Here is a 54,808-nt window from a genome sequence, read left to right on the forward strand (position 1 = left end):
CATCGGGGGTGGGCCGCCGCGCCCCGCTCAAGCACCGGTCCGGGACGCCGATCTCGCCCTCGTGCCCGGGACGACGCAGGACGAGTCAGCGCCGCGGTTCGAACCGCCGGCGTCCCCCTTCGACGCCCACGCCGCGCTGGTGCACCTGCTCGGCCGGCTCCGTGCGTCGTCCGGGGCCACCCGCGTGTCGGTGTGGGTGCACGAGGCCACCACCGAGCTCGTCGTCCCGTTCCGCCGGTCCACCGCCGCGACCCGCGACCCGCTGCCGCTGCACCCGGCCCTGCGGACCCCCGCCAACCTGCGCGACTCCCCCTTCCTCGCCGCCGTCGTCACCGGCCGCCGGGCCGTCGTCGCCCACGCCGGCGGCCGCCGCGCCGAGGACCGCGAGCTCGCCGACGTCGGCATCCGCTCGGGGCACGGTGAACCGCTGCTGCTCGACGGGCAGGTCGTCGGGGTGCTGACCGTCGAGCCCGCCGCCGCCGCGGCCCCCCACCTGCTGCGCCAGGCCGCCCCCCGGATCGCCGTGGCGCTGGCCGAGGCGTGGGCCCGGCGCGCCGAGCAGCGCCGGCTGCACCAGGCCGGCGTCCTGCTCACGCTGATCGAGTCCGCCGCGCAGGCCCAGTCGATGGACCACCTGCTCGGCTCGGCCTGCCGCCAGCTCGCCGAGCTCGGGGAGGTGGAGCGCGCCTGCGTCTTCCTGCTCGAGGACGGCCGCCTGGTGCCCCGCATGGCCGCCTACGCCGACGGCCGGCGCGACCTGGCCACCTGGCGGCAGTTCCGCACCGCACCCGTGCCCCTGGAGCTCGCCGAGACGGTGCTGCGCACCGGGGCCCCGCTCACCGCCGACCGCGACTCCGAGCTGGTGTCGGGCTGGTGGGTCGACTCCTTCCAGATCGCCTCGGCGCTCGCCGTACCGCTGGGCCGCAGCCCCGAGCTGGCCGGGGTCCTCACCCTGGACAGCACGCAGGTGCGGCCGTTCTCCGAGGACGTCCGCCGGCTGGCCGCCGCCGCCGGCGCGCACCTCGGGGGCGTCATCGAGCAGGCGCGCACCAGCCAGGCGCGGGCGGCCTCGCTCACCACCGCCCGGGTCGTCCGGCAGCTGCTCGTCGACGGCTCGGCGGTCACCGGCGCCGCGGCCGCCGCCGAGGTGCTGGCCCGGGCCGTCCAGCGGCTGGCCGGCACCGACCGCAGCGCCGCCTACCTGGTCGACGACGTCGGCCGCATCGGCGAGGTGCGGCACGTCGGCTGGGCGGAGGAGCACGCGCAGGTGGTGCGCGCCCGGCTGGTCGGGCGACCGGCGTCCGCCGTCCCCCTGTGGCGGCTCGCCACGGAGGAGCCCGTCCCCGTCTTCGTCGAGGACGCGGCGGCCACCGACCTGCTCGACGCGGACCTGGTGCGCGCCCTGGACCTGCGCTCCTACGTCAGCGTCCCGCTCATGTCCCGCGACCGGCTCCTGGGGCTGGTCGTCACCGGTTCGGTCGGCACCGCCCGCAGCTGGAGCCCCGCGGAGCGCGACGCCGTCCGCCAGGTCACGCTCGAGGGCGCCCTGGTCGTGGAGAACGCCGAGCTGCGCGCCGCCGAGCAGGAGCGCCTGGCCCAGCTGGCCACCGAGGCGCACCACGACCCGCTCACCGGCCTGCCCAACCGCCGGAAGTTCCTGGAGACGGTGGACCGGACCGTCCGCGGTGACCCCGACCGGCGGTCCGCCCTGCTGATGGTCGACCTCGACCGCTTCAAGGAGATCAACGACAGCTTCGGGCACGGCGTCGGCGACGACCTGCTCTGCCTGGTCGGCCCCCGCCTGCAGCGGGCGCTGCGGCCCGGGGAGCTGCTGGCCCGCATGGGCGGGGACGAGTTCGCCGTCCTGCTGCCCGACGCCGACGCCGAGCGGGCGCGCGAGGTCGCCGGCGGGCTGGGTACCGCGCTGCGCGACGCCTTCGTGCTGGCCGGCATGTCGCTGCACGTGGACGCGAGCATCGGCATCGCCCTCTGCCCGGACCACGGCCGCGACCGGTCGCTGCTGCTGGCCCGGGCGGACTCCGCGATGTACGCGGCGAAGCGCGGGCGCCTGGGCTACGAGGTGTGGGCGCCCGACGGCACCCCCGCCAGCCGCGACCGGCTGCAGACGCTGGAGCAGCTCCGCTCGGCCCTCGACGGCGACGAGCTCGTCAACCACTACCAGCCGCAGCTGGACCTGCGCACCGGCACCGTCGCCGGCCTCGAGGCCCTGGTCCGCTGGAACCACCCCGACCGCGGCCTGCTCTACCCCGACGTCTTCCTGCCCCTGGCCGAGCAGGCCGGTCTCATGCGCCGGCTCGCGCTGCGGGTGCTGGAGCAGGCGCTGCGCGACCTGCGCACCTGGCGCACCCAGGGCCACGATCTGTCGATCGCGGTGAACCTGTCCGTGTCCAACCTGCAGGACGTCGCCCTGCCCGAGCAGGTGCAGCTGCTGCTGGACACCTGCTCGCTGCCGGCCGGCTCGCTGGTCCTGGAGATCACCGAGGACGTCCTGATGGCCGACGCCGCCCGCAGCCAGCAGGTCATGGCCGGGCTGCGCCGGCTGGGCGTGCGGTTGTCGGTGGACGACTACGGCACGGGGTACTCGTCGCTGTCCTACCTGCGTGCGCTGCCGGTGGACGAGCTCAAGCTCGACCGCAGCTTCGTCACCCACCTGACGTCCGACCCGCGGGCGGCGGCGATCGTGCGCAGCACGCTGCAGCTGAGCCGCGACCTCGGGATGAGCATGGTGGTCGAGGGCGTCGAGGACGCCGACGCCCTCGCCGCGCTGCGCGAGTGGGGCTGCCACGTCGCGCAGGGCTACCACATCTCCCGGCCCATGCCGGCCGAGCGGGTGCTGGGCTGGCTGAACGCCCGCCCCCTGCCCGCGGCCGCCCCGCGGCAGGGCTGAGCAGGGGCGCCTCCGCGCCCGGCGGCGCCGACCGCCATGATCGTCGCCGTGACCACCGCAGCCCCCACCCGGGTCGCCGGGCTGGAACGCCTGGCCGCCCGCACCTGGCGGGGGCTGGAGGAGGAGCCCTACGGCGACTGGCTGCTGCGCGCCGCGGCGGGTTCACCGGGCGGGCCAACTCGGGGCTGGTGACCGGGGACCCACCGGGAGGCCTGCGCCCGGCGGTCGACACCGTCACCGGCTGGTACGCCGACCGGGGGCTGCGCCCGTGCGCCGCCGTCCCGGTGCCCGGGGGCGAGGCCGCCGACGCCGCGTTCGCCGCCGCGGGGTGGACCCGCGACGAGGACGTCCTGGTGCTCGTCGCGCCGGCGGGCCCCTGGCCCGCCGTCGACGTCCCGGTGCGGCTCGACGACGCACCCGACGCGGCCTGGCTGGCCGGCTACCGGCACCGGGGCGCGGCGCTCCCGGCCACCGCGGCGGCCGTCCTGCGCAACGCCGAGCAGCCGCTGTTCGCCTCCGTCCGGCCCGACCCCGTGGCGGCCCGGCCGGCCGCGGTGGCCCGCGGTGTGGTCGTCGACGAGTGGCTGGTGGTCAGCGCGGTGACCGTCGACGAGCCCTACCGTCGGCGCGGCCTGGCGACGGCGGTGATGGCGGCGCTGGCCACGGAGGCCCGCGCCCGCGGGGCGACGTCCTGCCTTGCAGGTGACCGCGTCCAACGCCCCGGCGCTGGCCCTCTACGCCCGGATGGGGTTCACCGAGCACCACCGCTACCACTACCGGTGGGCCCCGCCCGGCTGACCCGGCGGGCGGGGGTGCCCAGCGCCAGGCCCAGGGCGAGCGCCGCGGCCAGCACCCCCAGCAGCAGGAACGCCGTGCTCACGAGGCCGAGCGAGCCCCCGGAGACCAGCAGCAGGTCACCCTCGGGGCGCCGCACCATGGCCGCGACCACGACGGCCAGCCAGGTGACGGCGGGGAGAGCGGCGACAGCCTTGGAGCCGCTCAGCCGCAGCGCGGCACCGACCAGCAGCAGGTTGCCGGCCACCGCGGCCGCCACCGAGACCGGCACCAGCACGCCCCCCACCCGCAGCGGCAGCCAGAGGACCTCCACGACGGCCAGCCACCCGGCGACCACGACGGCGGCGATCCCGATGCCCACCGTGACCGGCCCGCGGCCCGTCACCCCTGGAGACCGGCGAAGAGGTCGTCCTCCCGGCCGTCGGGCCCGGCGGCCGGGCCGCGCTCGCCCGCGACCTGGCGGTAGTACTCGACGCCGAGCACCTCCTGGCCCAGGTTGTTCGACAGCGCGAAGAACGGGCCGTCGACGGTGATCTGGGTCGGGTGGGCGCGCATGGCGGCGTCCTTGCGCCCGGCGTAGGCCCGGGCGTCCACCGCGCAGGTGACGACCTCGTCGGGCACCACGAAGGGGATCTCGTCGAGGTCGCCCAGCCCCTCGAACGGCGAGGCCTCGCCGAGGGCGGCCATGGCCTCGACGCCCTCGCGCACCACCGAGCGAGGCATGGCGTTCCAGTAGACCTTCGCCACCTCCCAGGCGGCACCGAGGTCGGGCCGGTGGCCCGGGTCCGCCGCGGCCTCCACCGCCCGCATGGCCACCCGGTGCGCCTGGATGTGGTCGGGGTGCCCGTAGCCACCGAACTCGTCGTAGGTGACGACCACCTGCGGGCGCACCTCGCGGACCACGGCGACGGCGTGCGCCACCGCCTCGTCGAGGTCGGCGTTCCAGAAGGCCCGCGGGTGCTCGTTCGCCGGCGTGCCCATCATCCCCGAGTCGCGGTAGCGCCCGGCCCCGCCGAGGAAGCGGAAGTCCTCGACGCCGAGGGCGGCCATCGCCCCGCGCAGCTCCCAGATGCGGTAGCCCCCGAGCTGGTCGGCCTGGTCGGCGGCGAGCTGGGACAGCTCGGGGACCAGGATCTCGCCCTCCTCCCCCAGCGTGCAGGTGAGCAGGGTGACCCCGACGCCCTCGGCGACGTAGCGGGCCATCGTGGCCCCGTTGTTGATCGTCTCGTCGTCGGGGTGCGCGTGGACGAGGAGCAGGCGTCGGTCGGCGGTCACGGTCGGCCATTCTCCCCGAGGCGGCGTGCGGTGCGAGCAGGGCCGGGCCGCGCCCACGTCCTCCCCCGCCGCGGCGCGTCCTCCCCCACGGCGCACCGCGAGGGAGGACGCGCCGGGATCAGGGCAGGTGGTCCCGGCGCGAGGTGCTCAGCCCTCCGTGGGGACGACGGCGCGCGCCTCGGCGAAGTGGCAGGCCGAGGGGTGCCCCTGGCCGCGGTCGACCAGGGCCGGCGGCTCGGTGGCGCAGATGTCCTGGGCCTTCCAGCAGCGGGTGCGGAACCGGCAGCCCGACGGCGGGTTGGCCGGGCTCGGCACGTCGCCCTGCAGCAGGATCCGCTCCTTGAGCCCGCGCAGGTGCGGTTCGTGCACCGGGACCGACGAGAGCAGCGCCTGCGTGTAGGGGTGGGCGGGCGAGCCGTAGACCTGCGCGTCGGTGCCCTCCTCCACGATGCTGCCCAGGTACATCACCGCGACGCGGTCGGAGATGTGGCGCACCACCGACAGGTCGTGGGCGATGAACAGGTAGGAGAGCCCGAAGTCGTTCTGCAGGTCCTCGAGCAGGTTGACCACCTGCGCCTGCACCGAGACGTCCAGGGCGCTCACCGGCTCGTCGCAGACGATGACCTCCGGCTGCAGGGCCAGGGCCCGCGCGATGCCGATGCGCTGCCGCTGGCCACCGGAGAACTGGTGCGGGTAGCGGTTGACGAAGTCGGGGTTGAGGCCGACCCGCTCCATGAGCTCCTGGGTGCGCTGCAGGCGCCCCTTCCTCGGTGCGATGTCCGCGTGCACCGACCAGCCCTCGGCCACGATGTCGCCCACGGTCATGCGCGGGTTCAGCGAGGCGTAGGGGTCCTGGAAGATGATCTGCACCTCGCGCCGGTACTGCTTGAGCGCGCGGCCGCTCATCCGCGTGACGTCCTCGCCCTTGTAGAGGATCTGCCCGTCGGTCGGCTTCTCGAGGGCCACCAGCATCTTGGTGACCGTCGACTTGCCGCACCCGGACTCCCCCACCAGGCCGACCGTCTCGCCACGGCGCAGCGAGAGGTTGACGCCGTCGACCGCGCGGACGTGGCCGACCGTGCGCTTGAGGACGATGCCCTGGGTCAGGGGGAAGTGCTTCTTGAGGTCCTTGACCTCGAGCAGCACGTCACCCGGCGTGTGCGTCGGGCGGCTCGCGGCCGCCTCGGCCAGCGCCCGGTCCACCTCCGCGGACGGGTCGGCTGCGCTGCTCCCGGAGCTGGCGTCAGACACCGAGGACCTCCTCGCTGTAGTGGCAGGCCGCCTGGCGCCCCGGGACGACCAGCCGCAGCGGCGGGACGTCGGCGACGCAGTCGCGGCCGGGTGCGGCCTGCGCACCCGTGCGCCGCTTGGGGCAGCGCGGGTGGAACGGGCAGCCCGACGGGATGGCGGCCAGGTTGGGCGGCTGCCCGCCGATCGGCTGGAGCCGGCCGCCCTTGACCTCCACCTGCGGGATGGAGCGCATCAGGCCGTCGGTGTAGGGGTGGGCGGGGTTGCCGAACACCTCGTCGACGGTGCCGCGCTCGACGATGCGGCCGGCGTACATGACGGCCACGTTGTCGGCCACCTCGTTGACCACGCCGAGGTCGTGGGTGATGAGGATGAGCCCCATCCCGGTGTCCCGCTGGAGGTCCTTGAGCAGGTCCATCACCTGGGCCTGGACGGTGACGTCGAGCGCGGTGGTCGGCTCGTCGGCGATGAGGATGCGCGGGTCGAGCGCGAGCGCCATGGCGATCATGACGCGCTGCCGCATGCCGCCGGAGAACTGGTGCGGGTAGTCGTTCACCCGCTCCTTGGCGGCCGGGATGCGGACCCGCTCCATCAGCTCGACGGCGTGCTGCTTGGCCTCCTTGCGGGAGGTGCCCCGGTGCGCGCGGAACATCTCGCCGATCTGGAAGCCGACGCTGTACACGGGATTCAGCGCGGAGAGCGCGTCCTGGAAGATCATCGAGATCCCGGGCCCGCGGACCTTGCGCTGCTCCTCCTCCGGCAGCGTGAGCAGGTCACGCCCCTCGAACACGATCCGGCCGCTGGTGATCTCCGCCGGCGGGGTGTCGAGGATGCCCATGATCGCCTGGGCGGAGACGGACTTCCCGGAGCCGGACTCGCCCAGGATCGCGAGGGTCTCCCCCTCCGAGACGGTGTAGCTCACGCCGTTGACGGCGTTGACCAGGCCCGACCCGGTGCGGAACTGCACCCGGAGGTCGTCGACCTCGAGGATGGGCGTCCCGGCACCGCGGGCGGGGCTGGTGGGGACGGACGACGATGCGGTGCTCATGAACGCTGCTTCGGGTCGAGGGCGTCGCGCAGGGCGTCACCCATGAGGACGAAGGCCATCACCGTCAGGGTGAGGATGAGGCTCGGGAAGAGGACCGCGTGCGGCGCGGTGCGCAGCAGGCTCTGCCCGGTGTTGATCTGCAGGCCCCAGGAGATCGCCGGCGGCTGCAGCCCGACGCCGAGGAAGGTCAGCGTCGCCTCGGCCGCGATCAGGATGCCGATGGTGATCGTGGCGTAGACCAGCACCGGGGCGACGGCGTTGGGCATGATGTGCCGGACGAGGATCCGGGTGTTGGAGGCGCCCATCGCCCGGGCCGCGGCGACGTAGTCGGAGTTCTTGATCGCGATCACCTGCGAGCGGACCAACCGCATGGCGGTCATCCAGCCGAACAGGGCCAGCGCGATCGCCACCGCGACCACACCGCGGCCGAGGATGCCGCTGCGCAGGACCACCAGCGCACCGAGGATCAGCGGCAGGGCGTAGAAGATGTCCGCGATCCGGGACAGGATGCTGTCGGTCACGCCGCCGTAGAAGCCCGAGATGGCGCCGACGAGGACACCGAGCACCAGGATCACGACGACGGCGAGCAGGCCGATGATCAGCGAGTTCCGAGCGCCGTACACGACGTTGGCCAGGTAGTCGCAGCCCTGCTGGTCGAAGCCGAACCAGTGCTCCGCCGAGGGCTCGGCGTTGCTGTTCGACAGGTTGCACGAGCGCGGGTCGACGCCCCGGGCGAAGACCGACGGCAGCAGCGCCATCGCGACGAAGAGCAGCCCCAGGACCGCGCCGATCCAGAAGAGCACGTTCCGCCGGAGCTGGCGCCAGGCGTCGCTCCACAGGCTGTTCTGGCGCGCCTCGCCCCCCGGCTGGTCGGTCGCGCCGGTCACACCACCGGCCCCGGCCTCGTCGTGGCCCAGGGTCGTCAGGTTCGGGTCACTCATAGCGGATCCTCGGGTCGAGGACGGCGTAGAGCACGTCGACGACCAGGTTGAAGAAGATGAAGACGAAGACCAGGAGCGTCACGATGCCCACGACGACGGCGCCCTCCTGGGCCCGCACGGCGTCGAAGACCGCCCGCCCGATGCCCGGCAGGTTGAACACCGTCTCGGTGACGATCGCACCGCCCATGAGCGTGCCGATGTCGGCGCCGATGAACGTGACCACCGGGATCAGGCTGTTGCGCAGGGTGTGCCGCACGATCACGTCACGGCGGGGCAGACCCTTGGCCCGGGCGGTCCGCACGTAGTCGGCGCGCATGTTCTCGGCGATGCTCGTGCGGGTCAGCCGCGCCACGTAGGCCAGCGAGCCCGCGGCGAGCACCAGCCCGGGCAGCAGGAAGCTGTACCAGCCCTCGTTCACACCGGCGATCGGGAACAGGCCGAGCTGGAGCCCGAAGGTGAACTGCGCGATGAACGCCAGCACCAGGATCGGGATCGAGACGATCAGCGTGGTGCTCACCAGCACGACGTTGTCGAAGAAGCCGTTCTTGCGGATGCCGGCCAGCACGCCGGCGACGATGCCGATGAGGATCTCGAAGGCGATGGCCACCACGGCCAGCTGGACCGTGACCGGCATCCGCTGGCTGATGGTGTCGATGACCTCGCGGCCACGGAAGTCGGTGCCGAAGTCGCCCTGGAGCAGGTCACCGAGGTACTTGACGTACTGCAGCCAGAGCGGGTCGTTCAGGTTGAACTCGTCGGTCAGCTGGGCCACCACGGCCGGCGCCAGCGGGCGGTCGCCCCCCAGCGCCCGGATGGGGTCGCCCGGCAGCGCGTAGACCAGGGCGAAGATCAGGAACGAGGCCCCGAGAAGGACGGGGATGGTGAGTAGAAAGCGGCGCGCGATGTAGCGGCCCATGTCGCTCCTCGGTCGGGACGCCTCTCACCCATGTGGCGAGCGGGGAGGCGTCGTCCATGATGCGGGACGAGCCCGAGCGGCCGACCGCCGGGGAGCCCTGCCCGGTCTGGGCGGGGATCCCCGGCGGCGGCCTGCGGTGCGGTGTGGGTCAGCTGACCGGGACCACGTTGGCGACGTCGATGTCACCGAAGACGTCGATCACCACGTCGCTGACGTTCTCCGAGTGCCCGGCCTGCTCGAGGTCGAAGAACATCGGGATGATCGGCATGTCCTCCAGCAGGATGTCCTCGGCCTGGTTGTAGAAGTCCAGGGCCTCCTCGTTGCTGCTGGCGCTGTTGCCCTGCTGGATCAGCTCGTCGAACTCGGGGTTCGAGTAGAACGTGGCGTTCGAACCCGCCGGCGGCAGCGCGGCCGTGGAGTACAGCGGCTCCAGGTAGTTCTGCGGGCTCGGGTAGTCCATGCTCCAGCCGAGGCGGAACGGACCGGTCACACCCTGCTCGTCGAGCAGCGGCAGGTACTCGGCGAAGTCGAGCTCGCCCCGGAGGACGTAGTCGACGCCCAGGTTCTCGCGCAGCTGGTTGCCGACGGCCTGCACCCAGGCGTCGTGGCCGGCGCCCGCGTTGAACCACAGCTCGATGGGCTGGCTGCGGTCGAAGCCGGCCTCGTCCAGGAGCGCGTTCGCCGCGTCGACGTCCAGCTCGCAGTACTCGCAGACGCCCTCGCGGTAACCGTCGACGACGGGGGCGACGTAGGCGTCGGCCGGCGTGCGGCTGCCGTTGAAGATGGCGTCGGAGATCGCCTGGCGGTCGACGGCCATCGACAGCGCCTGCCGGACCCGCGGGTCGGAGTAGCGCTCGTCGTAGGTCGGGAAGCCCAGGTAGGTGAACCCGGACGACGGCGCCTCGAGGAAGCGGTCGCCGAGCACGTCCTCGGCCGAGGCCAGGGCGTCCGGCGGCAGGTCCGGCAGGACGTCGAGGTTGCCCGCCTGCAGGTCGTTGTAGCCGGTGTTCAGGTCGGCGTAGACCCGGAACTCCACGCTGTCGGCCACCGCCGGGTCCTCGCCGGCGAAGTCCTCGTAGCGGGTGACGGTGATGCCCTGACCGGGGACGAACTCGCCCTCGGCCTGGAACGGGCCGTTGCCGATCGGCTGCGTGCCGAAGCCCTCGGGGTCCTCGAAGAAGGCCTCGGGGAGCGGCCAGAAGGCGTTGTAGCCGACGGTCACCGGGAACTGGGCGAACGGGGAGGCGAGCTCCACCTCGAAGGTGGTGTCGTCGATGACCCGGAGGCCGCTCATCTCCTGGGCGGCCGGGTCGCCGGTGACGTTGCCCTCGGCGTCGGTCGGGGCCTGCAGGTCGTCGTACCCGAGGATGTTCGAGAAGAAGTACGACGCGCCCTGGGCGTTCGGGCTGTAGGCGGTGTAGTTCCACGCGTCGACGAAGGACTGCGCGGTCACCGGGGTGCCGTCGTGGAAGGTCCAGCCGTCCTTGAGCGTGACGGTCCAGGTGGTGTTGTCCTCGGACTCGATCGACTCCGCGACACCGGTGTACTCGACGGCGCCGTCGGCGGCGTACTCGACGAGACCCGTCCACAGGGAGGAGATGACCTGGTGGCCCTCGCTCTCGGTGGTGTTGCCCGGGATCAGCGCGTTCTCCGGCTCACCGACGTAGACGCTGAACGAGCCGCCACCCTCGGCGGAGGTGCCGCCGCTCCCGCCACCGTTGTCATCGCTGCCACCACAGGCGGACAGCATCATCGCGGCGGCGACGCCGGCCGCGACGAGCCCACCTCTGCGCTTGCTCAACTTCACGTGCAATGCCTCCCTCGACCCGCACCAGCGGGGGGAACGGACAGGTCGACCAGGCCCCGAGGGGGCGAGTGGTCGACAGATTGGTCTCGAGCCGGACGCAACCGGACCAGGGAGGCCCGGGACTGCGACGGGTGGACCCTAGGCACGCCTCGGAGGGGGTGTCCACGGACGTCACCGACTTGTGACCTGGGCTCACGATCCGCGCCGCAACCGTAACTTCCACGCCCCGCGGCGCGTCCGGCGGGCCGTCCTCCGGTCGTCCCGGCCGGTGCGCCGAAGCCTTTCCCGGGGACGTGTCACGAGCTGCCGGGCCGGGTACCCGCTGGTCGATCCGACGACGACCGGAGGGCAGCGATGACCGGCACCGAGAAGTTCACGAACAAGGTCGAGGAGATGTCCGGCAAGGGGAAGCAGGCGCTCGGCGACGCGACCGACGACCGCGACCTCCAGGCCGAGGGCAAGAAGGAAGAGTCCAAGGGCAACCTCAAGCAGGCCGGCGAGAAGGTCAAGGACGCCTTCAAGAAGTAGGCGGGGCCCTCCCAGGACGCCCGACGGGCGCCGTCCCCCGAGGGGGCGGCGCCCGTCGGGCGTTTTGTGCACAAAGCGCCCGGGTGGCACCCGTGTGGCGTTGTGTGCACACAACGCCCGGGGGGTCCGGGCTCAGCCGAGCAGCGCGGCCCGGATCCGCGCGACGACCGCGTCCATGTCCCGGAGGTCGTGGGCGGCGAGCCGGACGACCCGCCACCCCGCGGCGGCGAGGCGGCGGTACCGCTCGTCGTCGCGCGCGATCTGCAGATCGTCGAAGTGATAGGCGCCCTCGTACTCGACGACGACCCGCTGCCCTCGACGACCTCGTACTGCGGCACCGGTGCCGGGAGCCCGGCCAGGGCGCACGCCACCCGCACCCACGACTCCGGCGGCGACCCGGCCCGCGCATCGACGAGCGCGAACGCCCTGCGGGCGCGTACCACACCCCACCGCCCGACGCCCGCTCGGACCAGCCCGGCGAGGCCCGCCACCGTGAGCAGGTCGGCGCGCACCATCGCGTCGAGGACGCCGACCGCCGTCGCGGTCGACTCGAGCGCGGCGACGTCCCACGCGGTGCGCAGCGGGGTCGTGCACCGCAGGCCGTCGTCCGTCACCTCGACGTCGGCCGCCGGCAGGGCGACCCGGCGCACCCGGACGCCGGCCGGCCCCCGCCACTGGAGCTGCTCCGGCACCAGCACGGTGACCTGGTCCCCGTAGCCGGGCTGCGACGCGCCGAGGACGGCCGCTGCCGAGCGGGCACCGAGCGCCGCCCCCGGCGGCATGAGGAGGGCGGTCGCACGGCAGCGCAGGAGGTGGTCCCGCGGGAGGGACGGGTCGGCGTAGACGCCGCGGAGCACGCGCACGTACGGGCCGTCCCTCAACTGGCGGCGGCTGAGGACGCCCTCGGAGACGGCGTGGGCACCGACGAACACGCCGTGGAGGCCCTGGGAGCGCAGGAGCACGAGCCGGATCCTGGCGGCCGGCGCCGGATCGCCGATGCCGTCGTCCACACCCCGGCGTTATGTGCACAAAACGCCCGGAGAGGGGTCAGCTCCTGGTGAGGAGAAGTCGGACGGCGGGCAGCAGCGGGCGGTCGGCGGGGATCCAGTCGAGCGCGTCGAGGTCGGCCGCACCCACCCACCGCAGCTCGGCGTGCTCCCGCGCCACCGGCCGGCCGTGCGTGATCCGCGCCTCCCAGACCCGCATCGTCGAGGCGCCGGGTGCCCCTCCGGCGACGACCCCGTCGAGCGGCACCTCCCCGAGGAAGGACCGGGGCGCGACGGTGACCCCGAGCTCCTCGGCGCACTCGCGGACCAGCGCCGCGAGGTCGGTCTCCCCCGGGTCGACCTTTCCGCCGGGAAACTCCCAGCACCCGTCGAACGGCCCGCCCGAGCGCTGGGCGACCAGCACCCGGTCCCCCTCGACCAGCGCCGCGCCCACGACCTGGACCACCTCGCGCGCCCGCAGCGCGGCCCCGGCGGACAGGGCGTCCAGGTGCGCCCGCATCGCCCGCTGCACCCGCGGCCGCAGCGCCCGGTCCGCGACCCACCCCACCGGGCCGGGCAGCCCGGTCGCCCACTCGACCTGCTCCTCGACCCGCGTGCCGGCCGCGGTGGCCGTGAAGCGGCGCACGTGCTCGACCCGGCCGCGGGGACCCAGCGGCGCGGCGAAGGCGTCCCGCTCCGGGCGCACGGACCCCACCTCGCGCAGCGGGAACGGCCACGGGCGGCCCAGCGCACGGGCGACGTCGAACGCCACGGTCAGCGGCGCCTCCACCAACGCGGTGAAACGCAGCCGGGACACCGGGGCACTCTCGCAGATGACGGCAGTATGGGCAGCGTGCGCATCACCGCCCGGGTCGACTACGCCGTCCGCGCCGTCCTGGAACTCGCCGCGGCGGCACCCGAGGCGCTGACCTGCGACCGCATCGCGACCGCGCAGGGCATCCCCAACCGCTTCCTCCAGGCGATCCTCGCCGACCTGCAGCACGCCCGCCTGGTCACCAGCCAGCGCGGCCGGGACGGCGGGTACCGGCTGGCCCTGCCCGCCTCGGAGATCTCCATCGCCCGGGTGATGCGGGTCGAGCTGGGGTTCCTGGCCGAGGTGCACGGTCAGCGGCCCGAGGAGGTCACCTACCCCGGCCACGCCGCCGGGCTGGCCGAGGTCTGGGTCGCCGCCCGCGAGGCCTACCGCCGCGTGCTGGAGGGGGTCACCGTCGCCGACGTCGTCGCCGGGACGCTGCCTCCGCACGCCGCCGAGCTGGTCGCCATCGACACCGCGTGGCGGTCGTTCAGCGAACCCACGCCCCGCTGAGCGGCGCCGGGCCCGCCCCCGCCGGGTGATCCCCGCACCCGACCGCGCGGGATGTGGGAGGATCGCCGGCATGACGGACCGCGGCAGCCTCCTGGTCGCGCGCCTGCACATCGACCTGGCGCTCGTCTCCAGCGCCGCCTGTCGCGCCCTGCGCTGACCCAGGTCCCCCGCGCAGCTGTCCCGCTGCGTCCCGAACCAGCAGCGCCCCACCCCGGCCGACTGCCGGGCCGTCGGCGAGCGCAGGAAGAAGTACGCCACGTGAGCACCCCCACCCGCACCAGCAACCGGCCCCAGCGGGGTCAGGGCCAGTGGGCGCTGGGCTACCGCGAGCCGCTCAACCCCAACGAGCGGATGAAGAAGGACTCCGACGGCCTCGAGGTGCGCCAGCGGATCCTGGACATCTACTCGAAGACCGGCTTCGAGGGCATCGACCCCGGCGACCTCCGCGGCCGGATGCGCTGGATGGGTCTCTACACCCAGCGCGCCCAGGGCATCCCCGGCGGCAAGACCGCCGTGCTGGAGCCCGAGGAGCTCGAGGACTCCTACTTCATGATGCGGGCCCGCATCGACGGCGGGCAGCTGACCAGCGACGCGCTCCGCGTACTCGGCGGCATCAGCACCGAGTTCGGCCGGGACGTCGCCGACGTCACCGACCGGCAGAACGTCCAGTACCACTGGATCCGCATCGAGGACGTGCCCGAGATCTGGCGCCGGCTGGAGTCGGTGGGCCTCTCCACGATGGAGGCCTGCGGCGACGTGCCGCGCGTGATGCTCGGCTGCCCGCTCGCCGGGATCCTCGAGGACGAGGTGGTCGACGCCACCGACGTCATCGCCGAGACCGTCGCCAAGTACGTCGGCAGCCCGGAGTTCAGCAACCTGCCGCGCAAGTGGAAGACGTCGATGTCGGGCTGCGTCGACCACTGCACCGAGCCCGAGATCGACGACGTCTCGTTCGTCGGGGTCGTCAACGAGGCGGGCGAGGCCGGTTACGACCTGTGGGTCGGCGGCGGGCTGTCCACCAACCCGATGTTCGCCCAGCGGATCGGGGTCTTCGTCCGGCCCGACCAGGTGACCGACGTCTGGGCCGCCTGCACCGCCGTCTTCCGCGACTACGGCTACCGCCGGCAGCGCAACCGCGCCCGCATCAAGTTCCTCATGGCCGACTGGGGCCCGGAGAAGTTCCGCCAGGTGCTGGAGGACGAGTACCTGAAGGAGCCGCTGCCCGACGGCCCGGCCCCCGCCCCGGCCAAGCACGACCAGCGCGACCACGTCGGTGTCAGCCGGCAGAAGGACGGCCGCAACGCCGTGGGCTTCGCGCTGCGCACCGGCCGGATCAGCGGCACGCTGCTCACCACGATCGCCGACCTCGCCGACGAGTACGGCCAGGGCCGCATCCGGACGACGACGCAGCAGAAGCTGGTCATCCTCGACGTCCCGGACGAGAAGGTCGAGGCGCTGGTCGACGCGCTGGCCGAGCACGACCTGCAGGTGCGGCCCAGCGCCTTCCGCCGCGGGACGATGGCCTGCACCGGGCTGGAGTTCTGCAAGCTGGCGATCGTCGAGACCAAGCACTTCGCGCAGGAGGTCTACGCCGAGCTCGAGCGCCGGCTGCCCGACTTCGACACCCCGATCGGGATCAACATCAACGGCTGCCCGAACAGCTGCGCCCGCTTCCAGACCGCCGACATCGGCTTCAAGGGCTCGATGGTGCGCGACGACGCCGGCGAGATGGTCGAGGGCTTCCAGGTGCACCTGGGTGGGCACCTGGGCGTGGAGCGCACCTTCGGCCGCAAGTTCCGCGGCCACAAGGTCACCAAGGGCGAGACCGCCGACTACTGCGAGCGCGTGCTCCGCGGCTTCCTCGAGCGCCGGACGCCGGGTGAGTCCTTCGCCCACTACGTCGCCCGCGCCGAGGAGGAGTGGCTGCTGTGAGCGAGGAGTCGACGTCGGGAAGGACCCGCCAGCTGCCGGTGTTCCACTGCCCGTACTGCGGCGACGAGGAGCTCACGCCGTACGAGGACGGGTGGCGCTGCGGCGCGTGCCTGCGGGCCTTCTCGGTCCGCCTGATCGCCACGGGGGTGCAGGGATGACCATCGCGCTGCGTCCGACGCCGCTGCTGGCCCAGGCCGCCGACGCCTGGTTCGACGGCATCGCCGACCCGGTTGAGCAGGCGCTCGCCGTGCTCACCTGGGCCGGCGACACCTTCGGCGACGAGTTCGCGATCACCTCGTCCATGGCCGACGGGCTGCTCGCGCACCTGGCCTCCCGGGCGATCCCCGGCGTGCACGTCGTCTTCCTGGACACCGGCTACCACTTCGCCGAGACGATCGGCACCCGCGAGTGGATCTCCTCGGTGCTGCCCATCACGCTCGTGAACGTCGAGCCCGAGCAGACCGTGGCCCAGCAGGACCTCGAGTTCGGCCCCGCGCTGCACGACCGCGACCCCGACCTGTGCTGCTCGCTGCGCAAGGTGCAGCCGCTGGCCCGGACCCTCTCCGGCTACGTCGCCTGGGGGTCGGGGGTGCGGCGGGACGAGTCGCCGACCCGCGCCGGCACGAAGATCGTCGACTGGGACGCCAAGCGCGAGATGGTCAAGATCAACCCCATCGCCGCCTGGACGCAGGACGACGTCGACCGGTACATCGCCGAGCACGCCATCCCGGTGAACCCGCTGTTCGAGATCGGCTACGGCTCGATCGGCTGCGCCCCCTGCACCCGGCCGGTCGCCCCGGGCGAGGACCCGCGCGCCGGACGCTGGGCGGGCTCCACCAAGACGGAGTGCGGCCTCCACACCTGACGAACCCCCGTCCCCCTCACGCCTCGCAAGCTCGGCGCGAGCCACCGGAGGGGCGTTCCAGCACGTCACCAGCCGTTCGAGTGCGTCACCATGGGGGCATGCCTCGCCCGCCGCGGTTGCCCGATGACGAACTCGCCGCTGCGCTGGCCTCGCTGCCGCGGTGGAGCGGCGACGGCGACGGCCTGCGCCGGACCGTCGAGCTGCCCAGCTTCCGCGACGCCGTCGCCGCCATCGTGGCGATCGCCGACGTGGCCGAGGAGATGGACCACCACCCCGACGTCGACCTGCGCTGGCGGACGCTGCACCTGACCCTGGTCAGCCACTCCGCGGGCGGGGTGAGCGAGCTGGACCTCGAGCTCGCCCGCCGGATCGACGCGCTGCTCCCCTGACCGGCGCCGGCCCCCGCACCGTGCGGTGCGGGGGCCGGTGCGGCCCCCTCCCGAGCGTGCGAGGGGTGGGGTGGAGGGAGCCCGTCCTCAGCTGCCGACGCGCCCGCCGTCGGTGCGGTAGACGACGGCGACGCTGGGCCGCGGGAAGGGCCGGTACGCCTGGAAGTCCGGCCACCGGCTCGAGGGGTTCTCCACCGTGGACCCCGTGGTCTCCCCCGGGTGCTGGACGGCGACGAACACCGACCGGGCGTCCCGGGTGATCAGCGGCCCGCTGCACTCGGCACCCAGCGGCACGGTGAGGAACGCCTTCAGGTGCCCGCGCTCGGGTCCCGCCGTCGGCACCGCGAACAGCCCGTCGTTGGTCCCGCCGAGGGTGCCGACGGCCTGGTTGCGGACCGACAGCACGTTGCCGTCCGTGGAGATCCACAGGTTGCCGGCGGGGTCGAACTCCAGGTTGTCCGGGCAGGAGATGGCGCTGACCTTCGACCGGTCGTACCCGGCGAAGTACGTGCCCGGGTACTGCGGGTCGCCGCAGACCAGGAAGATCCGCCAGGTGAAGGAGGTCCCGCCGGCCGACCCGGTCTCCTCCCACTCGATCACGTGCCCGTTCCGGTTGCCCGGCTGCTGCTCGAAGGTGGCCGGTGTGCCGGCCTCCTCGTCGGCGGGCTCGAACGCGTAGGAGCGGGTGAGCGGGTGGGCCTCGTCGGCGCCCGGCCGGCCGTTCACGCCGGTGCGGGCGGAGTTGTTGGTGAGCGCCGCGTAGACCCGCCCGTTGACGGGGTTGACCTGGATGTCCTCCGGCCGGTCCATCCTGGTCGGCACCAGCGCCGGGTCGACGACGACCGGGTTGGCCGGGTCGGGGAAGTCGCCGTTGCCGTCGAGCTGCTTGCCGAGGCGGTCGGCGGCCAGGCGGGTGAAGGTGAGCACCCAGGCGACGTCCTTGCCGGGGATCATCGACCGGCCGTCCTCCACCAGCGGGATCCACTCGCCGTAGCCGTCGAACTCGCCGTCCGCGGGCAGCGCGCCGCTGCCGTCGATCTCCGCTGCCGGGGAGTCGCCGACGAAGCGGGCGACGTACAGGTCGCCGTCCTCGAGCAGCGTCAGGTTGTGCGCCCGCGACGCGCTGTCGGTGCCGGGCCGGTAGGTCTTCCGCGAGACGAACTTGTAGATGTAGTCGAACCGCTCGTCGTCCCCGGAGTAGGCGACCACGCGGCCGTCCTCGGCGATCTGCACGTTGGCGCCCTCGTGCTTGAACCGGCCGAGCGCGGTGCGCTTCTTCGGCGTCGATGCCGGGTCGTAGGGGTCCACCTCGACGACCCAGCCGAAGCGGTTCACCTCGTTGGGCTCGCGGGCCAGGTCGAAGCGGGCGTCGACCTCGTCCCAGCGCCGGCCGGCCGGGCGCGTGGTCGAGACGCCGTAGCGCGCCAGCCGGGGCTCCTTGGCGCTCTCGGTGATCGGCGTCGTCGTCCCGAAGTACTGGTTGAAGTTCTCCTCGCCGTGCAGCGTGGTGCCCCACGGGGTCATGCCGCCGGCGCAGTTGTTCAGCGTGCCGAGGACGGTGCGTCCCTGCGGGTCCGCGCTGGTGCGCAGGTACGGGGAGCCGGCCGCGGGGCCGGTGAGCTCCATCGGTGTGTCCGCGGTGATCCGGCGGTTGCGCCGGCCGTTGCGGACCGGGCGCCACTCGCCGGTCCTCCCGTGCCGCTGCACCTCCACGACGGAGATGCCGTGGGCCATCATGGCGATCCGCTTCTGCTCCGGCGTGGTCGGCGCGGACTCGCTCGCCACCCCGGCGAACATCAGCTGCTCGTTGGTGTACTCGTGGTTGACCACGAGCAGCGCCTGGCGGTCGCGGTCGTCCAGCGGCAGGAAGCCGATGTAGTCGCAGTTGTAGCCGAACTGCATGGCCTGCGCCTCGGGGGTCTGCCGGTCGATGCGGAACGGCGGCGCGCCCGGCAGCACCGGGTCGCCCCACCGCATGACGACGGAGTAGCGGTACCCGCTCGCCGTGACCAGCTCGTCGAGGAAGTTCTGCTCGACCGGCTGGAACGTCAGGTCGCTCCCCGGGGCAGGGGTCACGCCGCCACCTGTCGGCACCGGCTGCTGCTCCCGGGCGGCCGCGGAGGCGACCGGTCCGGCGGCGACGAGCAGCGCGCCCGCCCCGGCCGCCTTCAGCATGCTGCGGCGGCTGAAGGCGGTCTCGACGACCTCGGCGAACGTCGGGTTGTCGGTCTGGTTCGGAACGGCGGTGTCGCAGGCGTTGCCGCACTTGTAGTAGCAGGTGGCGTGGCTGCGGCTGCCGTGGCGGATGCCGGAGAACAGCGGCAGGAGCGCGCGCTTGCGCGGCTCGAGGATGTCGGTCATCGGTCCCTCTGGTCGCGGGGCTGTGGGGGCCTTCGCACCCAAACGGGCCGTGACGACGCAGCGGTGGCAACCGGGTGAACGGCCGGCGAGCAGTCGGCCACCGATCGCGGTCAGCCGGTGACGGGCAGCACCAGCAGCGCCAGGAGGCGGTCGGCCTCGGCATCGGGATCGGCGGTCAGCCCGGTGTGCACGGGACCCGGCTGGACCACGGTGCTCCGCGGCGCGGTGAGCCAGCGGAACCGGGACCCGAGGGCCTCGCGCCCGGCGGCGCCGGCCACCGGGGCGGCCGAGCAGACGTCCGCGGCCGCCTGCAGCGCGCGGCCGATCGCCGCGGGGTCGGCCGTCGGGTCCAGCGCGCGGAGCCGGTCGGCGTCCAGGTGCAGCCGCGACCCGAGGTAGTCGCGCTGCCGGCAGTAGACGATCACGCCGGCGTTGAGCAGCTCACCGCGATCGACGCGCGGCACCACCCGCAGCACCGCGTACTCGAAGGTGTCCATCACCGCTGGCTGACCCCCTCGGGCGGCGGGGGTCCGAGCCACGCGGGCCGGTTCTCCCCGCGCGGGGCGCGCCGGCGGCCCGCTCCCCCGGCGGCGGCCGCGGCGACCAGCCCGGGCAGCCACGCGGGGCGCGCCGCGAGCCGGGCCAGCAGCTGCCCGGCGTACCGGGCCCGGGCCTCGTCGGGCGACGGACCGGCCGCGGGGTCGTCGAGCCACTCGTCGGGCACCTGGGCGAGCACCCGGCCCAGCAGCTCCCGGGTCACCCGGTGGGCCAGCGCCGCGTCGGCCGCCGTCACGTCGGGGCTGCACTCGACCAGGGCGTGCGCCGAGGCGTCGTAGGGGCGCTCGACGGCCGCCGCGGCCCCGGGCCAGTGGTGGTGGAAGGTGAGCGCCGCACCGTGGTCGATCAGCTGCAGCCGCCCGTGCCAGAACAGCATGTTGGGGTTGCGCCAGGAGCGGTCGACGTTGCCGATCAGCGCGTCGAACCACAGGACCCGGCCGGCGAGCTCCGGGTCGACCCCGTCGGCGCCGGCCTCGAAGTCCAGCGCGCCGGGCAGGTAGTCCAGTCCCAGGTTCCGCCCGGCCGAGCGCTGCAGGAGCTCCTGCACCTCGTGGTCGGGCTCGCCCACGGCCAGCTCGGGCACGACGTCGACGGTGACCAGCGCGGGGACCGGCAGCCCCAGGGCCCGGGCGAGCTCGGCGCAGACCACCTCGGCCACCAGGACCTTCACGCCCTGGCCGGCCGCCCGCCACTTGACGACGTAGGTGCCCAGGTCGTCGGCCTCCATGAGCCCGGGCAGCGACCCACCCTCGCGCAGCGGGGTGACGTAGCGGGTGGCGGTGACCGAGGGCAGCACAGTGACGGCCAACCTACGCCCGCCCTCGCGGCCGGGGCGGCTGCGCCACCCGTCGGGGGGACCCGCCGTCCGAGGAGCCGGGCGCCGAGGTCCCGGGCGCCCTCGCCGAGCTGCACCGGCGGCTGGCCGCTCCCCACGTGGTCTGACCGTGAGGGTGGCCGGAGACTGGCCACGTGGGACTGCTGCGCGCGCTCGACCCGGTCGCGCTCGCCGGTGCGCCGCTGACCTACGCCGAGGTCGGCGCGACGGCGGACGCGGAGTTGCCCGCCGGGTACCGGGTCGCCGAGCACTCGGTGGTGGTGGGCACCGGCCGCGCCGCGTTCGAGCGCGCCGCGGAGGCGGTCCTGGGCTGGCGGGCGCAGCGCGCCGCGGGGCTGCGGGTCCGGGCGACGGGACCGGCCGGCACCCCGGGCACGGTCGTCGTCCTCACCGCGGGGCTGCCCCGGTTCGGCTACGACATCCCCTGCCGGGTGGTCTGGGCCAGCACCGGGGGCGACGAGCGGGGCTTCGCCTACGGCACCCTCCCGGGCCACCCGGAGAGCGGCGAGGAGCGTTTCGCGGTCCGGCTGACGGCGTCGGGCGACGTCGTCTTCACCCTGCGGGTGTTCTTCCGGCTCGCGTCACCGGCCGCGCGGCTGGCCGGCCCGCTCTCGCTGGCCCTCCAGCGGCTGGCCACCGCCCGCTACACGGCGGCGGTGCGCCGGGCCGCCGGCTGCAGCTAGACGTCCCGCCGCACCAGCACCGCGAGGCCCAGGAGCCAGGCCGCCAACGCCCAGCCGCCGGCCACCAGCAGCCCCGTCTGCCAGGAGGTGGCCACCGACAGGAACGCGTCCTCCCCCACCCGGAAGGCCGGCAGCCGGCGCGAGATGCGCAGGCTGAGCTCGGTACCGGCGATCGCCAGCACCGGGGGGAGCACCAGGACGAGCGCGAGGACGGCGCCGAGCGCCCCGGCCGTCGAGCGCAGCAGCGCGGCGGCGCCGACCGCCAGCACCGCGGTCAGCGCCGCGCCCACGACCTGCAGCCACAGCTGGCGCAGCACGTCGGGGTCGGTGGGCGGGATCCCGCCGGGGACCGCGGTGAGCCGGCTCGCGGCCAGCAGGCACCCGGCGGCCACCAGCGCGGTGAGCAGCACGCTCCAGCCGGCGACGACGATGGTCTTGGCCAGGAGCACCCGACCGCGGCGCGGGACCGCGGTGAAGGTGACCAGCGCCAGGCCGGTGCGGAACTCGGCGCTGACGACCAGCACCGCGAGGACCACGAGCGGCACCGACCCGAAGCCGAAGCCGGTGAGCGCCGAGCTGACGGCGAGGTCCGCGCGCGGCGCCGACTGCGTCGTCGCCGCCGCGAGCCAGCCGGCGCCGCCGGCCAGGAGCACGAAGAGGCCCGAGCACCACCACGTGGAGCGGGTCGAGCGGAGCTTGGTCCACTCGCCGGCGAGCACCGCCCGGAACGGGACGCCGCTCACGGGGCGACCGCCCCGTACTCCACGTCGTCCCCGGTCAGGGCCAGGTAGGCATCCTCCAGGGAGCCGGTGACCGGGCTGAGCTCGTGCAGCCGGACGCCGATGCCGTGCGCGAGGTCGCCGACGTCGGCGGCGGCCAGCCCGTCGATGCGCAGCGCCCCGTCGATCTCCAGCTCGACGTGCCCGCCGGCGCGCTGCACCGCCGACGCCAGCACGGGCGCCTGCGGGCTGCGCACCCGGACGGCGGTGTGCGCGCCGAGGAGGTCGGCCATCGGGACGTCGGCGAGCAGCCGGCCCCGGCCGAGGACGACGAGGTGGTCGGCCGTCTCCTGCATCTCGCTCATCAGGTGGCTGGACACCAGCACCGTCCGCCCCTCGTCCGCGAGGTCGCGCAGCAGCTCGCGCACCCAGCGGATGCCCTCGGGGTCCAGCCCGTTGACCGGTTCGTCGAGGAGCAGCACCTCCGGGTCGCCGAGCAGGGCCGCCGCGATCCCCAGCCGCTGCGCCATGCCGAGGGAGAAGCCGCGCACCCGCTCGTGGGCCACCGGGGTCAGCCCCACCAGCTCGATCACGTCGTCCACCCGGTGCACGGGTAGCCCGTTGCCGCGCGCCAGCGCCAGCAGGTGGGCGTGCGCGGTCCGTCCCGGGTGGCGGGCGCGCGGGTCGACCAGCGCGCCGACCTCCCGCAGCGGGTGGGCCAGGTCGCGGTACGCGCGGCCCCGCACCGTCGCCGTCCCCGCGGTGGGCCGGGCCAGCCCGAGGGCGCAGCGGATCGTCGTCGTCTTGCCCGACCCGTTGGGGCCCAGGAAGCCGGTGACCCGGCCCGGCTCCACGGTGACGGTGAGCCGGTCGACCGCCACCCGGGCGCGGTAGCGCTTGGTCAGGCCGCGGAGCTCGATCACGCCGCCAGGATGGCCGACGCCCGCCGCACCCGGTGGCGGCGCCCCTACCGGCCGCGGGCGACGGCGGCGCGCTCCCGCTCGATCAGGTCCTTGCTGCGCACCAGCCGGATCAACGTCACCACGAGCAGCCCCCCGGCCATGTTGAGCAGCACGGTGTACCAGAACCAGGCCAGCCAGTCCCCGTAGCCGAACGGGGCGCCGACGTGGAGGGCCCCGAAGATCAGCAGCGAGTCGAGGATCGAGTGGAAGAGCATGAGCCCGGCCAGCAGGAAGCCGCCGATCACCGATGCGACGATCTTGCCGCCCTCGGAGTGCGCGCCGTGCTGCATGCGCGTCATGAGCGTGATGACGCTGCCGCCCAGGAACGCCAGGGCGACCGACTGCAGGTCCAGCGGCGCCTCCACGAAGTGCCGCGCCGACTCCAGCGCGACGTCGGCCAGGTCGGGGAAGCCCTGCACGACCAGCCACATCACCAGCCAGCCGCCGACGAGGTTCGCGACGAGGGTCCCGATCCACAGCTTGGCCAGCTGCCCGCCGCTGGCGCGTCGGGCGAACACGGCCGTGACGGGCACCAGGAAGCCCTCGGTGAACAGCTCGCTGCGTCCCAGCATGAGGGCGACGAAGCCGATGCTGAACGCCAGCCCGGCGAGCAGCTCGCTGCCGGTCGCCTCGAGCACGGCCAGGAGGGCCAGCACGCCGACGGCCACCTCCAGCCCCCCGGCCAGCCCGGTGGCCAGCACCTCCCGCCAGCGGCGGTGCAGCCGCTGCGCGCCCTCGCTGACGATCTTGTCGAACGCCTCGGCGATCTCGTCCTCGGCCGGGGCGTCGGTCTCCCCCAGCTCGGCGCGCGTGCGCTCCTCGTCCTGGTCCTGCACGGCTCCTCCTCGACGTCCGGGGCACCGGGACCGGGAACGGGCGGCACGTCCTCCCGCGCCCCTACCCGGAGCGCCGCCGGCCACACCGCCCGGCACCCGCGGCATGGGGCGCACCCATGACACGCGTCACGGGTGGGCCGTGCGGAGGGCGCCGCAGGTTGTGAACGACGGCACCCGACCCGGCTCCGTCGGGGCGGCAGGGTCGGAGGTGCGTCCGGAGGACCGGCCCGACGGTGGCCGGCGGACGCACTGAGGAGGGCCCGTGACCGACGTCCACGCGCAACCCGGCCGGCGGCCGACGCACCCCCGCGGGGACGTGCCCGCCGTCGAGGTCACCGACCTGCGGCGCCGGTACGGCGACTTCGAGGCGGTGCGCGGCATCTCCTTCGAGGTGCGCCCCGGCGAGGTGTTCGCGCTGCTCGGCGTGAACGGCGCCGGCAAGACCTCCGCGCTGGAGGTGCTGGAGGGCCTGGCGCGCCCCGACGGCGGGACGGTGCGGATCCTGGGCGCCGACCCCCTCCGGCAGCACGCCGCGGTCCGGCCGCACCTGGGGGTGCTGCTGCAGTCGAGCGGGCTGCCGGGCGACCTCACCGTCGCCGAGACGGTGACCACGTGGGCGCGGACGCTGACCCGCTCGCGCCCGGTCGAGGAGGCCCTGGCGCAGGTCGGCATGGGAGACCGCGCCGACGTCCGGGTGCGCAGCCTCTCCGGCGGCGAACGGCGCCGGCTGGACCTCGCGCTGGCCCTGCTGGGGCGCCCGCGGGTGCTGGTGCTCGACGAGCCGACCACCGGACTGGACCCGGAGAGCCGCCGCACCGTCTGGTCGCTGGTCCGGGAGATGGTGCGGGGCGGCACGGCCGTGGTGCTCACCACCCACCACCTCGAGGAGGCCGAGGAGCTCGCCGACCGCATCGCGATCCTGCGCGCCGGCCGGATCGAGCTGGAGGGCACCCCGGAGGAGATCACCGGGACGCAGCCGGCCACCGTCCGCTTCACCCTCGGGCCGGCCGCGCCCCCGCTGCCGGCGCTGCCCGGCGTGCGCCTGGTCGAGCCCGCGCCCCGCGTGGAGCTGCACACCCGCGACCTGCAGCCGGTGCTCACCGCCCTGCTCGGCTGGGCCGCCGCCGAGGACGTCGCCCTGGGTGGGCTCCAGGCGCGGTCGGCCTCCCTGGAGCAGGCGTTCCTCGCCGTCGCCGACGGCGACCCCACCACCCACCCGACCCGCCTCGAGACCGGGAGCACCCGATGACCACCGCCACGACCACCGCTCCGCCCGCCACCGGGCCGAGCCGCACCCGCCGCACGCTCGCGCTCGCCGGCGCGGAGACCAGGCTGTTCCTCCGCAACCGCACCGCGGTCGTGAACTCGGTGCTGCTGCCGCTCCTGCTGGTGGCCGCCGTGCCCGCGCTCGGCGTCGGGGGAGGTGAGGTCGCCGTGGGCCCGCGGCTGCTGGTCAGCGCCATCGGCGTGATGCTGGTCTTCCTGACCTACTACAACCTGCTCACCACGTTCGTCGCCCGCCGCCAGGAGCTGGTGCTGCAGCGGATGCGCACCGGCGAGCTGACCGGCACCGAGGTGGTCCTCGGGATCGCCGCCCCGACGCTGCTGGTCACCGTCGGCCAGGTGGCGCTGGTCGGGATCGGGGTCGCCGTCCTCGGGGAGTGGTCGGCGCCGGTCGACGTCGTCCTGCCGCTGGTCGCGCTCGTCGGCGGCGCGGCGCTCATGCTGCTGCTGGCGGCGGCGAGCACCGCGTTCACCCGCACCTCCGAGAGCGCCCAGATCACCGCCCTGCCGTTCCTGGTGGTGTCCTCCTCGCTGTGCGGGGTGTTCTTCCCCCTCTCCGTGCTGCCCGACGTGCTCGCCACCGCGGCCCGGATGCTGCCGCTGACCCCGGTGGTCGAGCTCGCCCAGCTGGGCCTGGCCGGCACCACCTGGGACGGCCAGGGGGTCGGGTGGGCCGGCGCGTGGACCGAGGCCCTGGTCCCGCTGGCGGTGCTCGCCGCATGGCTCGGCATCGGCGCCTCGCTCGCCCGGCGCTGGTTCCGCTGGGCGCCGCGGCGGTGAGCGGGGGCGCCCCGGGGCGGTGCGGCAGCATGGCGGCGTGCCGACCGTGATGCGCTGGTGGAGGAGCCGCTCCGACGCCGAGCGCATCGAGCTCTACACCCGGTGGTCCTTCTACACGTTCCTCGGGGCGGTGCCGCTGTTCGCCGTCGGTGTGCTGGGGGCGGCCACCTCCCCCGTGCCCGCCCCCGCCGTCGCCCTGTTCCTCGCGGGCGCCGCCGGCACCGCCGTCGGCGGGGTGGTGGTGACCCGCCGGGGCTTGGCCGCGCACCGCCGGGAGGAGCCGCTCCCCGCCGGGCCGGTGGCCGGCGCGTTCGCGGCGGCCGGCGTGATGGCCGCCGCCGGTGCCTGGGCGTTCCGCACCGGTGACCCCTCCCCCGTCGTGCCGTGGTCGGTGGCGCTGCCCCTCGGCATGGTGCTGACGGCCTGCTCGACGGTCTGGACCACCCGGCAGCTGCTCCCGCACACGCTCGCCATCGGGGTGCTCAGCGGGGTCGCCGCGGGCCTGGACGGGACCCCCGTGGCCGCGGCCGTGACGCAGGGCGTCGTCCTCGCGATCGCGGTGCTCGCGGTGGTGCTCGCCTTCCGCTTCTCGGTGTGGGTGCTCGACGTGGTGCAGGAGATGGCCCGCAGCCGCGGCGTGCAGCTGCAGCTCGCGGTCGCCGAGGAGCGGCTCCGCTTCGCCCGCGACCTGCACGACGTCATGGGTCGCGACCTCTCCACCATCGCGGTGAAGAGCCAGCTCGCCGGCGAGCTGGTGCGCCGCGGCCAGCCGGGGGCCGCCGAGGAGCTGGCCGACATCGCGCGCATCGCCGAGGGGTCGCTGCGCGAGGTGCGCGAGGTGGTGCGGGGGTACCGGTCGGTCGACCTCGCCGGCGAGCTGGCCGGCGCCCGCTCGGTGCTCCGGGCGGCCGGGGTCGCCTGCACCGTCACCGGTGAGGACGCCGGCACCGCGCTGCCCGAGCAGGTGCAGACGGCGTTCGGCTGGGTGGTGCGCGAGGCGGTGACCAACGTGCTGCGGCACAGCCGCGCCACGGAGTGCACGATCACCCTGTCCGTCGCGCCGGAGGAGGTGCAGCTGTCCGTGGTCAACGACGGCACCGGCGACGGCGACCGCGGCTGGGGCAACGGCCTCACCGGGCTGGCCGAGCGGCTGGCCGGGCTGGACGGCCGACTGCGCGCCCACGCGGCGGACGGCCGGTTCCTGCTGGCGGCGACGCTGCCGAGGGCCGTCGCGGGGGTGGCGCGGTGATCCGCGTGCTCCTGGCCGACGACGAGAACCTGATCCGCTCGGCGCTGGCCGCTCTCCTTGCCCTGGAGGAGGACCTGTCGGTCGTCGCCGAGGCCGCCTCGGCCGCGGAGGCGCTCGCGATGGCCCGGGCGCACGCGCCGGACGTCGCCGTCCTCGACCTCCAGCTGCCCGACCGCGACGGCATCTCGCTCGCCGCCGAGCTCGCGACCGTCGTCCCCGGCTGCGGGCTGGTGATCGTCACCGGGCACGGCCGCCCGGGCCACCTCAAGCGGGCGCTGGAGGCCGGCGTCCGCGGCTTCCTGCCCAAGACGGTGAGCGCGGCGGTGCTCACCTCCGTCGTCCGCACCGTGCACGGCGGAGGACGCTACGTCGACCCGGAGCTGGCCGCCGAGGCGATCAGCGCCGGGGACAGCCCCCTGACCCCGCGGGAGGCCGACATCCTGGAGCTGGCCGCCGGCGGGGCGCCGGTGGAGGAGATCGCCGCGCGGGCCCACCTCTCCCCGGGCACGGTGCGCAACCACCTGTCCGCCGCGGCGGCCAAGCTCGGCGCCCCCAACCGGCACGCCGCCGTCACCGAGGCCCGCCGGCGGGGCTGGCTCTGACGCCGGCGGCGTCCGCCTCGGGGGCCCCGCCGCCGGTCGCAGCCCGCGACGACGCGTGCCCACGGGGTGGCCCCACGCGGGGCGGCCGCGGGGCCGCGCGGTCGCACACCGAACGAGCCGACGCCGGGCCGTTACCGTCGCGCTCCCCCGCGCAGCAGGTGGCGCGACGGCTCGGAGGAGCGGCCATGTCCCGGAAACTCCCGCTGCTGACCGCGACGACCGTGGTGGTGCTCGGCCTGAGCCCCGGCGCCGCGCTCGGCGACGAGGGCCCCGCGCCGGGCGCCCCCGGCATCGGGGACCCCTACTTCCCGCTCGACGGCAACGGCGGCTACGACGTCCTCCACTACGACCTCGACCTCCGCTACGACCCGGCCACCGACGTCCTCGACGGGGTCGCGACCATCACCGCGCGGGCGCTGCAGGACCTCTCCGCCTTCAACCTGGACCTGCAGGGCATGGAGGTGCGCTCCGTGCGGGTGGGCTCGGCCGAGGCGACGTGGGTGCGCGAGGGCGGCGAGCTCACCATCACGCCGGCGAGGGCGCTGCCCGCCGGGCAGCGCTTCGCCGCCACGGTCACCTACGACGGCGTGCCGGGGACCATCACCGACGCGCTCGGCACCTCCGGTTTCATGCACACCGACGACGGGGCGGTCGTCGCCGGCCAGCCCGACGGGGCGGCCACCTGGTTCCCCGCCAACGACCACCCGCGCGACGCCGCCTCGGTCGACGTGCGGGCGACCGTGCCGGAGGGGCTGGAGGCCGTCTCCAACGGCGTCCTGGGCGGCAGCCGCACCGCGGACGGGTGGACCACCTGGGAGTGGCGCGCGCAGGAGCCGATGGCCACCTACCTGGTGACGCTGGCGATCGGCGAGTTCGAGCTGCGGGAGCACCGGGCCGACGGCATCCGGTTCTGGGACGCCCTCGACCCCGACCTGTTCACCCTCGACCTCGACCCCGAGGCGGAGGGCCCGTCCGCCGGGGAGGTCGCCGAGGCGTCGCTGGCCCGGCAGCCGGAGATCATCGGCTTCCTCTCCGAGTTCTTCGGCCGGCCCTACCCGTTCCGCCCGGCCGGCGGGATCGTCGACGACCACCCGGAGTTCCAGTTCGCGCTGGAGACGCAGACCCGGTCGATCTACGCGCCGGTGTTCTTCACCGACCCGGTCAGCGGCGACCTGGTGGTGGTGCACGAGCTCGCGCACCAGTGGATCGGCGACCTGGTGCGCATCGACGAGTGGCGGCACATCTGGCTCAACGAGGGGTTCGCCACCTACGCCGAGTGGCTGTGGCTCGAGCGCGAGGGGCTCTCCACGCCGCAGCAGGAGTTCGACGCCATCGCCGCCGGTGCGCCGCCGGAGTTCTGGGACCTGACCATCGGCGACCCGGGCCCGGCCACGGAGGACCTCTTCGACATCGCGGTCTACTACCGCGGCGCGATGACCCTCCACGCGCTGCGCGGAGCGGTGGGCGACGACGCCTTCACCTCGATCGTCCAGCGGTGGGTGGCCTCGCAGGCCGGCGGCACGGCGACGACCGAGGAGTTCGTCGCCCTCGCGGAGGAGGTGTCGGGGCAGCAGCTGGACGAGCTCTTCGAGCTCTGGTTGTCCACCCCGGGTAACCCCACCGCGGCCGGCTGACAGCATCGGGCGGCCCAGGGCCCGGACGGGGCCCTCAGCCGCTCGGGCCGAACTGCTCGACGCGGATGTCCGCCGCCGGGGTGCCCAGGGTCTCCAGCAGCCGGGTGGCCGCACCCGCGAACGCCGCGGATCCGCAGACGTAGGCCGTCTGCCCCGGCTCCCACAGCGGCACCAGGTCCACGGCGGTGAGCCGCCCCGCGGGCCGGATGCCGCGCGGCTCGCGGGTGGTCACGACCAGCGCGCCGGCGTCGAGCAGCTCGTCGGCGTAGGGCAGCAGCTCCAGCGTGCGCACGCTGACCGCGGTGCGCAGCCGGTCGGTGCGCCCCAGCGCCCGCGCGGTGCGCAGCATCGACACGAACGGCACCACCCCGCTGCCGCCGGCGACCAGCAGCGCCGGGCTCTCGGTGTCCCACACGAACCAGCCGCCGATCGGCCCGCGGACCTCGAGGACGTCGCCGGGCTCCACGACGTCGGCCAGGTGGGTGGAGACCTCGCCGTCGTCGAGCCGCTCGACGAACAGCTCGACCAGCGGATCCCCCGGCGCCGAGGCCACCGAGTACGACCGCTGGGCGGTGTAGCCGTCCGGCGCGGTCAACCGCACCACGTAGTGCTGGCCGGGCAGGTGGTCGACCCGGTCGGCGACGTCCAGCCGGAGCTGCACCGAACGGGGCACCGGGCGCCGCACGCCCGCGACCGTCGCCGTCCGCCACCCCCCTGACGGCGCCCTCACGGCCCCGTCCAGATGCTCGCCGCGAGCTCGCGAGCGGTGAGGGGGGCGGGGTCCTCAATCACCCTGGTACCGCTGCTGCCGCCACGGGTCGCCCCGGTCGTGGTAGCCGTTCTGCTCCCAGAAGCCGGGCTGGTCGCGCCGGAGCAGCGTGAGCTTGCTGATCCACTTGGCGCTCTTCCAGAAGTACAGGTGCGGCACCAGCAGCCGGACGGGCCCGCCGTGCTCAGGGGTGAGCGGGCGGCCGTCGAAGTCCCAGACCAGCCACGCCCTGCCCCCGGTCACGTCGGCGAGCGGCAGGTTGGTGGTGTAGCCGGTCTTCGACGTCGCCATGACGAACTGCGCCTCGGCGGTCGGCCGGACGGCGTCCAGCAGCGTGTCGACCGAGACCCCCGAGAAGCGGGTGTCGAACTTCGACCACGTGGTGACGCAGTGGATGTCGCCGCGGTACTCCGACGGGGGCAGCCGGTGGGCCTCGTCCCACGACCAGGTGGTGGGCTGCTCGACCTGGCCGTCGACGGTGATGCTCCACGTCTCCGGGGTGATGCGCGGGGTCGGCTCGGCGGTGAGGACCGGCCAGTCGGCGCCGACGTCGTACTGGCCGGGGGGCAGCCGGGGGTCGCGCTCGCGACGGCGGCCGAGGAAGCCACGGGTGGGGGTGGGCACGTGCACAGCCTGCCCGCCGCGGGGCGGTGTGACCACCGGCCCGGCCGCGTCACGTCGAGCGCGGCGGCGGGCTCCCCGGTGAGGGTCGCCTTACATGAGGTGTGTCACCTCGTGTTTGGTTGGTGGCAAGCACGGTGTAGTCCTAGCGTGGGGACTTGTGGTGACGGTGGAGCACGCGCAGCGCAGGACCCCCAAGGTGGCGAAGACCAACTCGGTCTTCAAGAAGGCCGTGATGGCCGTCAGCGGCATCATCATGGTGCTGTACCTGATCGCGCACGTGATCGGGAACCTGAAGGCCTTCTCGGGCGCCGAGGCGTTCAACTCGTACTCGGGCTGGATCCGGACGGTCGGCAACCCGGCGCTGCCGGGCCAGACGACGCTCTGGGCCATCCGCATCGTGCTGCTGGTCGCGGTGGTGGCGCACTTCTGGGCCGCCGTCTCGCTGTGGCGCCAGGCCAAGCGGGCCCGCCCCCAGGGCTACGTCACCAAGAAGGCCACCGCGCAGAGCTACGCATCGCGCACCATGCGCTGGGGCGGCGTGATCATCGGCGCGTTCATCATCTACCACGTCCTCGACCTGACCACCGGCACGGTGAACGCCGAGGGCTTCGACAGCACGCCGTACGAGCGGCTGGTCGCCAGCTTCCAGAACCCCTTCGTCACGATCTTCTACGCCATCTCGGTGATCCTCCTGGGCATGCACCTGCGCCACGGCATCTGGAGCGCCACGCAGACCCTGGGGCAGAGCAACCGGCGCCGCGAGAAGACCGTCAGCGCCTTCGCCGTGGCGTTCGCGACGGTGCTGACCATCGGCTTCCTGCTCGTGCCCTTCTCCGTCCTCTTCGGGCTCATCGACTAAGGAGCTCCCCCCGATGCCTCTCGAGCTGTTCACCGTCGGCGAGCCGATCGCCGACACCAAGGCCCCCACCGACGTCCCGATCGGCGAGCGCTGGAGCGAGCGCAAGTTCCGCGGCCGCCTGGTCAACCCGGCCAACCGCCGCAAGCTGACGGTCATCGTCGTCGGCACCGGTCTGGCCGGCGGTTCCGCCGCCGCCACGCTGGGCGAGGCCGGCTACAAGGTGAAGTCGTTCTGGTACCAGGACAGCCCGCGCCGCGCGCACAGCGTCGCCGCGCAGGGCGGGATCAACGCCGCGAAGAACTACCGCAACGACGGCGACAGCGTGCACCGGCTGTTCTACGACACGGTCAAGGGCGGCGACTTCCGCTCCCGCGAGAACAACGTGCACCGCCTCGCCGAGGTCAGCGTCAACATCATCGACCAGTGCGTCGCACAGGGCGTGCCCTTCGCCCGCGAGTACGGCGGCCTGCTCGACAACCGCTCCTTCGGTGGCACGCAGGTCTCGCGCACCTTCTACGCCCGCGGCCAGACGGGCCAGCAGCTGCTCTACGGCGCCTACCAGGCCCTCGAGCGGCAGATCGCGGCCGGCAGCGTCGAGCAGCACGCGCGCACCGAGATGCTGGACCTGATCGTGGTCGACGGCCGCGCCCGCGGCATCGTCGCCCGCGACCTGGTCAGCGGCGAGATCAGCACCCACTTCGCCGACGCCGTCGTCATCGCCAGCGGTGGCTACGGCAACGTCTTCTACCTGTCCACGAACGCCAAGGGCTCCAACGCCACGGCGATCTGGCGGGCGCACAAGCGGGGCGCGTACTTCGCCAACCCCTGCTACACCCAGATCCACCCCACCTGCATCCCGGTCAAGGGCGACTACCAGTCGAAGCTGACCCTGATGTCGGAGTCCCTCCGCAACGACGGCCGCGTGTGGGTGCCCAAGGAGCGCGGCGACACCCGCGACCCGCGGGAGATCCCCGAGAGCGAGCGCGACTACTACCTCGAGCGGCTCTACCCCTCGTTCGGCAACCTGGTCCCCCGCGACATCGCCTCCCGCCAGGCGAAGAACGTGTGCGACGAGGGCCGCGGCGTCGGCCCCGGCGGGCTGGGGGTGTACCTGGACTTCGCCGAGGCGATCGAGCGGCTGGGCCGCCCGGCGGTCGAGGCGAAGTACGGCAACCTCTTCGACATGTACGCCCAGATCACGGGCGAGGACCCCTACGCGGTCCCCATGCGGATCTACCCGGCGGTGCACTACACGATGGGCGGCCTGTGGGTCGACTACGACCTGCAGTCGACGATCCCGGGCATGTTCGTGATCGGTGAGGCGAACTTCTCCGACCACGGCGCGAACCGGCTCGGCGCCTCGGCGCTCATGCAGGGCCTGGCCGACGGCTACTTCGTGCTGCCGTCGACGATCAGCAGCTACCTGGCCGACGGCCCGTTCGAGAAGGTCGACGAGAGCCACCCGGCCGCGGTGGAGGCGCTCACCGGCGTGCAGGAGCAGGTGCAGAAGCTGCTCAGCATCAACGGCAACCGCACCCCGGCGTCCTTCCACCGCGAGGTCGGCCAGCTGATGTGGGACCTCTGCGGCATGGAGCGCACGGACGAGGGCCTGCGCAAGGCCATCGACCGCATCCAGGAGATCCGCCAGGAGTTCTGGACCAACCTGAAGGTCACCGGCGACTGGCACTCGTTCAACCAGACGCTGGAGCACGCCGGCCGGGTCGCCGACTTCATCGAGCTCGCCGAGCTGATGTGCATCGACGCCCTGCACCGCCGCGAGAGCTGCGGCGGCCACTTCCGCGCGGAGAGCCAGACCCCGGAGGGCGAGGCGCTGCGCGACGACGAGAACTTCGCCTACGTGGCGGCCTGGGAGTGGACGCCGGAGGGCCAGCCCCCGGTGCTGCACCGGGAAGCCCTCGAGTACGAGTACGTCCACCTCGCCCAGCGGAGCTACAAGTGACAGCCACACACGAAGGCGCGATGCGCTCCAGCGTCGGCAACCCCGGGGCGGAGAGCAAGCGCGGGATGAACCTGACGCTGCGCATCTGGCGCCAGCAGGGGCCGACGGTCAAGGGCAAGATGGTGACCTACAAGATCACCGACATCTCCCCCGACATGTCGTTCCTCGAGATGCTCGACGTGCTCAACGAGCAGCTGATCATGCAGGGCGACGACCCGGTCGCCTTCGACCACGACTGCCGCGAGGGCATCTGCGGCATGTGCGGCGTCATGATCAACGGCCAGGCGCACGGCCCGCAGCAGACGACCACCTGCCAGCTGCACATGCGGTCGTTCGCCGACGGCGACACGATCGACATCGAGCCGTGGCGGGCCACCGCGTTCCCGATCATCAAGGACCTCGCGGTCGACCGGCGGGCGTTCGACCGGATCATCCAGGCCGGCGGCTACATCAGCGTCCCGACCGGGACCGCCCCGGAGGCGCACGCCACCCCGGTGCCCAAGGCCGACTCGGACGCCGCGTTCGACGCCGCGACCTGCATCGGCTGCGGCGCCTGCGTGGCGGCCTGCCCGAACGCCTCCTCGATGCTGTTCACCGCCGCGAAGGTGACGCACCTGGGGCTGCTCCCCCAGGGTCAGCCCGAGCGCAACGACCGCGTGGTCAACATGGTGGCGCAGCAGGACCGCGAGGGCTTCGGCGGCTGCACCAACATCGGCGAGTGCTCGGCCTCCTGCCCCAAGGGCATCTCGATGGAGACGATCTCGCGGCTCAACCACGACCTCCTCGGCGCCCTGCGCGCCGGCGCGCGGCCGAAGAGCTGAGCACCGGCCCCGTCCGACGACGGGGCCGCCGCGACGGGCGGGCACCCACTCCGGGTGTCCGCCCGTCGCGCTCTCCGGGCCCCGGCGCCGTCGTCACCGTGATGAGCGGCCCGGCCGTCGCGCTGTACCGGACCACCGGCCCGGGCGGCACGGCCGGGGAGAGGCCCGTCGCGCCGCGGCGATCAGCTGGGCGGGACCGGCGGGATGATCCGGTCGACGACGTCGGCCGGCATGAGCCCGGCCTTGCCGAATCGGCTGGCGGCCTCGATGAACTGCGGCGCGGTGGCGGCGAGGTCGACGAGCATCGCGCGGGCGTCGTCCTCCCGTCCGGCGAGCGCCGCGACGACGGCCCGCCACATCAGCTGGTCGGGCTCGCTGACCGGGTCCATCGGCCGGAGCAGCTCCAGCTCGCGGTCGGCGGTGACCGGGTCGCCGTCGATGGCCTGCTGGAACGCGCGGACGACGTCCTGGTAGCGGGCGCGCGTGACGGTGAGGTCGGCCAGCACACCCAGCGGGTCCGGGGAGTCGTCGACCCGCAGGTCGACCACCATGTCGTGCCAGGGGCGGCCGGTGGTGGTCGCGCGGACGACCATGATCGCGGCCGACCGGCGCCCCCGGAAGTCCCCGCCGGCCTCCTCCCCCGCCACCAGGGAGTTGAGCAACCGCTGGGCGAGCGGGCCCGAGGAGCCCTCGAACCGCTCCACCATCGCCTCCCACACCGCCGGGGAGCTGGCCATGTTGGCCAGGGCGACGCAGGTGTCGCCGATGAGGTGCCCGGCGGCGTCGACGCAGCTGGTTCCGGTGTACACGGCGAAGTCGCCGGCCAGGCCCAGCACGGCGACCTGCCGGCGCTCGGGCTGCGGGTCGACGCTGCTGAGCGCCGTCAGGACCTCCTGGGCGGTGAAACCGCCGCGGAGCAGGTCGAGGCCGACGGCGCCGTACATGGGCTCGGCCATCGACTGCGTCGCGATGACGCCGTGCCCGGGGAGGGCGAAGGGGACGCTGTTGCCGACCGCGAAGGCCTGGGACTGCGTGGCGACGCCCATCTCCCCGGTCTCCGGGTCGCGGGCCACGATCGAGTACGTCACCGCCGCCGCCTACCCGCGTCGCCCCGGGGGCCGAAACACGGGTGCGTCACAGCGCGCGCGGAGCCATCGCCCCGGCGACGAGCTCCACCGACCGCAGCCGCCCCTCGAGGGACCCCGACTGGTGGGCGACGATCAGCTCGTCGGCGTCGGCGAGCTTCGCGAACCCCTCCAGGTGCTCGCGCACCTCGTCCGGGGTGCCGACGGCGGTGTGGGTGAGCATCGTGCCGACGTGCTGGCCGGCGCCCTGGGCGAGCAGCTGGTCGGCCTGCTCGTCGGTGAGCGCCCGGCCACGGCCGAACAGGCCGACGGCCAGGTTCCGGCGCACCGCCTGGAGCTGGTCCTGGGCGGCCGCGGTGCTGTCGGCGGCGACCACGTTGACACCGGCGATGACGTAGGGCTCGGCGAGCTGCTCGGAGGGCTTGAACTCCCGCCGGTAGGCGGCGACCGCGGGCTCCAGCATGGCGGGCGCGAAGTGCGAGGCGAAGGCGTAGGGCAGGCCCAGGGCGGCGGCGAGCGTGGCGCCGAACATCGAGGAGCCCAGCACGTACAGCGGCACCCGCGAGCCCTTGCCGGGGATCGCGTCGACGCCGGGCACCCGCGTCTCACCGGCGAGGTAGGCCTGCAGCTCGAGCACGTCCTGCGGGAACGTGTCGGCCGAGCGCGGGTCGCGGCGCAGCGCGTACATGGTGTTCTGGTCGCTGCCGGGCGCGCGTCCCAGGCCCAGGTCGATGCGGCCCGGGTACATCGCGTCCAGCGTGCCGAACTGCTCGGCGATCGTCAGCGGCGAGTGGTTGGGCAGCATGACGCCGCCGGCGCCCAGCCGGATGCTGCGGGTCTGCGCGCCGACGTGGGCGATGAGCACGCTGGTGGCCGACGACGCGATCGTGGGCATGTTGTGGTGCTCGGCGTACCAGACCCGCGCGTAGCCGTGCTCCTCGGCGCGCTGGGCGAGGGCGACGCTGGCCGCGATGGCGCTGCTCGCGGTCTCCCCGCGCGGGATGGGTGCCAGGTCGAGGACGGACAGGGTGGTGCTCATCTGCGGTGCAAGCCTTTCGCGTCGGTTGCACCGGGCAACGCCGTCCGGCCGCGGCTGCTTCCCCGCGGGTCAGCGGCTCTGCAGCGCGTCCAGGGCCACCGCCATCGCCGCCGCCACCCGGACGTCCAGCCGGGGGTCGGGGACGGTCACCGTGTAGTGGTCGCGCAGCGCGATCCGCTTCTGGCTGCTCATCACGGGCACCCCGGACCGGCTGTCGGTGAAGTCGAAGTGGAAGACGAAAGGCATCGGGATGGCGTCCAGGAACGGGATGAGGTCCCAGACCCGGCGCAGCACCGCGATGAACGGGTTGCGCTCCCGGCCGACCGCCTCGACGCCCGGCGCGGAGAGGTGCCAGGTGGAGCGCAGCAGGCTGGCCCCGAAGTCCTTGCGGAAGTAGCCGATCGGCTGGCCGTGCTCGTCCAGGACGTCGTGCTCGGCGCCGACGTCGAGGCGCTGCCGGGCCTTGAAGGAGAACGCCCGCCGGCTCTTCCCCGCGTCGGCGAAGAAGACGACCTCCTCGCGGAGCTTCATCCGCTTCTGCTCGGCGAGGGCGAGGAGCCGGCCCTCGCTGCCGTCGGGGTTCGCGGCCAGCACCTCGTAGCGGTTGACCATCATCGTCACCCGCTGCCGCACGAAGAACGTCGGGACGACGGCCGGGGCCGGCTGGGATCCGGAGGGGTGGGTCACGTCGGTGCTCCGTCGCTGCTCGGGGCCGTGGCCCGCCCATCGTGGCGGACCGGCGCCGGTCGGGGGCCGGCGCCGGTCCGCGTGTCGACCGCCGGGGTCACCGCGGCGGGGCCGGCCGGCGCCCGGTGAGGGTCTCGTGCAGCCGCTGGACCAGCCGCTCCAGCGGGCTCGGGGTCTCGTCGCTGCGGGGCGGTCCGGCGGGCATCAGCACCCAGAGCAGCAGGTAGACCAGGACACCGGCCCCACCGGCGACGGTGAGGCCGACGAAGCCGACGCGCCAGAGCACGGCGTCGATGCCGCTGTAGTCGGCCAGGCCGCCGCAGACACCGCCGGCCATCCGGTCGGTGGTGCTGCGGCGGAGCTCCGGCCGCCCCGACGGGGGCTGCTGCGCCTCGCCGGGGGCGTCGGCGGGAGGAGGGAGAGGAACCGAGTTCGTCATGCCACGAGCCTGCCGTCGACGTCGCGCCCTGGACATCCGGTGACACCCGGAACCGCCCCTGGTTCTGCGCTCAGGGTCGGCCCGGGTGGGACGCGGGCATGCCGCGGGCCTACGTCACCGGGGGCTTCCCCGTGAGCACCCCCGAGACGGGCCGGTGCGCCGGCTCAGCGCAGCGGCAACGGGGTGCTGTCGCCGTCCTCCCGCGGGCCGAGGATCCACCGCTCCTCGGCCGCGATGGGCACGTCGTCGATGCCGGCCGCCCGGCGGCGCATGAGGCCGTCGGCGGCGAACTCCCAGTTCTCGTTGCCGTAGGAGCGCCAGGTGCCGCCCTCGTCGTCGTGCCACTCGTACCGGAACCGGACGTCGATGCGGTCGCCGGGGAAGGGCCGCCGGCCGGCCACCACCGCCAGCCTGCCGGGGACCGGCCGCGACCGCGCGCCCGGCCGATGAGTTCTCCGGGGCCTGCCCGTCTAGGTTCACGACGACCGCTCGCTCGAAGGAGACCCCGTGGGACACATCGCCGCTTCCCTGTTCACGACCGTCGACGGCTCGGCGGAGCGCCCCGACCTCTGGCACGGGCCGTACTTCGACGAGGCGATGGGCAAGGCCGTGGACCGGCACCTGGGGCGGTGCGAGTCCTACCTCATGGGGCGGGTGCTGCACGACCAGTGGGCGCAGTACTGGCCGGGCAACGACAGCGACGAGTTCGCCGACTTCATCAACCCCGTCCCGAAGTACGTGCTGTCGACGACGCTGGAGCGCTCCGACTGGGCCGGGACCACGGTGCTGCGGGGCCTGGACGACGTGCGGGCGGTCAAGGAGCGCACCGAGGGGACCATCGGCATGTCCGGCAGCCTCACCACGGTGCGGTCCCTGCTGGCGGCCGGCCTGCTCGACGAGCTGGTGCTGCTGGTCGACCCCGTCGTGGTCTCGGGCGAGCGGCGCTGGACCGACGAGCTGGACCGGACGCCGCTGGAGCTCGTCTCCTCCGAGGCGCTGCCGACGGGGGTGCTGCACGTCGTCTACCGGCCGGCCGGGCAGCGCTGAGACGCCGCGTCGCCGTCGAGTGTTCCGGGCCGCGTCACCCGCCGGACACCTCGGGTGCCCACGCTGGCGCCATGACGGCGAGCCTCTTCGTGATCGGTATCCGGGTCGGGTGGATCGGACCCGACGTCCGGCCCGGTGACGACGGGTTCGCGCGGGCCGCCGACGTCGCGCACGCCGTGGCCAAGCCGGTGGTCGACGGGCTGGAGTCCTCGCTCTGCGGCCAGCTGGTGCGCGCCACCGCCGCGCAGGACTGGCCCTCGGCGCGCCAGGTGGCGCGCTGCGAGGAGTGCGCCCGCCTCGCCGGCTGACCTCCCCCGCGCGCTGACGGGGCCACCGCTCTGCTCGCCGCTCCCCTAGCCTCCGCCACGTGCTCGACACCCCCGCGACCGCCCGTCCTGCCCGCGTCGACCGGTGGCGGCGGCCGGTGCTCGCCCTGGCCGTCCTGGCTCTGCTGTTCTGGGCCGCCTCGTACAGCTGGGTGCTCGGGTTCACCCCGCCCACCCGGTGGTTGAGCGCCACCGCCTCACCGTGGGGGCTCATGGAGGTCGCCGCCCTGGCCACCGGCGCGACCGCCCTGGCCGGCGGGGTCGTGCTGGCCCGGCGCGGAACCGGGCACACGCGGCACACCGGTATCCGGGTGCTCCGGCTGGCCGGCTTCGCGCTGGTCGCGACGACGGTCGGGATGCTCGTCTCCTTCTGAGGGTGCCGCGCTGGGTGTCGCGTGCTCGACGGTGCGGTCGGCGCGCGGCTCGATCCGGGCGGCCCGTTCGAGACGGCGGTGGCCTCCGTCGTCGAGGACGGCCGGATCAGCCGCGTGCACCCGGTTCGGAACCCGCGGGAACTGGGCACGCTCGACGGGGTGTCCGAGCTGCGGCGCTGAGCAGGGGTCCGCGGCCTGATCGCAGGGAGCGGACGTGGCGGGGACGAACGTGCTCATCGTCGGTGGCGGGAACGCCGGGATCTCGCTGGCGGCGCGGTTGCTCCGGGACGGGGTGACCGACGTGACCGTGGTGGCCCCGCAGCCGGTGCACCGGTACAAGCCGCTGCTGAACTACGTCGCCGCCGGCGAGGCGTCGATGGCCGAGCTGGAACGCCCCATGGCCGAGGTCGTCCCGGACGGGTGTTCCTGGATCCGCGACGCCGTCGACGCCGTCGACCCGGTCGCCCGCACCGTCCGCACGCGCGGCGGCCGGACCCTGCACTGGTCGACGCTGGTGCTGTGCCCGGGCCTGGTGGAGGACTGGGACGCGACCCCGGGGTTGCAGCGGGCCTACACCGAGGGGTGGGCGGCCTCCTCCTACGTGCCGGGCAGCACCCCGCTGGTGTGGCCGGGCATCCGGTCGGTGCGGTCGGGGTCTGCCGTCTTCACCGTGCCCCCGGAGCCGGCCTCCTGCGGGCCGACCGCGCTGAAGCCGCTGCTGATGGCGTGCGACCACTGGCAGCGCGCCGGGGTGCTCGGCGACGTCCGGGTCACCCTCGTCCTGCCGGAGGCGACCGCGACGCGGATCCCGGAGGCGGACCGGTACCTCGAGGAGGTGTTCGCCGGCTACGGCGTCGAGGTGCTGCGCGAGGCGCGGATCGAGAGCGTGGACGGCGACCTGCGCTCCGTCGCGGTCGGCTCGCCGGGCGGCCGGCGGGTGCTGGAGGACATCGCCTTCGCGCACGCGGTCCCGCACTACCGGGCACCGCGGTGGATCGCCGACTCCGGTCTCGCGGCCGACGAGGCACCCGGCCTGGTGGACGTCGACCCGGAGACGATGCAGCACCGCCGTCACGGCTCGGTGTGGGGCCTCGGTGACGCCGCCGACCTCGCCACCCGCCCGTCCGGCGGCGCGCTGCGCAAGCAGGTGCACGCGCTGAGCACGAACATCACGGCCGCCGAGACGGGGCGGTCGATGCAGCGCTACGACGGCTACACCGTCATGCCGATCACCGTCAGCCGCCGCAAGCTGATGCTCAACGAGGTCGACCGCGACGACCAGGCGCAGCCGTCGGTGCCCTTCCTGGACCCGTTCGTGCCGCGCCGTTGGCAGTGGCTCTTCGACCGCTACGGGCTGCCGCAGGTGTACTGGCGACGCATCCTCCGCGGCCGGGTCTGACTTCCTCCCCCCAGTTGTCCGCGGCTCGTGTCGAGAAGGCGCGGGCGGTTCCGTCCCCGGGGTGCGACGGCCACGATGGGCCGTATCTCACCAGGGAGAACACCATGGCCAAGTACCTGCTGCTCAAGCACTACCGCGGCGCGCCGGCGGCGGTGAACGACGTCCCGATGGAGAAGTGGACGCCGGAGGAGATCTCGGCCCACGTGCAGTACATGCAGGACTTCGCCGCGCGGCTCGAGGGCACCGGCGAGTTCGTGGACGGGCAGGCGCTCGCCCCGGAGGGCACGTGGGTCCGCTACGACGGCGAGGGCCGGCCGCCGGTCACCGACGGCCCGTTCGCCGAGACGAAGGACCTGATCGCCGGCTGGATGGTGATCGACGTCGACAGCCACGAGCGGGCGGTGGAACTGGCCGGCGAGCTGTCCGCGGCTCCGGGTGCCGGTGGGAAGCCGATCCACGAGTGGCTGGAGCTGCGCCCGTTCCTGACCGCGCCGCCGACCATCACGGAGTGACCGCACCGGTGGACGAGACCCTGCTGCGGGCGGTCGTCCCCACCGTGATCGGGGTCCTCGGCCGCCGCGGAGCCGACTTCGCGGCGGCCGAGGACGCCGTCCAGGAGGCCCTGGTCGAGGCCGTGCGGGTGTGGCCGGCGGGACCACCGCGTGACCCGCAGGGCTGGCTGGTCACGGTGGCCTGGCGGAAGTTCCTCGACGCCACGCGGGCCGAGACGTCCCGGCGGCGGCGCGAGGAACGGGTGGACGCCGAGCCCGCGCCCGGGCCGGGGCAGGAGGCCGATGACTCGCTGCGGCTCTACTTCCTGTGCGCGCACCCGTCGCTGACGCCGGCCTCGGCGGTGGCGCTCACGCTGCGCGCGGTCGGCGGGCTGACCACGCGGCAGATCGCCCAGGCCTACCTCGTGCCCGAGGCGACGATGGCGCAGCGGATCAGCCGGGCCAAGCGGACGGTGTCGGGTGTCCGGTTCGACCGGCCCGGGGACATCGCCACCGTGCTGCGGGTGCTGTACCTGGTCTTCAACGAGGGGTACTCCGGCGACGTCGACCTCGCGGCGGAGGCGATCCGGCTGACCCGGCAGCTCGCGGCCGTCAGCGACCACCCGGAGGTGGCGGGGCTGCTCGCGCTGATGCTGCTGCACCACGCGCGGCGCCCGGCACGCACCCGCCCCGACGGGAGCCTCGTCCCGCTGGCCGAGCAGGACCGCGGCGCGTGGGACACCGCGCTGATCGCGGAGGGGGTCGAGGTGCTCCAGGCGGCGCTGGCGCGCGACCGGCTGGGCGAGTTCCAGGCGCAGGCCGCGATCGCCGCGCTGCACGCCGACGCGCGCACCGCCGAGGAGACCGACTGGGTGCAGGTCGTCGAGTGGTACGACGAGCTGGTGCGGGTCACGGGCAGCCCGATCGCCCGCCTCAACCGGGCGGTCGCGGTCGGCGAGGCCGACGGTGCGCGGGCCGGGCTGGCCGCGCTGGCCGGGCTCGACCCGGCGCTCCCCCGGTACACCGCCGTCGCGGCGTACCTGCACGAGAAGGACGGCGACGTCGCGACCGCGGCGCGGCTCTACGCCGAGGCGGCCCGGTCCGCGCCGAACCTGCCCGAGCGCGAGCACCTCACGCGGCAGGCGGCCCGGCTCAACGCGCTCCTGGGCGGAAGAGCTACCGGTTCTGCCGGCGGGCGATGAGGACCAATCCGCCCACGAGGATCACGATCGGCGCCCAGCCCGGCAGGCCGAAGGGCCCAACGACCAGCTGGATCACGAAGATGGCGAGCTGGAAGGCGACGATGAAGCCCACCAGGAGCAGGAGCCCGAAGAGCAGCGGCCGCTCCGCCTGCAGCTGTCGCAGGTAGTCCATCAGGTCTCCTCGGTCGTGGCTCGCCCCGGCAGCTCCGGGCCACCAGGGACATCGACAGCAGAACGCCGCTGCTGTAGCCCCTGTTCCGCCCCTGCGCCGACGGTCAGACGTTGAAGCGGAACCTATACCCCCGGCTCGCTGACCTGCGAGGACGTAGCCCGCCGGCCGCTGACCTGCGATTACGCCTTCCGACGCTTGTCGTCGTCTGCCGAGGTTTTCCGGCGTCCGGTGCCATGGATGTGCCATCGGGCCACAGTCTCACCCCCGGAACAGCCCCGGCCCGTAACTACTCAGCGCAACCGGATACACACATAGAGACGGCCCCGCCTCGGTGTCACGACCGAGACAGGGCCTTGACCCCTCGCCATCCTCAGAAAGGCCAGAGATCCATGTACGACGCTACCGACCACACCCCCTCCGCGGACGAGATCGTTGCGGCAGTCGCTCGTTTGCAGGAGCGGCACGCCCTTCTGCTTGAGGAGCGCGACGCGCTGCTCGCCGAGCGCGACGACCTGTTGTTCTCGCTCAGCCAGGCCTGGATCGAGGAGGAACTCGTCATCGTGACGATGGACATCCCGCACGGCCGGCGGTGGAGCTTCATCGAGGAGGCGAACGTGCTCGCCATCTCGCCCGATCTGGACGAGGGCACCCGGCGCCGGTTGCTGGCGCAGGTGGAGCCGCCGAAGCTGACGACGTGCGGCGAGTGCGGCGCCCCGCTGTACGAGGGGGCAGCGTGCGGCCTCCACTGACCTGCGACTGACACGACTGAGCCCCCCACCGTCAGCGCGACGGTGGGGGGCTCAGTCGCTCACCTAGGGTCCGATGACATGGTGCGGAAGATCGAGGAACTGCGAGCCACCTCCGACGAGGACCTGATCGCTGAGCACGACGCCAAGGCGGGTCACACCAGCGTCGGCACGTCCTACTACATGGATGAGCTCGAGCGACGTTCGCGGGAGCGAGCGGCTCAGCGAAGCCATGAGCTGGCAGTGCGCTCCTTCTGGCTGGCGATCGCAACTTCGGCACTGTCGCTCGTCGCCGTGGTCGTCTCGGTGCTGGCCCTCGTCCTCGGAAGCTGACCCGCTGCCGTTGCCGCTCTCCGACAGCCGGGCCATTACGCACAGCAACCCCCTGAGAGCCGTTCTAACGGCCTTTCAGGGGGTCGCTGGTGTCAGGGGATGGGCGCGTTTAGTCCCCGCCTCAACCTTCGGTCGCCCGGGTGTCGCTGATGACCATGTTGACCCCGTTGTCCGGGTGGTACGACCAGCTGAACTCGTACCCGTTGTGCTCGGCCTGCTGCACGCCCATCATCGCGTTCGTGCGGTCCATCTGAGCGGTGATGGAACTCGGAACGTCGAGCTGCTCGATCACACACAGGTAGCCGGACGGGTCTCCGTATTCGCTGCCTGTGTCGATCACGATCGTGTTGCCGTCATCCTCGAGGCTCAGGGTTGACCCCCTGTCCACTCGCTTGCACTCCTCGTGCGCACCGGTCAGCCGTAGCTGCTTGGTAGCCACCGTGCCGGACGTCTCGGCGTCAGCGTCACCGCCGCAAGCCGACAACATCGGCATGGCGAGCAGTGCGGCGAGCAGGAGCAGCGTTCCGTTTCGACGGACGTTGGCAGTCACGATTCGTCCCCGTTCCGTAAGAGTCTGCGGAGACTATCCAGAACTACGCGAGCAGGGCGGGACCTCAGGGTCCCGCCCTGCTCGGACGGATGACTGCCCCGCCGGTCCCACGTCCCGGCGGGGCAGTCCCACCTCTCAGGCTACGGCTGTAGCCGACATGTCAGCGTTGATGCTGCAGCAGGCCGCGAAGACCTTGCCCGACTGGCAGGGGCACGGCTCGTCGGCGATCGCAGCCAGGCAGCAGTCGACGAAGCGCCGGCCGCTGTCGCACTCGCACGCCGACGCCTGGGACATCGGGTGCAGCGAGCCGGCCATCATGCGGGCGAAGTCCGACCCGGAGTCGTTGAAGGTGTGGATGCGGCGGGTGGTGGACTCCCCGCGGCGCAGCGCGGTCAGCATGACGTCGCCACCGACGTAGGTCTTCAGACCCGAGTACAGATCGGCCATGGCACGGTCGCGGCGGACGGCCTTGGCCAGGTCGACCCACTCCTCGGGGCGGCGCGGCGCCGGCTGGATGGGCAGCCGACCGAGGGCGGCGACGGCCCGGTCGGCCTGGTCGCCGAGGACGGCAGGCAGGTGACCGCGAAGCCGGTGCAGCTCGAGGTCGCCGGGCCGCCGGTCGAGCGGGCTGGGCATCGCGTACAGGCCATCGAGCTTGGTCGGCGCGAAGCCGTGGTCGGAGGCGAACCCGTAGGCCACGAACCTCTGCCGCTGGGGCGAGTAGCCGACGAGGAAGACGACCGAGGGGGTCACGGTGGCGCTGCGGCCGTGCGCGATGTTCTCGGCGTCCAGGTCGATGCCCAGCTCGGACCACACGTGCGCCAGGTGCGCGGGCGCCTCGCGGGCGAACTCGTCGAAGTCGGCGGCGTGCTGGGCCAGGTAGAGCGCCTGCATGTGCCAGCGGCGCTCGAAGCCGGTCGAGCCCTGGGCGACGATCGCGGCGTCCAGGTGCGGCAGGGGCAGCAGCTTGGACGTGTGGCCCATGCGCGTGGCCGTGTGCGTGTAGGTCAGGGTGTCGGTGATGATCTCCGCCCGGTCGGCGTGGGCGGCGAAGGCGATGAGGGTCATGCTGCGGTCTCCAGTCGGTTGTGGTGTGCGAGGGGGATGAAGGCCGGCCCGCCGGTCTCGGGCTCGGCCCAGACGCGCCAGTCGCCGGCGCGGGCGATCTGCGCGACGTGGTTCTCGGACATGCCGCCGTCTGCGTAGTAGTCGACGACTCCGCCGTCGGCCTCGAAGAACCCGCCTCGCGGGTTGATCGCCTTGCGGCCGACAGCGCGCAGCAGCGGGTTGACGCCAGCCGCCAGCTCCACGCCGTACTGCTGGGCGATCAGTGCGATCGTCGTGGTGCCGGCCTGCAGCTCGCGGGCGGCGGCCTCGGCGGCGCCCTGGCCAGCCTTCGCGGCAATCGCCGCGAGTACGGGCTGCGCCATCGTCAGTTGCGCACCCCAGGCATCGGTGGCTTCCTTCGCCCGAAGCGCAGTGATCTCGTCGAGCCGGTCCAGCTCGGCGTCGGAACGCTTGACCAGTTCAGCGACCAGCGGGGCACCCTCCGGGCCCATGCGCGCCAGCTCATCGAGGGTGCCCTGCGACACGCGGCCGGCGAGGATGAGCATGTTGGTCTGCCAGTTGGTCTGCGCGGTCACCTGCTCCTCGAGGCGGCGCATGTACTCGTCGAAGCTGACCCCGGTGTCGACGACGAAGTCACGCCACGAATCGGCGCCCGCCCCGGCAGCCTCCGCGGCCTTGATTGCGGCCGCCTCCTCGGCTGCCACCTTCTCGTCCAGCAGGGTCGTGTAGACCCCGAGCGGGTTGATGAAGTCGGCGAGCGTGGAACCGAGTTCCTCCGTGCGGGCGATCAGCGCCTGGGTCTCTTCCTCGCCGTAGCCCATCGCAGCGGCATAGCCCTCAATGCTGCCGTAGGCGGCCTCAAGGTTCTGCGCCAGCGCCGCGGTGTTCTGCGCCTGGCGTGCGGCCGACTCGGCAGCCAGCGACTGGTCGTTCTCCACCCCCTTGAGCGCCTCGGTGTAGGCGGGCATCAGGTTCTTGAGGTCCTCGACGGTGCCGCCGCCGCGCTCCCACTCCGCGGACAGGATGGCGAACTGCTCCTTCGCCATCTCCGCGTTGCCGGACTCCACCATCAACGCCAACGACTGGCCCATCTGGTCGAGCTGCTCAAGCAGACGTTCCCGGCTGCCCACACCCTCAGCGGAGCCGAAGGAGATCAGCTCGGCGCCGAAGTTGTTGAGGCGCTCCAGGTTGCTCGGGTCGGTGAGCCGGCGGGCAGCATCGGCCAGGCCGTTGATGTCGTCGGCCAGAGGAGCCGCAGCCGCCGCCCGGAACTGCGCGTCGACCTGCTCCATCGAGTCACCCATGCCCAGCAGGGCTGCGGTCGTCTCTTCCATGGACGCCGGAGCAGTCCCCACCGACGCCTTGAGCGCGTCGACCGCCTGCGACAGTGCGAAGACGACGCCAGCGATGCCGGCGGCCTTGCCCACCTTGCCGAGACCGGAGGCGACGCCGGGCATGGTGCTGCTCAGCGTCTGGAACGCCTTATACGTCTCGATGACCCGGGGGAACACCAGCAGGAACGCGCCCGCGACGAGGGTCCCGACACCGGCGAGGCCGGCGAAGCTGGCGACAAGCGTTTGCGCGGGGTCCGAAAGGTCGGCGAACCAGCCCGCCACGTCGGCCAGGCCACCGGCCAGCTCTGCGAGGACCGGGAGGAAAACCTCGCCGATCTCGATGGCCGCATCGGTGATGTTGTTGCGGGCGATAGCCAGCTTCGACGCGGTGGTGTCGTACCGCTTCGCCGCCTCCTCGACCAGCGCCGAGTTCTGTTCCCACGCCTTGCTGCTCGTGTCGAGCGACGTGGCGAGACCCTCGCTGGCACCCATGAGACGGAGCAGCACCGACGCTTCCTCGGTGCCCTTCAGCCCCAGGTCCGACAGCGTGGCGACCACGTTGCCACCGGACGAATTGACGTCGTCGAGGCCCTGCGTGAACAGGGAGACGGCGCGGATCGGGTCTTCCTCAAACGCGCGAGCGAACTCGGCAGACGAGACGCCCGCGACGTCGGCGAAACCGGCGAGGGCTTCGCCGCCCTCCAGGGTCGCCGTGTGGATCTTCTGGAGCACGCGGGTCATCACGCCGCCACCGAGCTGCGCTTCGATGCCCACGTCGGCCATCGCGGATGCCAGCGCCAGAACGTCGGACTCGGTCGCCCCGACCAGCGCACCGGCGCCGGAGAGACGCTGCGCCATGCTGAGGATGTCCGCCTCAGTCGAGGCACCGGCGTTGCCCAGCGCGACGAGAGAAGCGCCCATGCGGTCGACGTCCTGCGGGGACGTCCGCATGACGTTCATCATCTGCGCGAGGCTGGTGGCCGCCTCGTCGGCGGTGAGGTTCGTCGTCTCACCGAGGTCGATCATCGTGCGGGTGAAGGCGGCCACGTCTTCGCGCTTGACGCCGAGCTGCCCGGCCGCCTCGGCGACCGCGGCGATCTCCTGGTGCGTCGCAGGCAGAGTGCGGGCCAGCCCGCGAAGCTCACCCTCAAGCGTGGCCATCTCCGCCGCAGAACCATCGACGGTCTTGGTCACACCAGCCCAGGCGGACTCCCAGTCAATGGCAGCCTTGATCGTGGCGCCGAGCGCCAGCGTCGTGGCCGCCCCGAAACCGGCGAGCGTGGTGCCGGCCGTGTTCCAAGCCTGCTCGTTCTTCTGCGCAGACTCCGTTAGCCGCCCCAGCGTGGTCGACGCCTCGCGCTGCGTCTTCTCCGCCTGATCCCCGACGCCCTTCACCGACCGCTCGGCCTGCTGCATCTGGGCCTTGAAGTCGGCGATGTTTGCCATCAGCCTGACAACTACGGATCGATCCGCCATCAGCTCGACCCTCCTTTCCTTGCCTCGTTGGCTTCTCGTTCGGCTCGGACCAGTGCCGGCGGCAGGTCCATCTGGTTCAGTGCGACGCGCTCGCGGCCGAGCAGGCCCGGCAGCGGCTCGGCGTGCGTCTCCCGCCACGCGGCCCGGGCACGCAGCCATGCGGCGAAGTCAGCGGCCGTCCACTTGACCGCCCACGGCATCGGGCGCCCGTCCTCCGTCTTCGGCGCCGGCTGCGGCGGCACGAACCGCAGCAGCTCCCGGTGCGGCAGCCCCGCCACCTCGTCCGGGGACGGCTCCACGGGCTTCCTGCGGGCCATCACGCGCCCTTCCTGTGCCCGGCCCACCGCTTACTGGCAGCAGCGCGCCCACGGGCCTGTAGCGGCGTCGGCAGGGACTCGTCGTCCTCGTCAGGGAGAGCCAGCTGAGACAGCAGCCGCCCCAGGGCCAGCCGGTGCTGGCGCAGCTCGCCGACAGCGGGATGCACGCGAGGCTGACCGGTCGATCCCGCCACCGTCGTGCCGTCCTCGGCGATCGCCTTGCGCAGCGACTCGCACTCATCCATCAGCCGGCACGCCTCGGTCAGCAGCTCGAGCTCCGACCGCGACAGCTCGTAGACGTCGGTCGCATGAGCCCAGAAGCTGCGACCCCGGGCCGCCAGCCCGCTCGGAGGCTCAGTCACGGTCAGTCACCGCCCCCGGGTCGGAATCGAGCAAGAGGCATCACCGCACCACGAAGACAGCTCCCGGCGGTCCCGATCTTGATGACCCCCCTTGGGGAAGGCCGCACCCCCTCGCGCCGTCAGTGACGCTCCGTGACCGGCGCGGCTCGCCGTCGCCTCACGCATCGCTGGCCAGCCGTCCGTGCCACCGAGTCCACGACTGCGGCTGTGGTGAGGGCTCGGTGAACTTGATCCGCGTCTCGGCCTGCATCCGACTGAGCACGTCCGCGACAGCGGCAGGATCAGCGACCTGTCGCGGCGGCGGCGCGGCCTGCTGCGACTCACCGGACGCCACGACGTCGAGGTGCGCGAAGTCCTCGAGCTTGGGTCGGGGAACGCGGCTGTCGTGCTGAGCCATTCGCAGCGCTGACTCGAACGCGCGCTGACTCAGCGGCTTGGCGGTCACGCGGCCACCAGCCCGTCACGCTTGGCCTGCTCGGCACGCCGGGCGCGAACCTCGGCGCGGCCCAGCGACAGCTCGGCGTGCGCCTGGCGCAACTGCTCCATGGTGGGCAGCCAGACGTCGTCGCGGTGGGCGATCAACCGCAGCCGTGCCACCCCGCCCGGCTCCTCGTCCACGGCGCCCTCGAACGGCACGTTGGCGAACTCGTGCACGCCGGTGGCGAAGGCGTCGGCCCAGGTCCTCTGGACCACGGCGCGCGTGTCGTACCCGCCGGGCGGGTGCTCCTCGCCGACGACGATGGCGGCCCGCTGAGCGATCCTCAGCCGCTCGTAGCGGGTGGCGAGCACCCCCAGGTCAACCAGGGCCTTCCGCTGGGCGCTGGTGGCGGCTGCGGCCGCTCCAGCGTCGGCGGGGTCCAGGTCGCCGAGGGCCTGGCAGGCGGACCGGATCTCGGTCATCAGGTCGGCGAGCTGGTCGCGCAGGCCGGCCAGGAGCTCGGGGAGCGCGTCGGCGACGGCGGTGTGCCACCCGGCGGTCACGTGCCGGTGCAGGGTGCCGCTGATCTGCATCCGGGCGGCGTCGAGGTCAGCTCGGCGGGTGGCGGCGATGAGTGCCGCGTCGAACTCGGCGGGGTCGACGGGGCGGCCGGTGGTCAGGTCTTCTGCGGCGCGCTTGACGACGTCGGCGACGGTGGGGCCGTCGCGGTACGCCCGCTCGAGGACGGCGAGCCGGTCGGCGGCTCCGATCGTCGTGGTGATCGCCGCGGGGACGGTGGGGAAGTCACCTCGGGCGAGCGCGGCGCGGAACGCGGTGTCGGCGCCGGCGCGGTTGGTCCAGGCCCGGGGGTTGGCCTTGACGGTCTCGGTGGTGGTCATCGGGTCTCCTTCTGGTGTGGTGGTCATCGGGCTTATGGGGTCGTGCGTGATCCCCCGGTGACGCGGGGATCGAGTAGGTCGGCGACGACGTCGACGTGGCGGCACTCGGGGTCGCCGCAGTCGCAGTCCCAGCCGCGGGGGTCCCAGGACACGCGGTGGTCGCCGACGATGGCGAGGACTCCGGGGTCGCGGGCGCGGATGCCGAGCACGCGGAGGAAGCGGACGTTGATGCCGGTCATGCCACTCGCCCCGTCGAGTCGGAAGACGGGCGCTTGAAGGGAGTGGGCTGCCACTCGCCTCCGTTGCTGCCGTCTGTAGAGGCGCGGTCGGCTTCACCGACAGCACGGCTCCCGATCGGCGCAGGCTGTGTGCCGTGGGTTTTGTAAGTAGTGCGCGCGCGTATGGGTGTCGTATCGCGGCACCCTGAGGCCGGTTCCTGGGTGTCGTTCTGAGGGTGTCGCAATCCCGATACCTCAACCTCGGGTCGAGGGTGTCGTGATGCGGCACCCTGACCGCTGGGGAAGCTCGCCGCGTACTGCATCGTCTGGCCGTTCTTGCCGCCAGCGACCCGCGTCAGCAGACCGGCTTTGACGGCCTCCCCGATGCGGACGGTCACGCGGTGCTCGGCGATGTCCAGCGCCTTCGCCAGCTCGGCCCGCGGCACCTTGACGTGCCCCAGGTCGGTCATGTGGCAGACGGCGATGTAGGCGAGCAGCTCACGGCAGGACCCGCTGACGCCGTGGTGACGGATCACCAGGCGGTACCAGCGGTCCCGCACGTTCTGCCGGCGGCTCACCGGTCGACCGAACTCAGCTCGACGATCCGCCGGTCGCGGTGCTCGAGCAGGGCCAGCAGGTCCCCGACCCGGTTGATCGGGCACATGAGCACGCCCTTGCGGTCCGGATGCCAGTCGCGCATCCGGGCGATGTCCAGCTCCTCGAGGAGTCGGACGAGGCCCCGGCCGTACAGCCAGCACGACCGGGCGCCGACCTCGATGCGGACAGTGGCCCGCTGGTGGGGCTCCTCGAACAGGCGCAGCGGTCGGACCCCCATCAGGCCACCTCCCGCATCCGGGCGGCGCTCTCGCGGGCTCTGGCGGCCCGCTCGGGCTCACCGCGGCGTTCGCACAGCTCGGCGAACGTGGGGCGGTCGGCGGTGCGCCGCACCTCGGCGACGATCTCCGGGGACCAGACGGCCGGCTCCTCGTAGTCGCGGGCGGCGTCGAGCTCGATGCGCAGCCTGAGAGCCACTTCGGCCGGGTCGGTGTAGGTCCGCCAGCACTCGGCGGCGATGACGCACGCGGCGACCTTCGCCCGGCTGCCGTCGGGCAGCGCAGCCCACTCCGCCGATCCGTAGTCGGGGATCGGCTGGCCTGCGGCCTGGATGAGTGCGCTCGCCCAAGGGAGCGCGCTAGGGATGACGCTCATGGGGCGCCTCCGCTACTCTCGAGCGCGAGACCTGCCGCCATGTGGATCTCGCTTCCGCCCTCGCTCAGCGCCAACTGAGCGGGGGCGTTCTGCTTCTGCTGTAGGGCCATTAGGCGGCCCCCGCTCGAGGCTGATCCGCCTGCTGGTCGAGCCAGGCATCGACGTCAGTTCGGCGGTAGCGGACATGCTTGCCGACGCGCATTCCACGGGGACCGGAGCCCTTTGTGCGCCACTGGTACAGCGTTCCGAGGGGAACGCCGAGGAAGTCGGCGAGCTCCTGAGCACTCAGGAGGCGATCGATGGCTTGTGTCACTGAGACACATCCTCTCCGTCGGTTGTGTGACGACGAAAAGAGGATGGCAGCCTGTGTTGCCAGATGTCAACGGATACACGTAGAGTGTCCTCATGACACAGCCGCCGCCGTGGCCTAAGAGGCTGACGGCGACCATCGCCGATCAGGTTCAACGCACCCGCGTCGCCCAAGGACTCAGCGCCCAACAGCTGGCAGACATCACCGCAGAGCTCGGTTACGCGATCCCTAGGTCCGTCATCGCCAATCTCGAGTCCGGCCGCCGTGACACGGTGTCGGTCGCTGAGCTGATCGTGCTCGCCCGGGCCCTGCGCATCCCTCCGCTTCTCTTGGCCCTCCCCATCGGACGCCTCGACACGGTTGAGCTACTGCCCGGAGTTGATGCTGCGACCTGGCCAGCGGCCAAGTGGTTCGCGGGCGACGGTGCGTTCCCAGGGGAGGGTTTCGCCGCGTCGAACAACTCTGTGATCAAGGACTTCCGGGCGCAGGATCAAGCTCTCGACGAGTGGCGCCGGTCGAAGCGACGGGCCGATGAAGGACGCCTTCGACTGATCGAGGAGTCGCTCGAGCGCATCCGCGCCGACATTCGGGAGTGGGGATGCGACCCCGGCCCGCTCCCGGCTGAACTCTCGCACCTAGAGGACGAGAACGGTCGGCATGGCGAGCGTTGAGCCTCGGCTGACCCGTCGGAATGGCCGCGACGCCAAGGTCTACGACGTCCGGTTCCGCGACCCTGACGGGCGCCAGCGCAAGAAGACGTTTGGCAAGAAGGGGGACGCCGACCGGTTCGCCGCCACCGTCGAGGCGGACAAGCTCCGGGGTCAGTACGTCGACCACAGCCACCGCGTCACCGTCGCCGAGTACGCCCGTGCGTGGGCCTCGGCCCGCCCGCACCGGCCGACAACGGCGCGGCGAGTATCCAGCCTCATCGAGACGCACATCGCCGGCACGAAGCTCGGCGACCGGCGGCTGTCTGCCGTCCGACCGTCCGAGGTGCAGGCATGGGCATCGGACCGGGCTCAGGTGCTCGCCCCATCCACCCTGCGGAACCTGGTGTCGCTGCTGCGGTCGATCTACGCCAGCGCCGTGCTGGATCGGCTGACGGCGTCCTCGCCCGTGGTGCGGGTGGCACTCCCCCGGCATGAGCGTCCCCGGGTCATCCCGCTCACTGTGCCCCAGGTGCAGGCGCTCGCCGACGCCATGCCGGCGCGCAACCGGGCGATGGTGCTGACTCAGGCAGGGCTCGGCCTGCGGATTGGGGAGCTGCTGGCCCTCCGGGTCGAGGACGTCGACTTCCTGCGGCGCACGGCTCGCGTCGAGTGGCAGATCGCGCCCGGCGCCAAGATGCGGTCGGAACCGAAGACGCCGCGGTCACGCCGAACGGTCCCACTCCCCCAGGTCGTAGCCGACGCGCTGGCCGCCCACCTGGCCGAGTTCCCGGCCGGCGAAGACGGGTCGATCTTCACGACCACCACCGGAGCGGTTTACCGGCACGACTACTACGGGTCGATGATCTTCGCCGCAGCGGTCGAAAAGGCGGGGCTGCCGACGGGGACGACAAGCCACGACCTGCGGCACCACTACGCCTCGGTGCTCCTCGCGGCCGGCGAGTCAGTCGTGGCGGTCGCCGAACGCCTGGGCCACGAGAACGCGACGCTCGTCCTAAAGACCTACGGACACCTGATGCCCGACTCCGAGGACCGCACCCGTCGAGCAGTCGACGAAGCGTGGTGTGCCACCACGGTGCCATTAGCTCAGGCCACGGCCCGCTGACCTGCACAGATATTGAGGATCTAGACGTTGAAGCGGAACTCCACCACGTCGCCGTCGGCCATGACGTAGTCCTTGCCCTCCATGCGCACCCAGCCCTTGGACTTGGCCTCGGCCATGGAGCCGGCCTCGACGAGCTGGTCGTAGCTGACGATCTCGGCCTTGATGAAGCCGCGCTGGAAGTCGGTGTGGATGACGCCGGCGGCCTGCGGGGCGGTGGCGCCGACCGGGATCGTCCAGGCCCGGGCCTCCTTCGGCCCGGCGGTCAGGTAGGTCTGCAGCCCGAGGGTGCGGAACCCCACCTTGGCGAGCTGGTCGAGGCCCGGCTCGTTCTGCCCGATCGACTCCAGCAGCTCGGCGGCCTCCTCGGCCGGCAGCTCGATGAGCTCCGACTCGGTCTGCGCGTCGAGGAAGATGGCCTCGGCCGGGGCCACCAGCGCGCGCAGCTCGTCGAGCACCGCGGCGTTGCCCAGCTCGTCGGCGTCGACGTTGAAGACGTAGAGGAACGGCTTGGTCGTGAGCAGCGTCAGCTCGCGCAGCGGCTCGGGGTCGACGCCGGCGGAGAAGAGGGTCTTGCCCTCGTCGAGCACCTTCTGCGCTTCCTGGGCCGCGGCGAGCAGCGCGGCGCGCTCCTTGTCCTTCTTGGCTTCCTTCTCCAGCCGCGGGACCGCCTTCTCCAGCGTCTGCATGTCGGCCAGCACCAGCTCGGTGTTGATCGTCTCGATGTCGTCGGCCGGGCTGACCTTGCCCTCGACGTGCACGACGTCGGGGTCGGTGAAGACGCGGATGACCTGGCAGATCGCGTCGCTCTCGCGGATGTTCGCCAGGAACTTGTTGCCCAGACCCTGACCCTCGCTCGCGCCGCGCACGATCCCGGCGATGTCGACGAAGGAGACCGTCGCCGGGATGATCTTCTGGCTGCCGAAGATCTCCGCCAGCTTCTCCAGCCGCGGGTCGGGCACGCCCACCACGCCGACGTTCGGCTCGATCGTCGCGAACGGGTAGTTCGCCGCGAGGACGTCGTTCTTGGTCAGGG

The 54,808-nt window shown here is 73.2% G+C and carries 64 protein-coding genes (1 of these 64 cut by a window edge); 28 read left to right on the plus strand and 36 right to left on the minus strand.

All coding sequences use genetic code 11. From position 1 onward, the window contains the following. Together E9549_RS07915 and E9549_RS07920 are read left to right on the plus strand one after the other, a co-directional pair. Positions 1–2,908 (plus strand): EAL domain-containing protein (locus E9549_RS07915; RefSeq protein ID WP_236825993.1); only part of this gene is annotated, 2,908 nt, incomplete at its 5' end. A gap of 48 nt (positions 2,909–2,956) precedes the next feature. Continuing rightward, positions 2,957–3,100 carry a hypothetical protein gene (locus E9549_RS07920; protein WP_236825994.1) on the plus strand — a complete coding sequence of 48 codons (144 nt, stop codon included), beginning with the start codon at positions 2,957–2,959 and terminating at the stop codon, positions 3,098–3,100. Positions 3,101–3,659: 559 nt separating this feature from the next. Here the strand turns inward: E9549_RS07920 and E9549_RS07930 are convergent. The 7 genes from E9549_RS07930 to E9549_RS07960 form a co-directional block, all read right to left on the minus strand. Further along, entirely contained in the window at positions 3,660–4,088 is a 429-nt protein-coding gene (locus E9549_RS07930; RefSeq protein WP_236825995.1) for a hypothetical protein, read from the minus strand. After that, positions 4,085–4,978, minus strand: a complete 894-nt coding sequence (gene mshB / locus E9549_RS07935; protein ID WP_236825996.1) for an N-acetyl-1-D-myo-inositol-2-amino-2-deoxy-alpha-D-glucopyranoside deacetylase — start codon at positions 4,976–4,978, stop codon at positions 4,085–4,087. Before mshB ends, E9549_RS07930 begins: the two co-directional genes overlap by 4 nt. 147 nt (positions 4,979–5,125) lie before the next feature. Continuing rightward, positions 5,126–6,169 carry a dipeptide ABC transporter ATP-binding protein gene (locus E9549_RS07940; protein WP_255714841.1) on the minus strand — a complete coding sequence of 348 codons (1,044 nt, stop codon included), beginning with the start codon at positions 6,167–6,169 and terminating at the stop codon, positions 5,126–5,128. A gap of 52 nt (positions 6,170–6,221) precedes the next feature. Next, positions 6,222–7,274 carry an ABC transporter ATP-binding protein gene (locus E9549_RS07945; protein WP_236825998.1) on the minus strand — a complete coding sequence of 351 codons (1,053 nt, stop codon included), beginning with the start codon at positions 7,272–7,274 and terminating at the stop codon, positions 6,222–6,224. Further along, a complete protein-coding gene (locus E9549_RS07950; protein WP_236825999.1) occupies positions 7,271–8,215 on the minus strand; it encodes an ABC transporter permease in 945 nt (314 codons plus the stop codon). The genes E9549_RS07945 and E9549_RS07950 overlap by 4 nt, the downstream gene beginning before the upstream one ends. Next, the gene (locus E9549_RS07955) at positions 8,208–9,131 is read right to left on the minus strand and encodes an ABC transporter permease (protein ID WP_236826000.1); all 924 of its coding nucleotides are present in this window, start codon (positions 9,129–9,131) and stop codon (positions 8,208–8,210) included. The genes E9549_RS07950 and E9549_RS07955 overlap by 8 nt, the downstream gene beginning before the upstream one ends. A gap of 148 nt (positions 9,132–9,279) precedes the next feature. Next, the gene (locus E9549_RS07960; RefSeq protein ID WP_236826001.1) at positions 9,280–10,938 is read right to left on the minus strand and encodes an ABC transporter substrate-binding protein; all 1,659 of its coding nucleotides are present in this window, start codon (positions 10,936–10,938) and stop codon (positions 9,280–9,282) included. 354 nt (positions 10,939–11,292) lie between these two features. On the opposite strand from E9549_RS07960, the gene E9549_RS07965 reads away from it, so the two are divergent. Next, on the plus strand, positions 11,293–11,466 hold the full coding sequence (locus E9549_RS07965) for a CsbD family protein (protein WP_236826002.1): 174 nt from the start codon (positions 11,293–11,295) through the stop codon (positions 11,464–11,466). A 132-nt stretch (positions 11,467–11,598) separates the two neighbouring features. Here the strand turns inward: E9549_RS07965 and E9549_RS24090 are convergent, their stop codons facing one another. Both E9549_RS24090 and E9549_RS07975 read right to left on the minus strand, forming a co-directional pair. Continuing rightward, positions 11,599–11,832: a DUF559 domain-containing protein gene (locus E9549_RS24090; protein WP_236826003.1), complete on the minus strand. Its 234-nt coding sequence runs from the start codon at positions 11,830–11,832 to the stop codon at positions 11,599–11,601. A gap of 681 nt (positions 11,833–12,513) precedes the next feature. Continuing rightward, positions 12,514–13,269, minus strand: coding sequence for a (deoxy)nucleoside triphosphate pyrophosphohydrolase (locus tag E9549_RS07975; protein ID WP_236826004.1), 756 nt, complete (start codon positions 13,267–13,269; stop codon positions 12,514–12,516). 27 nt (positions 13,270–13,296) lie between these two features. On the opposite strand from E9549_RS07975, the gene E9549_RS07980 reads away from it, so the two are divergent. The 5 genes from E9549_RS07980 (at position 13,297) to E9549_RS08000 (ending at position 16,965) form a co-directional block, all read left to right on the plus strand. Next, positions 13,297–13,779, plus strand: coding sequence for an Rrf2 family transcriptional regulator (locus E9549_RS07980; RefSeq protein ID WP_236826005.1), 483 nt, complete (start codon positions 13,297–13,299; stop codon positions 13,777–13,779). A 258-nt stretch (positions 13,780–14,037) separates the two neighbouring features. After that, positions 14,038–15,711 (plus strand): nitrite/sulfite reductase, encoded by a 1,674-nt coding sequence (locus tag E9549_RS07985; protein ID WP_236826006.1) that lies wholly within the window; start codon positions 14,038–14,040, stop codon positions 15,709–15,711. Further along, positions 15,708–15,869, plus strand: coding sequence for a hypothetical protein (locus tag E9549_RS07990; protein ID WP_236826007.1), 162 nt, complete (start codon positions 15,708–15,710; stop codon positions 15,867–15,869). Before E9549_RS07985 ends, E9549_RS07990 begins: the two co-directional genes overlap by 4 nt. Further along, positions 15,866–16,576 (plus strand): phosphoadenylyl-sulfate reductase, encoded by a 711-nt coding sequence (locus E9549_RS07995; RefSeq protein WP_236826008.1) that lies wholly within the window; start codon positions 15,866–15,868, stop codon positions 16,574–16,576. Before E9549_RS07990 ends, E9549_RS07995 begins: the two co-directional genes overlap by 4 nt. A 98-nt stretch (positions 16,577–16,674) precedes the next feature. Then, a complete protein-coding gene (locus E9549_RS08000; protein WP_236826009.1) occupies positions 16,675–16,965 on the plus strand; it encodes a 4a-hydroxytetrahydrobiopterin dehydratase in 291 nt (96 codons plus the stop codon). An 87-nt stretch (positions 16,966–17,052) separates the two neighbouring features. Here E9549_RS08000 and E9549_RS08005 read toward each other — a convergent pair whose 3' ends face one another. The 3 genes from E9549_RS08005 to E9549_RS08015 all read right to left on the minus strand — a co-directional run bounded on the left by E9549_RS08005 (position 17,053) and on the right by E9549_RS08015 (position 20,692). Then, positions 17,053–19,326: a PhoX family phosphatase gene (locus E9549_RS08005; protein ID WP_236826010.1), complete on the minus strand. Its 2,274-nt coding sequence runs from the start codon at positions 19,324–19,326 to the stop codon at positions 17,053–17,055. 110 nt (positions 19,327–19,436) lie between these two features. Further along, positions 19,437–19,823, minus strand: coding sequence for a DUF3037 domain-containing protein (locus tag E9549_RS08010; RefSeq protein WP_236826011.1), 387 nt, complete (start codon positions 19,821–19,823; stop codon positions 19,437–19,439). Continuing rightward, a complete protein-coding gene (locus tag E9549_RS08015; RefSeq protein ID WP_236826012.1) occupies positions 19,823–20,692 on the minus strand; it encodes a HipA family kinase in 870 nt (289 codons plus the stop codon). Before E9549_RS08015 ends, E9549_RS08010 begins: the two co-directional genes overlap by 1 nt. Before the next feature lie 161 nt (positions 20,693–20,853). Here E9549_RS08015 and E9549_RS08020 point away from each other — a divergent pair, with 161 nt between their 5' ends. Further along, a complete protein-coding gene (locus tag E9549_RS08020; protein WP_236826013.1) occupies positions 20,854–21,402 on the plus strand; it encodes a DUF1990 family protein in 549 nt (182 codons plus the stop codon). Here E9549_RS08020 and E9549_RS08025 read toward each other — a convergent pair. From E9549_RS08025 to E9549_RS08035, 3 genes are read right to left on the minus strand one after another with little or no spacing between them, the layout of a single operon-like run. After that, complete coding sequence (locus E9549_RS08025) at positions 21,399–22,145, minus strand: ABC transporter permease (protein WP_236826014.1); 747 nt, start codon at positions 22,143–22,145, stop codon at positions 21,399–21,401. The two genes, E9549_RS08020 and E9549_RS08025, sit on opposite strands and share 4 nt — an antisense overlap. Then, positions 22,142–23,044 carry an ATP-binding cassette domain-containing protein gene (locus tag E9549_RS08030; RefSeq protein WP_236826015.1) on the minus strand — a complete coding sequence of 301 codons (903 nt, stop codon included), beginning with the start codon at positions 23,042–23,044 and terminating at the stop codon, positions 22,142–22,144. The genes E9549_RS08025 and E9549_RS08030 overlap by 4 nt, the downstream gene beginning before the upstream one ends. 44 nt (positions 23,045–23,088) lie before the next feature. Continuing rightward, a complete protein-coding gene (locus E9549_RS08035; protein WP_236826016.1) occupies positions 23,089–23,919 on the minus strand; it encodes a formate/nitrite transporter family protein in 831 nt (276 codons plus the stop codon). Positions 23,920–24,181: 262 nt separating this feature from the next. Here E9549_RS08035 and E9549_RS08040 point away from each other — a divergent pair, with 262 nt between their 5' ends. The 5 genes from E9549_RS08040 to E9549_RS08060 all read left to right on the plus strand — a co-directional run bounded on the left by E9549_RS08040 (position 24,182) and on the right by E9549_RS08060 (position 29,468). Further along, complete coding sequence (locus E9549_RS08040; RefSeq protein ID WP_236826017.1) at positions 24,182–25,168, plus strand: ABC transporter ATP-binding protein; 987 nt, start codon at positions 24,182–24,184, stop codon at positions 25,166–25,168. Then, positions 25,165–25,983 carry an ABC transporter permease gene (locus E9549_RS08045; RefSeq protein ID WP_236826018.1) on the plus strand — a complete coding sequence of 273 codons (819 nt, stop codon included), beginning with the start codon at positions 25,165–25,167 and terminating at the stop codon, positions 25,981–25,983. The genes E9549_RS08040 and E9549_RS08045 overlap by 4 nt, the downstream gene beginning before the upstream one ends. Before the next feature lie 37 nt (positions 25,984–26,020). Next, positions 26,021–27,232, plus strand: coding sequence for a sensor histidine kinase (locus E9549_RS24095; protein ID WP_236826019.1), 1,212 nt, complete (start codon positions 26,021–26,023; stop codon positions 27,230–27,232). Beyond that, entirely contained in the window at positions 27,229–27,834 is a 606-nt protein-coding gene (locus tag E9549_RS08055; protein WP_236826020.1) for a response regulator transcription factor, read from the plus strand. Before E9549_RS24095 ends, E9549_RS08055 begins: the two co-directional genes overlap by 4 nt. A 185-nt stretch (positions 27,835–28,019) precedes the next feature. Then, complete coding sequence (locus E9549_RS08060) at positions 28,020–29,468, plus strand: M1 family metallopeptidase (protein WP_236826021.1); 1,449 nt, start codon at positions 28,020–28,022, stop codon at positions 29,466–29,468. 34 nt (positions 29,469–29,502) lie between these two features. Here the strand turns inward: E9549_RS08060 and E9549_RS08065 are convergent, their stop codons facing one another. Both E9549_RS08065 and E9549_RS08070 read right to left on the minus strand, forming a co-directional pair. Beyond that, positions 29,503–30,153, minus strand: coding sequence for an FAD-binding oxidoreductase (locus E9549_RS08065; protein WP_236826022.1), 651 nt, complete (start codon positions 30,151–30,153; stop codon positions 29,503–29,505). Between the two features lie 99 nt (positions 30,154–30,252). Next, positions 30,253–30,861, minus strand: coding sequence for a sulfite oxidase-like oxidoreductase (locus tag E9549_RS08070; RefSeq protein ID WP_236826023.1), 609 nt, complete (start codon positions 30,859–30,861; stop codon positions 30,253–30,255). Positions 30,862–31,021: 160 nt separating this feature from the next. Between E9549_RS08070 and E9549_RS08075 the strand changes: the two genes are divergently transcribed. From E9549_RS08075 to E9549_RS08085, 3 genes are all read left to right on the plus strand, one after another. After that, entirely contained in the window at positions 31,022–31,720 is a 699-nt protein-coding gene (locus E9549_RS08075; RefSeq protein WP_236826024.1) for a succinate dehydrogenase cytochrome b subunit, read from the plus strand. Between the two features lie 13 nt (positions 31,721–31,733). Then, the gene (locus E9549_RS08080; RefSeq protein ID WP_236826025.1) at positions 31,734–33,680 is read left to right on the plus strand and encodes a fumarate reductase/succinate dehydrogenase flavoprotein subunit; all 1,947 of its coding nucleotides are present in this window, start codon (positions 31,734–31,736) and stop codon (positions 33,678–33,680) included. Positions 33,681–33,745: 65 nt separating this feature from the next. Beyond that, positions 33,746–34,501 (plus strand): succinate dehydrogenase/fumarate reductase iron-sulfur subunit, encoded by a 756-nt coding sequence (locus E9549_RS08085; RefSeq protein ID WP_374201408.1) that lies wholly within the window; start codon positions 33,746–33,748, stop codon positions 34,499–34,501. A gap of 182 nt (positions 34,502–34,683) precedes the next feature. Here the strand turns inward: E9549_RS08085 and E9549_RS08090 are convergent, their stop codons facing one another. The 5 genes from E9549_RS08090 to E9549_RS08110 form a co-directional block, all read right to left on the minus strand. Continuing rightward, positions 34,684–35,589, minus strand: a complete 906-nt coding sequence (locus tag E9549_RS08090) for a DUF1028 domain-containing protein (protein ID WP_236826027.1) — start codon at positions 35,587–35,589, stop codon at positions 34,684–34,686. A gap of 46 nt (positions 35,590–35,635) precedes the next feature. Further along, positions 35,636–36,625 carry an LLM class flavin-dependent oxidoreductase gene (locus E9549_RS08095; RefSeq protein ID WP_236826028.1) on the minus strand — a complete coding sequence of 330 codons (990 nt, stop codon included), beginning with the start codon at positions 36,623–36,625 and terminating at the stop codon, positions 35,636–35,638. A gap of 69 nt (positions 36,626–36,694) precedes the next feature. Next, positions 36,695–37,312, minus strand: a complete 618-nt coding sequence (locus E9549_RS08100) for a hypothetical protein (protein WP_236826029.1) — start codon at positions 37,310–37,312, stop codon at positions 36,695–36,697. Positions 37,313–37,409: 97 nt separating this feature from the next. Further along, the gene (locus tag E9549_RS08105; protein WP_236826030.1) at positions 37,410–37,751 is read right to left on the minus strand and encodes a PspC domain-containing protein; all 342 of its coding nucleotides are present in this window, start codon (positions 37,749–37,751) and stop codon (positions 37,410–37,412) included. A gap of 164 nt (positions 37,752–37,915) precedes the next feature. Then, positions 37,916–38,152, minus strand: coding sequence for a DUF1348 family protein (locus E9549_RS08110; RefSeq protein ID WP_236826031.1), 237 nt, complete (start codon positions 38,150–38,152; stop codon positions 37,916–37,918). Between the two features lie 106 nt (positions 38,153–38,258). Here E9549_RS08110 and E9549_RS08115 point away from each other — a divergent pair, with 106 nt between their 5' ends. The 7 genes from E9549_RS08115 to E9549_RS08145 all read left to right on the plus strand — a co-directional run bounded on the left by E9549_RS08115 (position 38,259) and on the right by E9549_RS08145 (position 42,590). Next, complete coding sequence (locus E9549_RS08115; RefSeq protein WP_236826032.1) at positions 38,259–38,798, plus strand: dihydrofolate reductase family protein; 540 nt, start codon at positions 38,259–38,261, stop codon at positions 38,796–38,798. Positions 38,799–38,869: 71 nt separating this feature from the next. Continuing rightward, a complete protein-coding gene (locus tag E9549_RS08120; protein ID WP_236826033.1) occupies positions 38,870–39,106 on the plus strand; it encodes a hypothetical protein in 237 nt (78 codons plus the stop codon). 59 nt (positions 39,107–39,165) lie between these two features. Continuing rightward, a complete protein-coding gene (locus E9549_RS08125; RefSeq protein ID WP_236826034.1) occupies positions 39,166–39,498 on the plus strand; it encodes a hypothetical protein in 333 nt (110 codons plus the stop codon). Positions 39,499–39,519: 21 nt separating this feature from the next. Beyond that, entirely contained in the window at positions 39,520–39,678 is a 159-nt protein-coding gene (locus E9549_RS08130; RefSeq protein WP_236826035.1) for a hypothetical protein, read from the plus strand. 34 nt (positions 39,679–39,712) lie between these two features. Next, positions 39,713–40,897, plus strand: a complete 1,185-nt coding sequence (locus tag E9549_RS08135; RefSeq protein WP_236826036.1) for an FAD-dependent oxidoreductase — start codon at positions 39,713–39,715, stop codon at positions 40,895–40,897. A 104-nt stretch (positions 40,898–41,001) separates the two neighbouring features. Beyond that, positions 41,002–41,409, plus strand: coding sequence for a YciI family protein (locus tag E9549_RS08140; protein WP_236826037.1), 408 nt, complete (start codon positions 41,002–41,004; stop codon positions 41,407–41,409). Further along, the gene (locus E9549_RS08145; RefSeq protein ID WP_236826038.1) at positions 41,406–42,590 is read left to right on the plus strand and encodes an RNA polymerase sigma factor; all 1,185 of its coding nucleotides are present in this window, start codon (positions 41,406–41,408) and stop codon (positions 42,588–42,590) included. The genes E9549_RS08140 and E9549_RS08145 overlap by 4 nt, the downstream gene beginning before the upstream one ends. Here E9549_RS08145 and E9549_RS08150 read toward each other — a convergent pair. Beyond that, a complete protein-coding gene (locus E9549_RS08150; protein ID WP_236826039.1) occupies positions 42,565–42,762 on the minus strand; it encodes a hypothetical protein in 198 nt (65 codons plus the stop codon). The two genes, E9549_RS08145 and E9549_RS08150, sit on opposite strands and share 26 nt — an antisense overlap. A 389-nt stretch (positions 42,763–43,151) precedes the next feature. Between E9549_RS08150 and E9549_RS08155 the strand changes: the two genes are divergently transcribed. Further along, a complete protein-coding gene (locus E9549_RS08155; RefSeq protein ID WP_236826040.1) occupies positions 43,152–43,511 on the plus strand; it encodes a hypothetical protein in 360 nt (119 codons plus the stop codon). 78 nt (positions 43,512–43,589) lie between these two features. Further along, positions 43,590–43,841, plus strand: a complete 252-nt coding sequence (locus E9549_RS08160; protein WP_236826041.1) for a hypothetical protein — start codon at positions 43,590–43,592, stop codon at positions 43,839–43,841. A gap of 121 nt (positions 43,842–43,962) precedes the next feature. On the opposite strand, the gene E9549_RS08165 is transcribed toward E9549_RS08160, so the two are convergent. The 12 genes from E9549_RS08165 to E9549_RS08220 all read right to left on the minus strand — a co-directional run bounded on the left by E9549_RS08165 (position 43,963) and on the right by E9549_RS08220 (position 52,005). After that, entirely contained in the window at positions 43,963–44,391 is a 429-nt protein-coding gene (locus E9549_RS08165) for a hypothetical protein (RefSeq protein WP_236826042.1), read from the minus strand. 135 nt (positions 44,392–44,526) lie between these two features. After that, positions 44,527–45,459, minus strand: coding sequence for an SEC-C metal-binding domain-containing protein (locus E9549_RS08170; RefSeq protein WP_236826043.1), 933 nt, complete (start codon positions 45,457–45,459; stop codon positions 44,527–44,529). After that, entirely contained in the window at positions 45,456–48,269 is a 2,814-nt protein-coding gene (locus E9549_RS08175) for a phage tail tape measure protein (RefSeq protein ID WP_236826044.1), read from the minus strand. The genes E9549_RS08170 and E9549_RS08175 overlap by 4 nt, the downstream gene beginning before the upstream one ends. Further along, the gene (locus tag E9549_RS08180; RefSeq protein ID WP_236826045.1) at positions 48,269–48,589 is read right to left on the minus strand and encodes a hypothetical protein; all 321 of its coding nucleotides are present in this window, start codon (positions 48,587–48,589) and stop codon (positions 48,269–48,271) included. Before E9549_RS08180 ends, E9549_RS08175 begins: the two co-directional genes overlap by 1 nt. Then, positions 48,586–48,948: a P27 family phage terminase small subunit gene (locus E9549_RS08185; RefSeq protein WP_236826046.1), complete on the minus strand. Its 363-nt coding sequence runs from the start codon at positions 48,946–48,948 to the stop codon at positions 48,586–48,588. Before E9549_RS08185 ends, E9549_RS08180 begins: the two co-directional genes overlap by 4 nt. A gap of 157 nt (positions 48,949–49,105) precedes the next feature. Beyond that, positions 49,106–49,393 carry a hypothetical protein gene (locus E9549_RS08190; RefSeq protein ID WP_236826047.1) on the minus strand — a complete coding sequence of 96 codons (288 nt, stop codon included), beginning with the start codon at positions 49,391–49,393 and terminating at the stop codon, positions 49,106–49,108. Further along, positions 49,390–50,265, minus strand: coding sequence for a hypothetical protein (locus E9549_RS08195; RefSeq protein WP_236826048.1), 876 nt, complete (start codon positions 50,263–50,265; stop codon positions 49,390–49,392). The genes E9549_RS08190 and E9549_RS08195 overlap by 4 nt, the downstream gene beginning before the upstream one ends. A gap of 32 nt (positions 50,266–50,297) precedes the next feature. Then, positions 50,298–50,504 (minus strand): hypothetical protein, encoded by a 207-nt coding sequence (locus E9549_RS08200; RefSeq protein WP_236826049.1) that lies wholly within the window; start codon positions 50,502–50,504, stop codon positions 50,298–50,300. Continuing rightward, positions 50,501–51,061, minus strand: coding sequence for a hypothetical protein (locus E9549_RS08205; protein ID WP_236826050.1), 561 nt, complete (start codon positions 51,059–51,061; stop codon positions 50,501–50,503). Before E9549_RS08205 ends, E9549_RS08200 begins: the two co-directional genes overlap by 4 nt. After that, complete coding sequence (locus E9549_RS08210; RefSeq protein ID WP_236826051.1) at positions 51,058–51,318, minus strand: hypothetical protein; 261 nt, start codon at positions 51,316–51,318, stop codon at positions 51,058–51,060. The genes E9549_RS08205 and E9549_RS08210 overlap by 4 nt, the downstream gene beginning before the upstream one ends. Then, complete coding sequence (locus E9549_RS08215; protein WP_236826052.1) at positions 51,318–51,692, minus strand: hypothetical protein; 375 nt, start codon at positions 51,690–51,692, stop codon at positions 51,318–51,320. The genes E9549_RS08210 and E9549_RS08215 overlap by 1 nt, the downstream gene beginning before the upstream one ends. A gap of 109 nt (positions 51,693–51,801) precedes the next feature. Beyond that, positions 51,802–52,005 (minus strand): AlpA family transcriptional regulator, encoded by a 204-nt coding sequence (locus E9549_RS08220; RefSeq protein WP_236826053.1) that lies wholly within the window; start codon positions 52,003–52,005, stop codon positions 51,802–51,804. A 92-nt stretch (positions 52,006–52,097) separates the two neighbouring features. Between E9549_RS08220 and E9549_RS08225 the strand changes: the two genes are divergently transcribed. Together E9549_RS08225 and E9549_RS08230 are read left to right on the plus strand one after the other, a co-directional pair. Beyond that, positions 52,098–52,673, plus strand: coding sequence for a helix-turn-helix domain-containing protein (locus tag E9549_RS08225; RefSeq protein ID WP_236826054.1), 576 nt, complete (start codon positions 52,098–52,100; stop codon positions 52,671–52,673). Further along, the gene (locus E9549_RS08230; RefSeq protein ID WP_236826055.1) at positions 52,660–53,775 is read left to right on the plus strand and encodes a site-specific integrase; all 1,116 of its coding nucleotides are present in this window, start codon (positions 52,660–52,662) and stop codon (positions 53,773–53,775) included. Before E9549_RS08225 ends, E9549_RS08230 begins: the two co-directional genes overlap by 14 nt. Before the next feature lie 20 nt (positions 53,776–53,795). On the opposite strand, the gene ychF is transcribed toward E9549_RS08230, so the two are convergent. Then, positions 53,796–54,808: the 3' portion of a redox-regulated ATPase YchF gene (gene ychF / locus E9549_RS08235; RefSeq protein ID WP_236826056.1), read on the minus strand. The gene runs 61 nt beyond the window's last position; the window shows 1,013 of its 1,074 coding nt (coding positions 62–1,074); its start codon lies beyond the right edge, outside the window; the stop codon is at positions 53,796–53,798.

It is taken from the genome of Blastococcus sp. MG754426 (genome assembly GCF_021699055.1).
Classification (GTDB): Bacteria; Actinomycetota; Actinomycetes; order Mycobacteriales; family Geodermatophilaceae; genus Blastococcus.

What these genes read in the sequence shown, in the direction of transcription:
- E9549_RS07945 (WP_236825998.1), bottom strand. Translation starts at nt 7,274, where the DNA reads ATGAGCACCGCATCGTCGTCCGTCCCCACCAGCCCCGCCCGCGGTGCC.
- E9549_RS07950 (WP_236825999.1), bottom strand. Translation starts at nt 8,215, where the DNA reads ATGAGTGACCCGAACCTGACGACCCTGGGCCACGACGAGGCCGGGGCC.
- E9549_RS07955 (WP_236826000.1), bottom strand. Translation starts at nt 9,131, where the DNA reads ATGGGCCGCTACATCGCGCGCCGCTTTCTACTCACCATCCCCGTCCTT.
- E9549_RS07965 (WP_236826002.1), top strand. Translation starts at nt 11,293, where the DNA reads ATGACCGGCACCGAGAAGTTCACGAACAAGGTCGAGGAGATGTCCGGC.
- E9549_RS07980 (WP_236826005.1), top strand. Translation starts at nt 13,297, where the DNA reads ATGGGCAGCGTGCGCATCACCGCCCGGGTCGACTACGCCGTCCGCGCC.
- E9549_RS07995 (WP_236826008.1), top strand. Translation starts at nt 15,866, where the DNA reads ATGACCATCGCGCTGCGTCCGACGCCGCTGCTGGCCCAGGCCGCCGAC.
- E9549_RS08000 (WP_236826009.1), top strand. Translation starts at nt 16,675, where the DNA reads ATGCCTCGCCCGCCGCGGTTGCCCGATGACGAACTCGCCGCTGCGCTG.
- E9549_RS08005 (WP_236826010.1), bottom strand. Translation starts at nt 19,326, where the DNA reads ATGACCGACATCCTCGAGCCGCGCAAGCGCGCGCTCCTGCCGCTGTTC.
- E9549_RS08010 (WP_236826011.1), bottom strand. Translation starts at nt 19,823, where the DNA reads ATGGACACCTTCGAGTACGCGGTGCTGCGGGTGGTGCCGCGCGTCGAT.
- E9549_RS08045 (WP_236826018.1), top strand. Translation starts at nt 25,165, where the DNA reads ATGACCACCGCCACGACCACCGCTCCGCCCGCCACCGGGCCGAGCCGC.
- E9549_RS08060 (WP_236826021.1), top strand. Translation starts at nt 28,020, where the DNA reads ATGTCCCGGAAACTCCCGCTGCTGACCGCGACGACCGTGGTGGTGCTC.
- E9549_RS08080 (WP_236826025.1), top strand. Translation starts at nt 31,734, where the DNA reads ATGCCTCTCGAGCTGTTCACCGTCGGCGAGCCGATCGCCGACACCAAG.
- E9549_RS08085 (WP_374201408.1), top strand. Translation starts at nt 33,746, where the DNA reads ATGAACCTGACGCTGCGCATCTGGCGCCAGCAGGGGCCGACGGTCAAG.
- E9549_RS08095 (WP_236826028.1), bottom strand. Translation starts at nt 36,625, where the DNA reads ATGAGCACCACCCTGTCCGTCCTCGACCTGGCACCCATCCCGCGCGGG.
- E9549_RS08105 (WP_236826030.1), bottom strand. Translation starts at nt 37,751, where the DNA reads ATGACGAACTCGGTTCCTCTCCCTCCTCCCGCCGACGCCCCCGGCGAG.
- E9549_RS08120 (WP_236826033.1), top strand. Translation starts at nt 38,870, where the DNA reads ATGACGGCGAGCCTCTTCGTGATCGGTATCCGGGTCGGGTGGATCGGA.
- E9549_RS08140 (WP_236826037.1), top strand. Translation starts at nt 41,002, where the DNA reads ATGGCCAAGTACCTGCTGCTCAAGCACTACCGCGGCGCGCCGGCGGCG.
- E9549_RS08150 (WP_236826039.1), bottom strand. Translation starts at nt 42,762, where the DNA reads ATGGACTACCTGCGACAGCTGCAGGCGGAGCGGCCGCTGCTCTTCGGG.
- E9549_RS08155 (WP_236826040.1), top strand. Translation starts at nt 43,152, where the DNA reads ATGTACGACGCTACCGACCACACCCCCTCCGCGGACGAGATCGTTGCG.
- E9549_RS08160 (WP_236826041.1), top strand. Translation starts at nt 43,590, where the DNA reads ATGGTGCGGAAGATCGAGGAACTGCGAGCCACCTCCGACGAGGACCTG.
- E9549_RS08170 (WP_236826043.1), bottom strand. Translation starts at nt 45,459, where the DNA reads ATGACCCTCATCGCCTTCGCCGCCCACGCCGACCGGGCGGAGATCATC.
- E9549_RS08175 (WP_236826044.1), bottom strand. Translation starts at nt 48,269, where the DNA reads ATGGCGGATCGATCCGTAGTTGTCAGGCTGATGGCAAACATCGCCGAC.
- E9549_RS08195 (WP_236826048.1), bottom strand. Translation starts at nt 50,265, where the DNA reads ATGACCACCACCGAGACCGTCAAGGCCAACCCCCGGGCCTGGACCAAC.
- E9549_RS08200 (WP_236826049.1), bottom strand. Translation starts at nt 50,504, where the DNA reads ATGACCGGCATCAACGTCCGCTTCCTCCGCGTGCTCGGCATCCGCGCC.
- E9549_RS08210 (WP_236826051.1), bottom strand. Translation starts at nt 51,318, where the DNA reads ATGGGGGTCCGACCGCTGCGCCTGTTCGAGGAGCCCCACCAGCGGGCC.
- E9549_RS08215 (WP_236826052.1), bottom strand. Translation starts at nt 51,692, where the DNA reads ATGAGCGTCATCCCTAGCGCGCTCCCTTGGGCGAGCGCACTCATCCAG.
- E9549_RS08225 (WP_236826054.1), top strand. Translation starts at nt 52,098, where the DNA reads ATGACACAGCCGCCGCCGTGGCCTAAGAGGCTGACGGCGACCATCGCC.
- E9549_RS08230 (WP_236826055.1), top strand. Translation starts at nt 52,660, where the DNA reads ATGGCGAGCGTTGAGCCTCGGCTGACCCGTCGGAATGGCCGCGACGCC.